General features: G+C 57.6%; 58 protein-coding genes and 2 pseudogenes (2 of these 60 running past the window's edge). 29 read left to right on the top strand and 31 right to left on the bottom strand.

The annotated features are described in order from the left end of the window. The 6 genes from OLX72_RS12320 to coxB form a co-directional block, all read right to left on the bottom strand. Positions 1-325, bottom strand: the 5' end (the start) of a protein-coding gene (locus OLX72_RS12320) for an SURF1 family protein (protein WP_433988767.1). The gene continues 353 nt to the left of window position 1, outside the view; only the first 325 of its 678 coding nucleotides appear in the window; the start codon lies at positions 323-325; the stop codon falls past the left edge of the window. Between the two features lie 119 nt (positions 326-444). Further along, the gene (locus OLX72_RS12315; RefSeq protein WP_114871005.1) at positions 445-1,248 is read right to left on the bottom strand and encodes a cytochrome c oxidase subunit 3; all 804 of its coding nucleotides are present in this window, start codon (positions 1,246-1,248) and stop codon (positions 445-447) included. A 23-nt stretch (positions 1,249-1,271) separates the two neighbouring features. Continuing rightward, positions 1,272-1,847: a cytochrome c oxidase assembly protein gene (locus tag OLX72_RS12310; RefSeq protein WP_114871006.1), complete on the bottom strand. Its 576-nt coding sequence runs from the start codon at positions 1,845-1,847 to the stop codon at positions 1,272-1,274. Next, entirely contained in the window at positions 1,847-2,008 is a 162-nt protein-coding gene (locus OLX72_RS12305) for a hypothetical protein (RefSeq protein WP_205388970.1), read from the bottom strand. Before OLX72_RS12305 ends, OLX72_RS12310 begins: the two co-directional genes overlap by 1 nt. Continuing rightward, positions 2,005-2,952: a heme o synthase gene (cyoE, locus tag OLX72_RS12300; RefSeq protein ID WP_114871007.1), complete on the bottom strand. Its 948-nt coding sequence runs from the start codon at positions 2,950-2,952 to the stop codon at positions 2,005-2,007. The genes OLX72_RS12305 and cyoE overlap by 4 nt, the downstream gene beginning before the upstream one ends. 59 nt (positions 2,953-3,011) lie before the next feature. After that, complete coding sequence (gene coxB / locus OLX72_RS12295) at positions 3,012-3,851, bottom strand: cytochrome c oxidase subunit II (RefSeq protein ID WP_114871008.1); 840 nt, start codon at positions 3,849-3,851, stop codon at positions 3,012-3,014. 202 nt (positions 3,852-4,053) lie between these two features. Here coxB and tldD point away from each other — a divergent pair, with 202 nt between their 5' ends. Further along, positions 4,054-5,511 (top strand): metalloprotease TldD, encoded by a 1,458-nt coding sequence (gene tldD, locus OLX72_RS12290; RefSeq protein ID WP_433988766.1) that lies wholly within the window; start codon positions 4,054-4,056, stop codon positions 5,509-5,511. A gap of 235 nt (positions 5,512-5,746) precedes the next feature. Here tldD and OLX72_RS12285 read toward each other — a convergent pair. After that, positions 5,747-5,863: pseudogene (locus OLX72_RS12285) on the bottom strand (IS481 family transposase); the annotation flags it as partial. A gap of 336 nt (positions 5,864-6,199) precedes the next feature. On the opposite strand from OLX72_RS12285, the gene OLX72_RS12280 reads away from it, so the two are divergent. From OLX72_RS12280 to OLX72_RS12240, 9 genes and pseudogenes are all read left to right on the top strand, one after another. Beyond that, positions 6,200-6,400 carry a hypothetical protein gene (locus tag OLX72_RS12280; RefSeq protein ID WP_114871009.1) on the top strand — a complete coding sequence of 67 codons (201 nt, stop codon included), beginning with the start codon at positions 6,200-6,202 and terminating at the stop codon, positions 6,398-6,400. Positions 6,401-6,647: 247 nt separating this feature from the next. Next, positions 6,648-7,399 (top strand): IS5 family transposase gene (locus OLX72_RS12275; RefSeq protein ID WP_433988765.1). Its coding sequence is split into 2 segments (ribosomal slippage): positions 6,648-6,981 and positions 6,981-7,399, totalling 753 coding nucleotides; the frame shifts between segments, so codons are not numbered across the junction. A 406-nt stretch (positions 7,400-7,805) separates the two neighbouring features. After that, the gene (locus OLX72_RS12270; protein WP_433988764.1) at positions 7,806-8,357 is read left to right on the top strand and encodes a TadE/TadG family type IV pilus assembly protein; all 552 of its coding nucleotides are present in this window, start codon (positions 7,806-7,808) and stop codon (positions 8,355-8,357) included. Between the two features lies 1 nt (position 8,358). After that, the gene (locus OLX72_RS12265) at positions 8,359-9,690 is read left to right on the top strand and encodes a pilus assembly protein TadG-related protein (protein WP_433988763.1); all 1,332 of its coding nucleotides are present in this window, start codon (positions 8,359-8,361) and stop codon (positions 9,688-9,690) included. Between the two features lie 152 nt (positions 9,691-9,842). Next, positions 9,843-10,902: pseudogene (gene dprA / locus OLX72_RS12260) on the top strand (DNA-processing protein DprA). 261 nt (positions 10,903-11,163) lie between these two features. Then, on the top strand, positions 11,164-13,773 hold the full coding sequence (gene topA, locus OLX72_RS12255) for a type I DNA topoisomerase (protein WP_114871012.1): 2,610 nt from the start codon (positions 11,164-11,166) through the stop codon (positions 13,771-13,773). A 129-nt stretch (positions 13,774-13,902) separates the two neighbouring features. Further along, positions 13,903-14,601 carry a CoA transferase subunit A gene (locus OLX72_RS12250; protein ID WP_114871013.1) on the top strand — a complete coding sequence of 233 codons (699 nt, stop codon included), beginning with the start codon at positions 13,903-13,905 and terminating at the stop codon, positions 14,599-14,601. Between the two features lie 9 nt (positions 14,602-14,610). Further along, positions 14,611-15,237, top strand: coding sequence for a 3-oxoacid CoA-transferase subunit B (locus OLX72_RS12245; RefSeq protein ID WP_114871014.1), 627 nt, complete (start codon positions 14,611-14,613; stop codon positions 15,235-15,237). Continuing rightward, positions 15,230-15,520 carry a GNAT family N-acetyltransferase gene (locus tag OLX72_RS12240; RefSeq protein ID WP_433988762.1) on the top strand — a complete coding sequence of 97 codons (291 nt, stop codon included), beginning with the start codon at positions 15,230-15,232 and terminating at the stop codon, positions 15,518-15,520. The genes OLX72_RS12245 and OLX72_RS12240 overlap by 8 nt, the downstream gene beginning before the upstream one ends. Positions 15,521-15,547: 27 nt before the next feature. On the opposite strand, the gene OLX72_RS12235 is transcribed toward OLX72_RS12240, so the two are convergent. After that, the gene (locus OLX72_RS12235) at positions 15,548-16,366 is read right to left on the bottom strand and encodes a lytic transglycosylase domain-containing protein (RefSeq protein ID WP_433988761.1); all 819 of its coding nucleotides are present in this window, start codon (positions 16,364-16,366) and stop codon (positions 15,548-15,550) included. A 360-nt stretch (positions 16,367-16,726) separates the two neighbouring features. Here OLX72_RS12235 and OLX72_RS12230 point away from each other — a divergent pair, with 360 nt between their 5' ends. The 16 genes from OLX72_RS12230 to pdeM all read left to right on the top strand — a co-directional run bounded on the left by OLX72_RS12230 (position 16,727) and on the right by pdeM (position 33,238). Next, on the top strand, positions 16,727-16,918 hold the full coding sequence (locus OLX72_RS12230) for a hypothetical protein (RefSeq protein WP_433988760.1): 192 nt from the start codon (positions 16,727-16,729) through the stop codon (positions 16,916-16,918). Positions 16,919-17,044: 126 nt separating this feature from the next. Next, positions 17,045-17,230, top strand: a complete 186-nt coding sequence (locus tag OLX72_RS12225) for a hypothetical protein (protein WP_114871017.1) — start codon at positions 17,045-17,047, stop codon at positions 17,228-17,230. A gap of 535 nt (positions 17,231-17,765) precedes the next feature. Further along, the gene (cpaB, locus tag OLX72_RS12220) at positions 17,766-18,620 is read left to right on the top strand and encodes a Flp pilus assembly protein CpaB (protein WP_114871018.1); all 855 of its coding nucleotides are present in this window, start codon (positions 17,766-17,768) and stop codon (positions 18,618-18,620) included. Between the two features lie 194 nt (positions 18,621-18,814). Next, positions 18,815-20,254, top strand: coding sequence for a type II and III secretion system protein family protein (locus OLX72_RS12215; protein WP_114871019.1), 1,440 nt, complete (start codon positions 18,815-18,817; stop codon positions 20,252-20,254). 16 nt (positions 20,255-20,270) lie between these two features. Continuing rightward, a complete protein-coding gene (locus OLX72_RS12210; protein WP_433988759.1) occupies positions 20,271-20,909 on the top strand; it encodes an OmpA family protein in 639 nt (212 codons plus the stop codon). Between the two features lie 208 nt (positions 20,910-21,117). After that, positions 21,118-22,371, top strand: coding sequence for an AAA family ATPase (locus OLX72_RS12205; RefSeq protein ID WP_433988758.1), 1,254 nt, complete (start codon positions 21,118-21,120; stop codon positions 22,369-22,371). A gap of 21 nt (positions 22,372-22,392) precedes the next feature. Beyond that, positions 22,393-23,838: a CpaF family protein gene (locus tag OLX72_RS12200; RefSeq protein ID WP_433988757.1), complete on the top strand. Its 1,446-nt coding sequence runs from the start codon at positions 22,393-22,395 to the stop codon at positions 23,836-23,838. 11 nt (positions 23,839-23,849) lie between these two features. Then, positions 23,850-24,812 carry a type II secretion system F family protein gene (locus OLX72_RS12195; protein ID WP_114871023.1) on the top strand — a complete coding sequence of 321 codons (963 nt, stop codon included), beginning with the start codon at positions 23,850-23,852 and terminating at the stop codon, positions 24,810-24,812. Between the two features lie 12 nt (positions 24,813-24,824). Continuing rightward, positions 24,825-25,805, top strand: a complete 981-nt coding sequence (locus OLX72_RS12190) for a type II secretion system F family protein (protein WP_433988756.1) — start codon at positions 24,825-24,827, stop codon at positions 25,803-25,805. A gap of 46 nt (positions 25,806-25,851) precedes the next feature. Further along, the gene (locus OLX72_RS12185) at positions 25,852-26,382 is read left to right on the top strand and encodes a tetratricopeptide repeat protein (RefSeq protein WP_254684617.1); all 531 of its coding nucleotides are present in this window, start codon (positions 25,852-25,854) and stop codon (positions 26,380-26,382) included. Between the two features lie 30 nt (positions 26,383-26,412). Further along, entirely contained in the window at positions 26,413-27,261 is an 849-nt protein-coding gene (locus OLX72_RS12180) for a tetratricopeptide repeat protein (protein WP_114871026.1), read from the top strand. 6 nt (positions 27,262-27,267) lie between these two features. Beyond that, on the top strand, positions 27,268-27,762 hold the full coding sequence (locus OLX72_RS12175; RefSeq protein WP_114871027.1) for a prepilin peptidase: 495 nt from the start codon (positions 27,268-27,270) through the stop codon (positions 27,760-27,762). A 143-nt stretch (positions 27,763-27,905) separates the two neighbouring features. Beyond that, positions 27,906-29,216: an ATPase gene (locus OLX72_RS12170; protein ID WP_433988755.1), complete on the top strand. Its 1,311-nt coding sequence runs from the start codon at positions 27,906-27,908 to the stop codon at positions 29,214-29,216. After that, positions 29,213-30,013, top strand: a complete 801-nt coding sequence (locus OLX72_RS12165; RefSeq protein ID WP_114871028.1) for an NAD(P)-dependent oxidoreductase — start codon at positions 29,213-29,215, stop codon at positions 30,011-30,013. Before OLX72_RS12170 ends, OLX72_RS12165 begins: the two co-directional genes overlap by 4 nt. Positions 30,014-30,076: 63 nt before the next feature. After that, positions 30,077-32,512, top strand: coding sequence for a ligase-associated DNA damage response DEXH box helicase (locus tag OLX72_RS12160; protein WP_433988754.1), 2,436 nt, complete (start codon positions 30,077-30,079; stop codon positions 32,510-32,512). A gap of 63 nt (positions 32,513-32,575) precedes the next feature. Continuing rightward, positions 32,576-33,238 (top strand): ligase-associated DNA damage response endonuclease PdeM, encoded by a 663-nt coding sequence (pdeM, locus tag OLX72_RS12155; protein ID WP_114871030.1) that lies wholly within the window; start codon positions 32,576-32,578, stop codon positions 33,236-33,238. On the opposite strand, the gene OLX72_RS12150 is transcribed toward pdeM, so the two are convergent. Further along, the gene (locus OLX72_RS12150; protein WP_114871031.1) at positions 33,239-34,000 is read right to left on the bottom strand and encodes a LytTR family DNA-binding domain-containing protein; all 762 of its coding nucleotides are present in this window, start codon (positions 33,998-34,000) and stop codon (positions 33,239-33,241) included. It abuts the gene before it with no gap. A 144-nt stretch (positions 34,001-34,144) separates the two neighbouring features. Here OLX72_RS12150 and OLX72_RS12145 point away from each other — a divergent pair, with 144 nt between their 5' ends. Further along, complete coding sequence (locus OLX72_RS12145) at positions 34,145-34,579, top strand: PaaI family thioesterase (RefSeq protein ID WP_114871032.1); 435 nt, start codon at positions 34,145-34,147, stop codon at positions 34,577-34,579. Positions 34,580-34,582: 3 nt separating this feature from the next. Here the strand turns inward: OLX72_RS12145 and folD are convergent, their stop codons facing one another. The 17 genes from folD to ruvC all read right to left on the bottom strand — a co-directional run bounded on the left by folD (position 34,583) and on the right by ruvC (position 50,603). Then, a complete protein-coding gene (gene folD / locus OLX72_RS12140; RefSeq protein WP_433988753.1) occupies positions 34,583-35,476 on the bottom strand; it encodes a bifunctional methylenetetrahydrofolate dehydrogenase/methenyltetrahydrofolate cyclohydrolase FolD in 894 nt (297 codons plus the stop codon). 92 nt (positions 35,477-35,568) lie between these two features. Beyond that, complete coding sequence (locus OLX72_RS12135; protein WP_433988752.1) at positions 35,569-37,245, bottom strand: formate--tetrahydrofolate ligase; 1,677 nt, start codon at positions 37,243-37,245, stop codon at positions 35,569-35,571. A gap of 170 nt (positions 37,246-37,415) precedes the next feature. Continuing rightward, positions 37,416-38,012 (bottom strand): MOSC domain-containing protein, encoded by a 597-nt coding sequence (locus OLX72_RS12130; RefSeq protein ID WP_433988751.1) that lies wholly within the window; start codon positions 38,010-38,012, stop codon positions 37,416-37,418. A 90-nt stretch (positions 38,013-38,102) separates the two neighbouring features. Beyond that, the gene (locus OLX72_RS12125) at positions 38,103-38,888 is read right to left on the bottom strand and encodes a methyltransferase domain-containing protein (RefSeq protein WP_433988750.1); all 786 of its coding nucleotides are present in this window, start codon (positions 38,886-38,888) and stop codon (positions 38,103-38,105) included. Next, positions 38,885-40,804 carry an ATP-dependent zinc metalloprotease FtsH gene (ftsH, locus tag OLX72_RS12120; RefSeq protein ID WP_433988749.1) on the bottom strand — a complete coding sequence of 640 codons (1,920 nt, stop codon included), beginning with the start codon at positions 40,802-40,804 and terminating at the stop codon, positions 38,885-38,887. Before ftsH ends, OLX72_RS12125 begins: the two co-directional genes overlap by 4 nt. An 80-nt stretch (positions 40,805-40,884) precedes the next feature. Next, positions 40,885-42,186, bottom strand: a complete 1,302-nt coding sequence (tilS, locus tag OLX72_RS12115; protein WP_254684619.1) for a tRNA lysidine(34) synthetase TilS — start codon at positions 42,184-42,186, stop codon at positions 40,885-40,887. Further along, on the bottom strand, positions 42,183-43,013 hold the full coding sequence (ybgF, locus tag OLX72_RS12110; RefSeq protein WP_114871037.1) for a tol-pal system protein YbgF: 831 nt from the start codon (positions 43,011-43,013) through the stop codon (positions 42,183-42,185). The genes tilS and ybgF overlap by 4 nt, the downstream gene beginning before the upstream one ends. A 6-nt stretch (positions 43,014-43,019) precedes the next feature. Next, positions 43,020-43,529, bottom strand: a complete 510-nt coding sequence (pal, locus tag OLX72_RS12105; protein WP_114871038.1) for a peptidoglycan-associated lipoprotein Pal — start codon at positions 43,527-43,529, stop codon at positions 43,020-43,022. Positions 43,530-43,622: 93 nt separating this feature from the next. Next, complete coding sequence (gene tolB, locus OLX72_RS12100; protein ID WP_114871039.1) at positions 43,623-44,942, bottom strand: Tol-Pal system beta propeller repeat protein TolB; 1,320 nt, start codon at positions 44,940-44,942, stop codon at positions 43,623-43,625. Next, positions 44,939-46,048, bottom strand: coding sequence for an energy transducer TonB (locus tag OLX72_RS12095; protein WP_433988748.1), 1,110 nt, complete (start codon positions 46,046-46,048; stop codon positions 44,939-44,941). Before OLX72_RS12095 ends, tolB begins: the two co-directional genes overlap by 4 nt. 21 nt (positions 46,049-46,069) lie before the next feature. Beyond that, positions 46,070-46,537 carry a protein TolR gene (gene tolR / locus OLX72_RS12090; protein WP_433988747.1) on the bottom strand — a complete coding sequence of 156 codons (468 nt, stop codon included), beginning with the start codon at positions 46,535-46,537 and terminating at the stop codon, positions 46,070-46,072. 3 nt (positions 46,538-46,540) lie between these two features. After that, positions 46,541-47,236 (bottom strand): protein TolQ, encoded by a 696-nt coding sequence (gene tolQ / locus OLX72_RS12085; protein ID WP_114871042.1) that lies wholly within the window; start codon positions 47,234-47,236, stop codon positions 46,541-46,543. Between the two features lie 99 nt (positions 47,237-47,335). Continuing rightward, complete coding sequence (ybgC, locus tag OLX72_RS12080) at positions 47,336-47,725, bottom strand: tol-pal system-associated acyl-CoA thioesterase (protein WP_114871043.1); 390 nt, start codon at positions 47,723-47,725, stop codon at positions 47,336-47,338. Next, complete coding sequence (locus OLX72_RS12075) at positions 47,722-48,348, bottom strand: hypothetical protein (RefSeq protein WP_114871044.1); 627 nt, start codon at positions 48,346-48,348, stop codon at positions 47,722-47,724. The genes ybgC and OLX72_RS12075 overlap by 4 nt, the downstream gene beginning before the upstream one ends. Positions 48,349-48,365: 17 nt before the next feature. Further along, positions 48,366-49,388, bottom strand: coding sequence for a Holliday junction branch migration DNA helicase RuvB (gene ruvB, locus OLX72_RS12070; protein WP_114871045.1), 1,023 nt, complete (start codon positions 49,386-49,388; stop codon positions 48,366-48,368). A gap of 40 nt (positions 49,389-49,428) precedes the next feature. Beyond that, entirely contained in the window at positions 49,429-50,100 is a 672-nt protein-coding gene (gene ruvA, locus OLX72_RS12065; protein WP_433988746.1) for a Holliday junction branch migration protein RuvA, read from the bottom strand. Continuing rightward, complete coding sequence (ruvC, locus tag OLX72_RS12060; protein WP_114871047.1) at positions 50,097-50,603, bottom strand: crossover junction endodeoxyribonuclease RuvC; 507 nt, start codon at positions 50,601-50,603, stop codon at positions 50,097-50,099. The genes ruvA and ruvC overlap by 4 nt, the downstream gene beginning before the upstream one ends. 333 nt (positions 50,604-50,936) lie before the next feature. Between ruvC and OLX72_RS12055 the strand changes: the two genes are divergently transcribed. Further along, positions 50,937-51,155 carry a DUF1127 domain-containing protein gene (locus OLX72_RS12055; RefSeq protein ID WP_114871048.1) on the top strand — a complete coding sequence of 73 codons (219 nt, stop codon included), beginning with the start codon at positions 50,937-50,939 and terminating at the stop codon, positions 51,153-51,155. A gap of 117 nt (positions 51,156-51,272) precedes the next feature. Here the strand turns inward: OLX72_RS12055 and OLX72_RS12050 are convergent, their stop codons facing one another. The 4 genes from OLX72_RS12050 to OLX72_RS12035 all read right to left on the bottom strand — a co-directional run bounded on the left by OLX72_RS12050 (position 51,273) and on the right by OLX72_RS12035 (position 55,223). Then, positions 51,273-51,554, bottom strand: coding sequence for a hypothetical protein (locus OLX72_RS12050; protein WP_254684620.1), 282 nt, complete (start codon positions 51,552-51,554; stop codon positions 51,273-51,275). Positions 51,555-51,717: 163 nt separating this feature from the next. Then, positions 51,718-52,599, bottom strand: a complete 882-nt coding sequence (locus tag OLX72_RS12045; RefSeq protein ID WP_433988745.1) for a 50S ribosomal protein L11 methyltransferase — start codon at positions 52,597-52,599, stop codon at positions 51,718-51,720. Further along, positions 52,599-53,987: an MATE family efflux transporter gene (locus OLX72_RS12040; protein ID WP_433988744.1), complete on the bottom strand. Its 1,389-nt coding sequence runs from the start codon at positions 53,985-53,987 to the stop codon at positions 52,599-52,601. Before OLX72_RS12040 ends, OLX72_RS12045 begins: the two co-directional genes overlap by 1 nt. Positions 53,988-53,990: 3 nt before the next feature. Beyond that, positions 53,991-55,223: an MFS transporter gene (locus OLX72_RS12035; protein ID WP_114871050.1), complete on the bottom strand. Its 1,233-nt coding sequence runs from the start codon at positions 55,221-55,223 to the stop codon at positions 53,991-53,993. Between the two features lie 129 nt (positions 55,224-55,352). Between OLX72_RS12035 and OLX72_RS12030 the strand changes: the two genes are divergently transcribed. Beyond that, positions 55,353-56,411, top strand: coding sequence for a YeeE/YedE family protein (locus OLX72_RS12030; RefSeq protein WP_433988743.1), 1,059 nt, complete (start codon positions 55,353-55,355; stop codon positions 56,409-56,411). A gap of 10 nt (positions 56,412-56,421) precedes the next feature. Here OLX72_RS12030 and OLX72_RS12025 read toward each other — a convergent pair whose 3' ends face one another. Further along, positions 56,422-57,496: the 3' end of a primosomal protein N' gene (locus tag OLX72_RS12025; RefSeq protein ID WP_433990461.1), read on the bottom strand. 1,091 nt of this gene lie beyond the right edge of the window; 1,075 of the gene's 2,166 nt are visible here — the last part of the coding sequence; the start codon falls outside the window, past its right edge; its stop codon occupies positions 56,422-56,424.

The following is a 57,496-nucleotide window of genomic DNA, read 5'->3' as shown; positions in this document are numbered from 1 at the left end:
CAAAGCCGCGATCCAGCAGGATGCGGCGGCCATCGGCCAGTTCATAGGGTGCAATGATGCGGTATCCCGGCCCGACATCCTTGATCGACACCAGCACATGCGCTTCGCCCGGCAGGATTGTGCCCTGCGCCTGCACCGGCAGGTATTTGTCAGTTGCGGGATAGGGTGTGGCAGGCACCGCCACCGGGGTTGCTGTAATCCGGCTGTCAATGTCAGCCAGCACACCCTGTTTCCAGTCGAGCCGCTGAAGTTGCCAGGTGCCAAGCCCGATCAGGATCGCGGCCCCGATCAACCCGAACGTCAGCAAGAACACCCAACGGCGCATATCAGATCAGGCCCCCCCGCCCGACAAAGGAAAAGCGCGCAAGGTCAGATGCCTTGCGCGCTTTGCTTGATAATCGTCTGCGGCGCGGGATCAACCCGCAATCCGCTTTGTCGGGCAGATCAGATGCCCCAGATGTAGACCGCAAAGAACAGGAACAGCCACACCACATCCACAAAGTGCCAGTACCAGGCCGCCGCTTCAAAGCCGACATGCTTTTCCGCCGTAAAGTGGCCCTTCATCGCACGGAACATACAGACCGCCAGAAAGATCGTACCGATGATCACGTGCGCGCCATGAAAGCCTGTGGCCATGAAGAAGTTCGAAAAGAACTTGTCGCCGCCGAACTGCCAGTCTTTGTCGACCAGAAGGTGATAATATTCATAGGCCTGCACGGCGGTGAACAGCACACCCAGAACAATGGCCAGTGCCAGACCGTTGATGACATCCTTGCGGTTGTCTTCGTGGACAAGCGCATGGTGCGCCCATGTGACCGCACAGCCCGAAAGCAGCAGCAGAAGCGTGTTGATCAGTGGCAGTTCAAACGCGTTCACCTGATAGAATTCCGCAGGAACATAGGTGCTCCCGACATATTCGTTCATCGGATAAAGCGCATGTTTGAAGAACGACCAGAACCATGCGGCAAAGAACATCACTTCGGACATGATAAACAGGATAAAGCCGTAGCGCAGGCCGATCCGCACAACCGGGGTGTGATCCCCGACGCGGCTTTCTGCCACCACTTCCGACCACCAGCCGAACATCACGTACAACACAGCCGCAAGCCCCGCGAGAAACAGGAACGGCGTAACATCATGCATCCAGAGGACCGCACCAAAAAGCATGGCAAAGCCACCCAGCGATCCGAGCAATGGCCAGATCGAGGGGTTCAGAATGTGGTAATCGTGGTTTTTTTCGTGCGCCATGTTTGTGTCCCTCACCTTACGGCTTAGTTTAAGTTTGTTGTGGCCTGATTGTCCAAGGCGGCATAGCCTTCGGGCAGGTCAATTTCGTAGAACGTATAAGACAGAGTGATCGTATGCACGTATTTTGCATCGCGATCGGTTACGATTTCCGGATCGACAAAGAATGTCACCGGCATCTGCACCCGTTCACCGGGTTGCAAAACCTGTTCCTCGAAGCAGAAACACTGGATCTTGCTGAAGAACCCGCCCGCTTCGTAAGGTGTGACGTTGTAGCTGGCCGATCCCGCCACCGGTTTGTCGGTCGGGTTGTAAGCCTCGTAAAAGGCCAGACCGGTTTCGCCGATGCGCAGTTCCATTTCACGCTGCACCGGTTTGAATTCCCAAGGCATGTTCTTGTTGATCGATCCGTCGAACCGCACCGTAATGGTCTGGTCCAGAATCTCGTCAGACCCCGTTGTCGCAACATCGGTGGTTCCGCCAAATCCGGTGACACGGCAGAACCAGTCATAAAACGGCACAGAGGCCCAGGCCAGCGCGCCCATGAACACGACGACGGATACGGTCTGCAAAACGGTTTTCTTTGGTCCCTGCAACGCCATTAGTTCTGAACCTCCGATGTGGGAAGGGCGAAATCGCCCCGTGTGACCTTGACGAATGTCAGCCCGAACACGACGACGATAAAGCCGACCAGCACCAGCGCCACGCCCAGATTGCGGCCAAAACGGCGCTTGTGAATTTCATGTTCCGTGTGAAAGCTCATCCCCAGCCCCCCAGACCGAACGGCGCCAGCGCCGCTTCCAGCAGGATGGCGACGAAATGGGCGAACAGATACCACAGCGACAGCCGGAAGAATTTGCGTTCGACGGCAAAATTGTCGGCTTCGGATTGTGTTTCGTCACGGCGCCAAATCTGCACGGCCCCGCGCAGGAACAACAGATTCAGCACCAGCGCGACCGACAGATAAATCGGGCCGCCAATGGCCGAAAATCCGGTGCCCACCGCCAGGATCGACAGCAGAACGGTATAGACCAGAATATGCGTGCGCGTTGCGCGCCGTCCGTGTGTCACCGTCAGCATGGGCACGCCCGCATCGTCGTAATCCGAGCGCATGAACAGCGCCAGCGCCCAGAAATGTGGCGGCGTCCACATGAAAATCAGCGCGAACATCAGCCACGGTTCGACAGCCATTGACCCGGTGGCGCAGACCCAGCCGATCACCGGCGGAAACGCCCCCGCGGCGCCGCCGATCACGATGTTCTGCGGTGTCGAACGTTTCAGCCACATCGTGTAGATGACGGCATAAAAGAAAATGGTGAACGCCAGAAACGCCGCCGCCAGAAGATTTGCGGCAAGCCCCAGCATCATCACGGCAAGACCCGACAGCGCCAGACCGATGGCCCGCGCTTCGCCCGGTTCCACTTTGCCAGCGGGAACGGGGCGGTTGGCTGTCCGGCGCATCACGGCGTCGATATCCGCATCCCACCACATATTCAGCGCACCCGATGCCCCTGCCCCAACCGCGATAAACAGGATCGACGAGAAGGCAATCATCGGATGCACCTGCACCGGCGCGGCGAGCAGACCGACCAGAGCAGTAAAGACCACAAGCTGCATGACACGGGGCTTCAACAGCGCAAAATAATCGCCAAACGACGCCTCGCCCGGGTGGGCTGTGTCTTTTGTGTTGATGCTTGCATCACTCATCAGGCAGGTCCGATCATCAGGTAAATCGCGGGGCAAAGACCGCCCCGCTGATCCGAAGGTCAGTTAGACGCGACAGTGATCGCGCGCGGCACGCCGGCATATTCGTCGATCGCGCCGTCCAGCCATTCCTGATAGGCCTCTTCGCTGACCACTTTGACCGTGATCGGCATATAGGCGTGATCCTTGCCGCACAGTTCAGAGCATTGGCCGAAATAGATGCCTTCCTTGTCGGCAGCGAACCAAAGTTCGGCCAGACGACCGGGTACACCATCCTGTTTCACGCCAAAGGCGGGGATCGTCCAAGAATGGATCACGTCGGCGCCTGTGACCTGCATCACAACGGTTTTGCCCACCGGCACGACAACGGCCGTATCCGTCGCCAGCAGGTATTCGTCATCACTGTAGCCATATTCCGCGAGAGAGGCGCGATCCAGCATGAAGCTTTCAAAGCCGAATTCGTGATCGACATATTCATAGCCCCAATACCACTGGTAGCCGGTGACTTTGATGGTCACGTCTGCCTCGGGGATTTCCTGTTGCTTGAACAGGATCGGCAGCGACCATGCGCCGATGGCCACAAGGATAAAGACCGGGATGATCGTCCAGGCGATCTCGACCGGGGTGTGGTGGGTAAAGGTTTTTGGCGTCGGGTTTGATTTGCGGTTGAACCGCACCATCGCGTAGATCATCAACGCCGTCACGAAAACCGTAATCGCGGTAATAACGACCAGAATCATGCCGTCCAGCCATTGCAGATCCCGCGCCAGTTCGCTGGCCGCAGGCTGGAACCCCATTTTACCGTCGACCGGCGCGCCGATAATCTCAAGACCTTCCTGAGCGAAGGCGGGAAGAGTGGAAAGGCCGGCAAACAGGCCGGTAAGCATGGCTAGGTTTTTCATCTTTGTTCCTGATCAGTTGATCACTGTTGGTCGCATTATTATATCGGTCAGGGCATCAGTTCCACGCGTCAGTTTACCCCCGCGCTGATTGCCCGTTGTCTTGTTCATGCTTACAATCATATTCTGATGCACAGATAAAGCCATAAGCTTGCGTCAAACAGACGCTATTTTCTTCCCTCCACAACGACAGGGCAGCCTTGAAATGCAGGATACCCCGATTAAAGACGACAAAAATACTGCAAAAGCGGAAGTGTTTGCACCGTTTGAGACCGCGTTGGACCGCGACGAGGCGCTGGGTATTTTGCGCGATGCAACACAAGGCGCCGACGACGGAGAGTTGTTTCTGGAGCGTCGCCGGTCAGAAGTTCTGTCCTTTGATGATGGGCGCATCCGGGCGGCCAGCTATGACGCGTCCGAGGGATTCGGCCTGCGCGCGGTCTGTGGCGAGGTTTCGGGTTATGCCCATTCCACCGAAATCAGCGCCGCCGCCCTGCGCCGCGCGGCGCAGACCGCACGGCTGGCCGTGGGCGATGGCGGCGCGGTTTTGGACACCGGGCCGGCCCACACAAACCGCAAGCTTTATACAGATGCCGATCCGATTGCCGGCGCGGCATTTCCCGTCAAGATCGAAACCTTGCGCGACATCGATGCCTTTGCCCGCGATCTGGACAAACGGGTGGTGCAGGTATCGGCCACCCTGGCCGCAAGCCTGCAAGAGGTCGAGATTTTGCGCCCCGACGGGCTGATCGTGCGCGATGTTCGCCCGATGAGCCGTGTGAATGTATCGGTGATTGTCGAGGAAAACGGACGCCGCGAATCCGGTGGCGCAGGGGGCGGTGGGCGTGTCAGCCTTGATGGCGTGATGGACCCTGCCGACTGGCAGGCCAATACCCGCGAGGCGCTGCGCATTGCCTTGGTCAACCTTGAGGCGGTTCCTGCCCCTGCAGGCATCATGGATGTGGTGCTGGGCAATGGCTGGCCCGGTATCCTGTTGCACGAAGCCGTCGGGCACGGGCTTGAGGGGGATTTCAACCGCAAGGGCAGCAGCGCCTTTGCCGGTTTGATGGGCCAGCAGGTGGCCGCGCGCGGCGTGACCGTTCTGGATGACGGCACGATCCCGGACCGGCGCGGCAGTATTACCGTGGATGACGAAGGCACGCCATCAGCCAAAAACGTGCTGATCGAAGACGGGATTCTGGTCGGGTTCATGCAGGACCGCCAGAATGCGCGCCTGATGGGCGTCACCCCCACAGGCAACGGACGGCGCGAAAGCTATGCCCATACGCCGATGCCACGGATGACCAATACCTATATGCTGGGCGGGGATGCCGACCCGGCCGATATCGTCGCCGATCTGAAGGACGGGATTTACGCGGTCGGCTTTGGCGGTGGTCAGGTCGACATCACCAATGGAAAGTTCGTGTTTTCCTGCACCGAAGCCTACCGCGTGCAAAACGGCAAGATCGGTGCGCCGGTCAAGGGCGCCACACTGATCGGAGACGGGGCGACCGCGTTGAAACGCATCCGCGCCCTTGGCAACGATATGGCGCTGGATCCGGGTATGGGCAATTGCGGCAAGGCCGGTCAATGGGTGCCGGTGGGTGTGGGCCAGCCGACTATGATGATCGGTGGTTTGACGGTGGGCGGATCGGAGACTTAAATCCCGCGATCGGGTCTTGACCAGTCGTGATTGCGCCCTTCCTTATTCTGCGGCCTTACCATATGAGATGGTTTAGTTCTTTCAAGTTTAAAGCGGCGAGCTTGAACCCTGAATCGTGGGATTCCCATTGGCTTTGATTTGTGACTCACCCTGATTGGGAGGATGTTTCATGTCATCAGCACTATCGTCAGAGCTGCGCACGCGGTTTCTTGAGTATATTGAAGAAGGGTTAAGCGGTCTTGGGATTGATACCCAGTTCTTTGCTCAGCGCCGCGTTCGTAGCTTGCGATCGCTGTATTGCAGCTCTGACGGCGTGCGTGGTCGTGGCGCTCCCGTGACGAACTTGTCCCATATGGCTTCCTTCCATTCCATAGAAAGGATCACACCATCAAACCGTGGGATCAAACAACTAGAGTATTATATAGGTTCGTTTTTGGAATAAGACTGTTTCTGGGCAATTTGGATAAGGTGGTTTCAAGCTGAGAAGTGAAGCTTTATCTATTTAAAACAATTTCTTAAGGTAAACTCAGCTGCATATAGTGTACAAATTTACACTTTTGATTCTACTAATTGACACTTTTCGCCAATCCCTTACAACTAAGCCATGCTATATGGGTTTTTTGTTCGCCAAACCCTCCAGCGTTGTTTGTGTTTGTAACCAGTATCCTTGTTTGAAGGGCCTTTTAGTATGACTATCATTGCCACGCGTGTCGCCATTTTCCGCATGTCACTGCCCGAGACGGCAGCAAACGTGACACATGAGGCAATTGATTTATCCATACCAATCCGGCCAAAGCCGCTTCTAGATTTTCCGTTCATACTGACGTATATCGCCGTCGTTTCGACCGCGATAATTCTCATCGCCAAGCTTCTGGAAATCTTGTTGTAGAAGCTGTTGTAAGCAGAAAAATCGTCGAAGCGTGCGCATTAGCGATGCAACTCACTCCTGGACTTTTACATGGCAACCGAAAATACGATCCTGTTTAGCCCCATCGCCTCCACCATGACGGCTTGCGTTTCTGAAAGGGAGGCGAAATTTGGAATCAGTTTTTCTCGCGTCCCTAGGGGCTTTTGACGTTCGGGATTCCCAAATCACTTAACTTCTGATTCAAGGTTGCAAACAGAGGAGAGCAGCCTTGACCCGAAGAGTCCTGACCGATGCGCATTGGACAATCATCGACCCGTATTGTCTTGGAAAACCCACAGACCCGGGACAAACTGGGCGCGATCCTCGCCTGTTTGTGGAAGCCGTCCTTTGGATCGTTCGCACTGGGGCACAATGGCGCGAGTTGCCGGACGAATTCGGCAAGTGGAACTCTGTGTTCAAGCGGTTCCGCAGGTGGGTTAAGGCAGATATTTTCTATCATATGTTCAAAGTATTAGCCTCAGACGCCGACCTCGAATACGCCATGATCGATGGCACCATCGTCAAGGTTCACCGCTCTGGCCAAGGCGCAAAAGGGGGACTCTTTGCCAGGCCATCGGGCGCTCTCGCGGGGGGATAACCACGAAGATACTGGCGCTGACGGACGCGCTCGGCAACCTCGTCGATTTTTGCCTGATGCCCGGACAAGCCCATGATCTGCGCGAGACCGATACACTGATCCGAAATCTGTCTGCCGGGCACCTGCTGGCGGACAGGGCCTTTGATGCGGATTGGCTGCGCAATGACCTGCTGGATCGCGACATCACTCCGGTCATTCCGCCGAAGTCCAACCGGAAGTTCCCGGCGGAGTTCGACAAAGACACCTACAAATGGCGGCACCTGATCGAAAACTACTTTGGCAAACTGAAGGAAAACAGAGGGATAGCTATGCGCTCGTGCAAAACAGACCCCAGCTTCAAAGCATTCATCTCGATCGCCGCTACAATCATTCACATCAGGTGAACGTCAACAGCCCCTAATCGACCGCCCCGCCCGCCTCAAGCTGATTTGTTCTGACAGCACCCCACCTTCGCGGCGATAGCGCGAGGTTCCGCCCTCGCCAGTGTGATGAGCAAAGCCCCCATTTTGTGCCCTTGTTAAGGGCTAAAATTGCATTGGGCGACAAGTCCCCGAAACTCATGGCGGATATGTTGTCGAAGTCGGCGCGCACCCAGCCGACAAGAAAGTTCCTGTGACACTGCCAAGGGAACAGATCAAACGAAAAACCCTCAAACGCGCCGCTTGCATCATCGCGAGCGCGCGGCATACTGCAACCAAAAAGACGAGCCAGATACTCTCCTAATTTAAGCTGCCATTAGTTCCAAAAACCCGGACGACGGACATTTCAGACCTTATCGATGGCTAGTGATTGCCGTTTGTTTTGTCTGATGGCGCCGGTAAATCGCAAATAGAACAAGAATTTGCCTATATTTTGCCAGATTCAGGATCAAAATGGTTGTGTCAAGAAGAGGGTATCAAATTGTTCAAAACAAGTGAAATCAATTGCACCCGCCGATCCGAAGAAAGAAGTCGATTTCTAAAGCGCTTCTGGATGTGCGAAGCTGGTAGCTTTACTGTCGAGTCCGTCATTTGGATGCCTATTTTTTTTATTCTGATTGGCTTTGCAATAAACGTGTCAATGGTATTTTTCAGTGAGGCGCAAATTTTGCGAGTGGTGCAGACTGTCTCGCGACAACATTCGCTCGGATTGTACGATACAAACGCAGAAGCCAAAGCTGATTTAGAGAGCCGCTTGGCCTATCTTGACACGGCGATCTCTGCGAATGCGTCAAAAGCTTTCAACGTGGCTGAAGCGAGCGTACAGGTCCCAGCAGGATCCATGATGCCGTTGGGCTTTGTGCGCAAACCCTTCAACACGATCATACTGAATATCTCGAGCAGCCACCTAGTGGAGTATTAAGATGAATATCAGAATGGTTTACCCGCGCCGTTTCATTCAAGATGAGAATGGCTCTGCCACAGTTTTGGCACTGTTTTTCTGTCTTATCATTCTTATTATTGGCGGAATGGCCGTGGACTTCCAAAAGCGCCAAGCAGATAGTCAGTATTTACAAAATGCAGCCGATTCAGCCGCGCATGCAGCTTTATTGACGCGCCAGTCAAAATCGGAATCTGTTGCAATATCTGAAGCCTTGAAGGTCGTGCGCGGTATGCTTCCACGGAAAAACATGCAAGAGGCAATCACCTCGGCTGATTTTACGTTCGGCACATGGGATTACGACACGCGCACCTTTACGCCCGCACCAGGAGCCGTAGATGCGGTGCGCGTATATGCTGGCATGACAAAAGACCGCGGGAACTCCACCCCCAACCTTCTTCTCTACATGATTGGTTTTGACAGCTTCAATGTCGCGGAGGACTCGATTCAAGTCCTGAAGCGCAAGCCATGCTCGTTTCAAGGTTTGCTTGCAGAAGGGGTCCTGACGATCGACTCAGGCAATTTCTTTGGCCCCAGCTTCTGCCTGCACTCGAATACTTATGTTAGCCTGAGGACCAACAATTACTTTACTGCTGATAACTACGCGGATAAAATTCTTGGTTCCAAAGTGTCGATGCCCCATATCGAAAAACTGGATATACCTGATTCAGCTTATAGCTCGAATACCAACCTTGAGGGAGCCAAGGCGGAGGGCTGGTATAATCTGTCATCTTTGGACGAGCTTCCCAACATCATCACCAACCTCGAATTGGGAGTCGGGTTGTTCGTTCCATCGACTGTTTTACTAAAGGCACCTACCCCACTGACGCTAAGTGAGTTTCGTCCGACCGATATCGCACCGGGACTGGCTCACAGGCACAATTGCGCGGGTGGAAAAATCATATTCAAATCTGGAACCTACGAAGACTTTACACTTGTCACAGATTGCCAGGTCGAGTTCTCATCAAACGTCATCTTGAAGAATGTTGTGATCGCAACCCGCAATACTTCGGCACAAGCGTTCTATTCAAGCTCTGGATTGCAACTTGGTGTCAACGATGATTGCGCAATCGGTGGAGGTGCGACGCTCCTGTCTTTGGGTGGATTTTACGCCAATGCGAACTTTTCGGCTTACGGGGGCGTCGTCTGGGCAAGAGGCGACATATACTTCCATGCTAGGGCTCAGAAAATCGAAGGCCTCTCAATGAAGACACAAGGCAGTTTAACAGCCACATCTGAAGCCGAAATGAGGGTCTGTGAGACTTCACCTATACTCGGTAAGTACGCCGAGTATGGGCCGCGCCTCATGCAATGAAAAAGGGATATTTCATCTGAGAAGCTATTCGGCTATCTGAATGGCTCAGTTGCGACTGGGGCATTGTTCACCCAAGTTGTTTCGACCATCCTTCCACTCACCCCCCACTTCCACCCACCAAGGAAGATGATCGGTTTTCGTGGTTTCGTCTGTTGCGCTCTCGCCGGGTTGGCATTGCCACGTTTTACAGGCTGCTGGCTGAACAAGGCACCGCGCAGAACGCGCTGGCCGCGCTACCGAACGTAGCGCGCGCCGCCGGTGTAAAGGATTACCGCATTTGCCCCGAAGCCGTTGCGCAGGCCGAACTGCGAAATGGCGCGCAGGCCGGCGCAAAACTGGTGTTTCGCGGCACGCCTGACTATCCGAAATCACTGACCGACTTGCCCGATGCGCCACCGTTTTTGTGGCTGACGGGCAATCGGGCGCTGTTAAACCGGCCTATTGTGGCTCTTGTCGGGGCGCGCAACGCGTCCTCGCTTGGCACACGCACTGGCCCGCGAACTGGGTCAGGCGGGTAATGTCGTGGTATTGGGGCTGGCGCGCGGGGTTGATACCGCCGCACATATCGCGGCGCTGGAGACTGGCACGATCGCGGTGCAGGCTGGGGGCATTGACGTTATGTATCCGGCCAAAAATACCGATCTGGCATTGCAGATTGCGCAAACAGGCCTGCGTATCAGCGAACAATCCGTCGGGTTGACCCCGCAAGCGCGCCATTTTCCCAGCCGCAACCGCATTATCTCGGGCCTGTCCTGCGCGGTTGTGGTTGTGGAAGCTGTCGGAAAATCGGGCAACCTGATCACCGCGCGCAATGCGCTGGATCAAGGCCGTGAGGTTCTGGCCGTACCGGGCCACCCCTTTGATGCACGCGCCGCCGGATGCAACATGCTGATCCGCGATGGCGCGGTTCTGGTCCGCTCTGGCGCGGATGTGATCGAGGCTTTGGCCCCTGCCGCCCAACCGCAGCAAAACGCACAACCGGAATTGCCGATTCCCCCCACCGTCGCCCCGCCGCCAAAGCGCTGCTTGCGCGAAACCGCCGCCCTGCATTTACAGATTCTCGCGCGGCTTGGCCCGTCCCCTGTCGCGGAAGATCAGTTGATCCGCGATATGGCGGCCCCGGCACGCATGATGGCCCCGGTTCTGGTTGATCTAGAACTGTCCGGCAAAATCAAACGTCAGGCCGGTGGTTTGCTGTCTTTGGCGCAGTAAACACACTTTTATATATAGTGCATGTATATAGTGTCCTCACATGAGACTTGCCGCCCGACACAGCGCAAACGCGGTACCGGTAAATCGTGCCGCGGGATGTACCACACCCGCCGGAACCGTGTATTTCGGTGCGTCAAATCCGGTCCCTGAGCCAAGACAACCAGACTACGTTCATTCGACCCGGTTGACGATTCCCCCTTGCACACCACATTTTGCGCGGCCATAGACGCCCAAGGTTTTAGAGAAAAGGTGCAAACATTTATGCCAGTCGTTGTCGTCGAATCCCCGGCCAAAGCTAAAACAATCAACAAATATCTGGGGTCCGATTACACCGTTCTAGCCTCGTACGGGCACGTGCGGGATCTGCCGCCCAAGGATGGATCGGTTGATCCGGATCATGAATTCGACATGAAATGGGAAATCGCCAGTGACAGCAAAAAACACGTCAAGGCGATCGCGGATGCACTGGCAAATGACAACGAACTGATCCTTGCAACCGACCCTGACCGCGAAGGCGAAGCGATCAGCTGGCATTTGCAAGAGGCGCTGACCAAGCGCAAATCGATCAAGAAAGATACCCCCGTCAGCCGCGTGGTGTTCAACGCAATCACCAAGGATGCCGTGACCGAAGCAATGAAAAAGCCGCGTCAGGTCGATATGCCTCTGGTCGAGGCGTATCTTGCGCGGCGCGCGCTGGATTATCTGGTGGGCTTTAACCTGTCGCCGGTGTTGTGGCGCAAATTGCCCGGCGCGAAATCGGCGGGGCGGGTGCAATCGGTCTGTCTGCGTCTGATTGTCGAGCGCGAGATGGAGATCGAGGCGTTCTGCGCCCGCGAATACTGGAGCGTCAAGGCGGTACTGGGCACTCCGCGCGGCCAGACCTATGAGGCGCGCCTGACGGTTCTGGCAGGCAAGAAGCTGGACAAGTTCGATATTTCGAACGCCACGCAGGCCGAATTGGCGGTGCAGGCGATCAACAGCCGCGATTTGACCGTGAAATCGGTCGAGGCGAAACCCGCCAATCGCAACCCCAGCGCGCCGTTCATGACATCGACCCTGCAACAGGAAGCCAGCCGCAAATTCGGCATGGGCGCACGCCAGACAATGAGCACGGCGCAAAGATTGTACGAAGCCGGCCACATTACCTATATGCGGACCGACGGCATCGATATGGCCCCCGAAGCGGTCAGCGCCGCGCGCGACGAAATCAAGGCGCGCTACGGTGCGGACTATGTGCCCGCCAGCCCGCGGATGTACAAGAACAAGGCCAAGAACGCGCAGGAAGCACACGAATGTATCCGCCCGACAGAAATGTCCAAGGACGTATCTGCCCTGAAGCTGCTGGAGGCCGATCAACGCAAGCTGTATGATCTGATCTGGAAACGCACCCTGGCCTGCCAGATGGAAGCGGCGCGCATGGAGCGCACCACGGTGGACGTAGCCAGCAAAGACACACAGGTCGAATTGCGCGCGACCGGTCAGGTCGTATTGTTCGACGGTTTTCTGAAAGTCTATGAAGAAGGCCGTGATGATGCGGTGCTGGACGAAGACGATGACAACCGCCTGCCCCAGATTTCGCAGGGCGATCCGGCGGACAAGCGCAGCGTCACCCCCGACCAGCATTTCACCCAGCCCCCGCCCCGCTATACCGAGGCAACGCTTGTCAAACGCATGGAAGAACTGGGCATCGGTCGTCCATCAACCTATGCATCGGTCGTGACCACGATTCAGGACCGTGAATATGTGCGCAAGGAAAAGAACCGCCTGATCCCCGAAGACAAGGGCCGTCTGGTCACGGCGTTTCTGGAAAACTACTTCCGCAAATATGTCGGATATGATTTTACCGCCGATCTGGAAAACCAGTTGGATGTCGTCAGCGCCGGTGAGGCCGATTACAAGGATGTACTGGGCCGGTTCTGGCGCGATTTTTCGGCAGCGATTGCCGAAACCAGCGAACTGCGCATCACCGATGTGCTGGAAAAGATCAACGAGGTTCTGGAACCCCATCTGTTTCCGATGACGGAAGACGGTGGCGACCCGCGCCTGTGCCCCAATTGCGGGGCCGGACGGTTGAGCATGCGCACCGCACGATCCGGGGGCGCGTTTATCGGCTGTTCCAACTATCCCGAATGCCGCTATACCCGCGCCTTCGGCCCCCCCGGAGCAGAGGACAGCGGCGGCATCCCGCCCGAAGGCAAGGTGCTGGGCGAAGATGCCGGCGACAAGATTTATGCGTTCAAGGGGCGGTTCGGCCCCTATGTGCAGCGTGGCGAAGTGACAGACGATAATAAAAAGCCGCCGCGCCAGTCCATTCCCAAGGAATGGCCGCCTGCCGATGTCGATCTGGAACAGGCGTTGCGGTTGTTATCCCTTCCGCGCGAGGTGGGTGCGCATCCCGATGACGGCGTGATGGTCTGGGCCAATATCGGGCGATATGGCCCCTATCTGAAACACGCCGCCAGCACGAGCGAGCGTGGCGGGACAAATGCCAATCTGGAAAGCATAGAAGAAGTGTTCACCGTCGGCATGAACCGCGCGGTTCAATTGCTGGCAGAAAAAGTCGCGAGCCGTGGCGGGCGCGGCGGCGTGGCGAAAACCCTGCGCGATCTGGGTGAGTACCCGCAAAGCGGCGGGGCGGTCAGCATCATGGAAGGTAAATACGGGCCTTACGTGAAGTGGGAAAAGGTGAACGCGACCCTGCCCAAAGACGTGGAGCCTGATGCGGTCACAATGGATATGGCGGTCGAGCTGATCGACGCCAAGGCTGCCAAGAAGGGCACGCGGCGCAAGGCGGCCCCGAAAAAACCGGCAAAGAAACCGGCAGCCAATAAAACCGCAGCCAAAAAGAAACCGGCGACCAAGGCAAGCTAAAGCCCGACCAATCCGCCGGAAGTTCGGTTTGAACCGCAGTGCTGCGCGCTGCGATGCGGCATTCCAATTGACTCTCATTTGCCCGCGCGTCACAAGTTTGCGCAACACTGGGTTTGAGGAGCGTCTTTCATGAAAAAAATCTACGCCACCCCCGCAGAAGCGCTTGAGGGGCTTTTGTTTGACGGGATGTTTATTGCCAGCGGCGGCTTTGGCCTGTGCGGCATTCCCGAATTGCTGCTGGACGCGATCAAGGACGCGGGCACCAAGGATTTGACCTTTGCGTCCAACAACGCGGGCGTGGATGATTTTGGCATCGGCATCCTGTTGCAGACCCGTCAGGTCAAGAAAATGATCAGCTCCTATGTCGGCGAAAATGCCGAATTCATGCGCCAGTATCTGAGCGGCGAACTGGAACTGGAGTTTAACCCGCAAGGTACATTGGCCGAACGGATGCGCGCCGGTGGCTGCGGTATTCCGGGCTTCTACACGAAAACAGGTGTGGGCACCGTGATTGCCGAGGGCAAGGAGCACAAGGACTTCAACGGCGAGACATATATAATGGAAGAAGGTATTTTCGCCGATCTGGCTATCGTCAAAGCGTGGAAGGCCGACGACACCGGCAATCTGGTATTCCGCAAGACCGCGCGCAATTTCAACCCGCCCGCCGCGATGTGCGGCAAGGTCTGTGTGGCCGAGGTAGAGGAAATCGTACCGCGCGGATCACTGGACCCGGATGGCATCCACCTGCCCGGCATCTACGTGCACCGCATTGTGCAGGGCCAGCACGAAAAACGCATCGAACAACGCACAACGCGTCCAGCGGCATAAGGAGACGGTATTATGTGGGATCGCAACCAAATGGCCGCACGGGCCGCGCAGGAACTGCAGGACGGCTGGTACGTGAACCTTGGCATCGGCATTCCGACGCTGGTCAGCAACTATATCCCTGACGGGATGGATGTGACGCTGCAATCGGAAAACGGCATGCTGGGCATGGGCCCGTTTCCGATCGAAGGTGAAGAAGACGCCGACCTGATCAATGCGGGCAAGCAGACCATCACCGAACTGGCACGCACAGCGTATTTCGACAGCGCGCAATCCTTTGGCATGATCCGTGGGGGCAAGATTGCGATGGCGATCCTTGGCGCGATGGAAGTGGCGGAAAACGGTGATCTGGCCAACTGGATGATCCCCGGCAAGCTGGTCAAAGGCATGGGCGGCGCGATGGATCTGGTGGCCGGTGTGGGCCGCGTGGTGGTGGTGATGGACCACACCAACAAACACGGCGACAGCAAGGTGCTGAAAGAATGCACCCTGCCCCTGACCGGCAAAGGCGTGGTTGACCGGATCATTACCAACATGGGTGTGCTGGACGTGGTCGAGGGCGGATTGAAGATCGTGGAATGTGCCGACGGCGTCAGCGAGAACGAATTGCGCGCTGCCACGCAGGCCACGATTGTCTGAGTTTGCCATCACGCAAGAGGTGGACGGTTCAAAGGGCCGCAATATCCTGCGCCATGACGGGGTCGAGGCGGAGCTGACCTACAGCATCGCCTCGGACTATCTGACCATTGCCGATCATACCGCTGTGCCCGACAGTCTGCGCGGCACGGGCGCGGGGTTGGCACTGGTCACGCGCATGGTTTCTGACGCACGTAAGAGTAGTGTAAAGATTGCGCCCCTGTGTCCCTTTGTAAATGCGCAACGACGCAAGCATCCAGACTGGACCGACGCGCTCAACGTTTGAAACGCCTTTGGAAACAGATTGTTTCCATTAGTTCAAAGCTGCAAACACACATCCATCGGTGACAAGTTCGGGTGGGGTCTTGCACAACCCCCGCGCGACCTGAAATGCTGCCAGCACTTTGGGCACGTAATCGCGGGTTTCAGCAAAGGGGGGCACACCTTCATGTTTGCGCACCGATCCTTCACCGGCGTTGTACCCGGCCAGAACCAGAATGGGATCACCATCAAATTCGCCCATCAGCCAATCCAGATATTTCACGCCGCCCAGAATGTTTTGCGCGGCGATCATGCTGTCCGCGACTCCGAACCGTTCGGCGGTGGCCGGCATCAATTGCATCAGCCCCTGCGCCCCTGCCCTGCTGACCGCATCGGTTTTGCCCGCCGATTCAACCGAGATCACGGCCAGCACCAGGGCAGGCGACACGCTGGTGCCGATGGTGGATTTCAGAATCTCGATACCCTGGGCGCGGGCGATGTCCTGCATGTGTTGCATGCGCGGCGCGGCCACGGGGCTGTTGGAACCCGCCAGCACGTTCATCGCGGCGGCCAGACGTCCGGGGCCCGATTGCGCCAGCGCGGGCGATACCTTGTCCCAGAACCAGACATATTGGCCGATCGGTTCACCTTTGGGCGCGGCTGCGTCATCTTCTTTTGTCAGTGGTTTGCTTTTACGGAACTGGGTTGCAGGATCAATTTGCACGGTGATCCGTTTGGCCACGTTGGCCGCAGGCGGTTTGACCCGCTTGGCGCTGAATTCGGGAAACGGCGCCGGTTTGGTCGATTCCGCCCACACGGCGACAGGGCCGCACAAGGCCAGCGCCATCATTATTATGGTCAGATACCGCATTTTGCGCGATTTGCCCCTGCCTCTGGGTTTGTTAGCGCTGATAATGCAGAAAACACCCCATCAAACCAGCATTTCAGGCGTTTGAACGTGGCATTTTTGCCTTAATGTGCCTCAAAAACCCAAGCGCATCCCTAGCAATGCATTTCTATGAATTTTTTTTTCATTTTATTTCATAGTGTTAAATGTTTTTTTCAAATAATTTGGGAATTTTTAAAAAACCGGTGTTTTGCGCCAAATTGATGCCCCATTCGCGCAGCATAAACACTGCATACCAAGTCGGACAGGGTCTGAGAGAGACAGCCCGCAACAGACGACAAGGTAATATGTAACTGAATACCTGATCCTTTGGAGGGACAAACAATGATCAAATTTTTTAAAAACTTCCGTAAAGACGAAGACGGCGCCGTAACAGTTGACTGGGTTGTTCTGACCGCAGCCGTTGCTGGCTTGGCTGTCGCAGCGTACACTACGATTGAAACTGGTGCGACTACCCTGACAGACCAGACTAACACGTTCATGGGCAAGCAGGACCCTAACGCCCCCGGCGTTTAAGTCAACTTCGGTCGCATTCTAAAATGAAAGGCCGCGCCCTTGTTCAAAGGATGCGACCTTTCAGTTTCTGTCCCGCCTACAAAACATAGATGTAATTTTTACACTAGAGCCAGGAAAGACAAAAACATGTCGAATATTTTTAAAAACTTCCGTAAAGACGAAGACGGCGCCGTAACAGTTGACTGGGTTGTTCTGACCGCAGCCGTTGCTGGGTTGGCTGTCGCAGCCTTCACTTCGATTGAATCTGCTTCGACTACCCTGACAGACCAGACTGCGACGTTCTTGGGCAAGCAGGACCCTAACGCCCCCTAACGCCACCGGCCTTTAAGTCAACTTCGGTCGCATTGTAAAACGAAAGGCCGCACCCTTGCTAAAAGGATGCGACCTTTCAGTTCGTATCCCGCCTACGCAACATAGATGTAATTTTTACACTAGAGCCAGGAAAGACAAAAACTTGTCGAATATTTCAAAAAAAAATCATTCGGGATGAAGACGGCAACGTTACCGTTGACTGGATTGTTTTGTGTGCCGGCGCAGTGGACATGGCTGTAGCGATCTCCGCGTCGATTAGTGACTCAACATTGATTCTGACAGGTGCATTCGCAAGCTTTGTGGCGGTTGGACGTTTTGAAATTAGAAACAGCCGACCAAAAACAATCAAAATGGGGTTTTAAGTTGCCGTTTTTTTTCGATTATCGGCTCAAGGTATACTGTTGCGCAATGGCATCACATAGAAAGGGCACTTCTATACCATTGCGGCACCAAGTTTTAGCCACATTTCCCTGCTATTAAATAAACGAAGTAGTATGAGCTGCTACATGCAGCCCAATTCAAGAGAGGTTATGTTATGCGTGTGGTTTTTGGGTTGGTCTTATTGGTGGGTTTGGCCCTGGCCAGCGGTGCCGTGTATATGGCTAAAAATTATATCCAAGCTTACCAGACAGCACTGGCTGTCGAACGGCAAGCAAGAGAAAATATCGTTCCAACGGTCGAGGTTCTGGTTGCAGAGCGGCCGCTAAAATATGGCGAGCCGATCCTGAAGGAAGACATCCGGCTTGTGAAGTGGCCCGAAAACGCAATACCCGAAGGTACGTTCGTGACAATGGAAGAAATGTTTTCGAAAGGAGACGACGTTCTCCGCGTTGTATTGCGACCCATGGAAAAAGACGAAGCGATCATGGCGCTCAAAGTGACAGAACCCGGCGAGGATGCGGGTATTACATCGCGTCTGGAACGTGGGATGCGCGCTTTTGCAATCCGCGTGGACGTGACCAGCGGCGTTTCCGGTTTTCTGCGTCCGGGAGACCGTGTCGATGTGTATTGGACTGGCCGCGTCAGCAATGATCTGAACGGGCGAGGCGATATTACAAAGCTGATCGAAACCGGCGTGCGCCTGATTGCGGTTGATCAGTCGACGGGCGGCAATCGGGACGAAGCAACGATCGCGCGGACAGTAACCGTTTCGGTGAAACCGGAACAGGTGGCTGCACTGGCGCAAGCGCAAACCACTGGTAGTTTATCACTGTCGCTAGTGGGCACGGACGACACCACGATCGCCCAGTCGATCGAGATTGATCAGCGCAAATTGCTGGGCATCGAACAGCAGGCCCCGGTTGTTCAAAGGGAAGCCGCGAAAGTATGTACCATCAGAACACGCCGTGGCGCGGAAGTTGTCGAAATTCCGATCCCCTGCACAAACTGATGCAAATTCAATGGACTAGACAGCGCCCGGCCCCGCCGGGCGTTGTTGCGTTTAGGGTTCTGTTGCCACTTATCCACATAAACATTCACAGTGAACCCATTGATTCTTGCAATAAAATCGAAACTGACGCAGAGTGCTGGCAATCGTGGGCATCAAAGACCCGCAAATGAGGCGTGATCGGAGAGGCAGGTCACATGAAAATTGATAGATTTATGAAAGCGGCTCTTTTGGGCCTTTCGGTTGGTATAGTGCCAGTGGCCATTACCGCACCGACGAACGTGCAGGCTGAAAGTGTGCGTGTGGTCAAAAAGGGCGTCGAAACGGTCCTGAGCGTTCCGATGAACAGGGCCGTTGTCGTGGAAAGTGACGTTCCGTTTTCGGAGCTCAGCATCGCCAATCCGGGAATCGCCGATATCTCGTCTTTGTCGGACCGCACTATATACGTATTGGGTAAATCGCCGGGCCTAACGACACTTACGCTCCTGGATGCTGGCGGCCAATTGATCACCAATGTCGATGTCCGCGTTGCTGCGGATGTCAGCGAGTTCAAAGAGCGTCTTCGGCAAATCCTGCCGGGCGAAAAAATCGAAGTGCGCACTGCAAATGACGGCATCGTGCTGTCGGGGACTGTTTCAAGCAGCGCCCGCCTGCAACGCGCACTTGATCTGGCGGAACGCTATGCGCCGGAGCGGGTTTCCAACCTGATGAGTGTTGGCGGTGTTCAGCAAGTGATGCTGAAAGTGCGCTTTGCCGAGATGAACCGGTCGGTTTCCAAATCCCTCAGCAGCTCGGTTGCATTGGGTGGCACGGCATTTGGCGGCGATCTGGGCCTGTCCGGTGGTAACGGCACCAACAACAACGCCCTTAACATCGCGAACTCTTTGGCGGGGAACACACCTCTTTCCAACGAAAACGCCGGTGCTATCCTGTTCGGCTTTAACGCAGGGTCCACCCAGGTGGGTATTCTGATCGAAGCGCTGGAGCAAAAAGGTATGGTCCGCACATTGGCCGAGCCGAATTTGACGGCTTTGTCGGGACAAGAGGCGAAATTCCTTGCCGGTGGCGAATATCCGGTGCCAGTTTCGCAGGACAACGACCAGATTACCGTTGAATTCAAACCTTTCGGGATCGAGCTGAACTTTATCCCGCGCGTTGTGGATGGCGACCTGATCAACCTTGAAATGGGCGCAGCCGTTTCCGCGATCGACCCAAGCAACGGTTTTTCGGTCAATGGCTTTAATATCGATGCCTTTACCCGTCGCGAAACATCAACCACGGTTGAAATCCGGGATGGCGAAAGCTTTGCGATTGCGGGCCTGTTGCTGGATGATTTCAAGGACAACAACACCCAGTTGCCCTGGCTGGGCGACATCCCTGTGCTGGGATCGCTGTTTCGCAGTGCGGATTACCAGCGCAACCAGACGGAACTTGTGATTATTGTCACCGCGCATCTGGTCACACCGACCCGCGGCGAGGCAATTGCCCTGCCAACCGACAGGGTAACACCCCCCACTGAAAGCGATCTGTTCCTGTTTGGCCGTACGGCCGGAAACAGCCGTACCCCGACGACCGGCGCGGCAGGTGAAGTTGCCAAACAGGATTTCAGCGGCTCTTATGGCTATGTGATGGATTGAGACAATGCGGAAACAGATGAAAAACACTGTATCGGCGGTCAGCCTACTGGCCGGGATGTCACTCTTGGCAGCTTGCGACAACGAAGCCGGGAGTTTTCTGAACGAAGGCAATTTCGGCCAACCCACCCTGAACAACACGCTGGTGCATTCGGATGAAGAGCAATTCGCCTTCAACCTGGCCACCCGATTTGCGTCCGAGGTGAATTCGACCGTCAATTTCGAGTTCAACAGCTCTCAGCTGGATCAACAGGCCCGCACGATCCTGAACCAACAGGCAAACTGGATCCGTCAGTTTCCCGAAGTGCGGTTCCGTGTTTACGGCCACACCGATGCCGTGGGCAGCAATCGGTACAACAAGTCTTTGGGATTGCGGCGCGCGAATGCGGTTGTGTCCTACCTTGCGTCGCAAGGCATCAGCCGGTCGCGTCTTGAAGCCGTAGCATCCTTTGGCGAAACCCAGCTTGTGATCATGTCACAAGGGCCGGAACGCCAGAACCGACGCACCGTGACGGAAGTGTCCGGATTTGTGAAACGCCATCCCACTGTTCTGGATGGGAAATACGCACAAATCATCTATCGCGATTACATCGCAAGTGCCGTGCCGCCGACACAATTGACTGGCACCAGCGCCGCAGACTTCCAGTCTGGACAATAACGTCTTTTTTCTATGATCGTCCCAAGAAACCCTACAATTGGGTTTTTTTGGCCCCATTATTGCCCAGATTGTCCGCGATATTCGTCCCAATAGGAGAGTTGTGTCCGGGTTAACCGGACGGGGACGATCGTAGACCGCACACGCAATGGCGCAATTTCGCTGCCCTGCCCTGCCCTGCGCCGTCCTTTTCAAAGAAGGACATAAGGCAATGAGCAGCATAATGCCGCAACCTGAAACAAACCCGATCGTGGCCTGCACCGTCAGCCGCGATGTCCAGAATTTTGATCTGTTGATTGAAGATATGGAAATGGCACTGGGTGAGAACTGGGGCGATCTAGGTTTTGCCGAGGCACTGGCCTTTTTCGCCCAACCGGACGCGGACAAACTGGAATTCATCGCCCTGGCAATGGACGATTCGGACGAAGACAATCTTGTTCTCATGGGCGAGATCATCACCCGCGCCAAGGCCAAAGATATCAAGATCATCCTGATTGCCGAAGACGTCACGCCCGCCTGGCTGCACCAGTTGCTGCGTCAGGGTGCGGACGAATTCGTGCCCTACCCGCTTCCTGAAAATGAACTGCAGGCCGCCATTGATCGCGTTCGTGCCCCCGCACCGCAAATGGCTCCGACTGAAGCACAAGTAAAACCGCTAAATTCAAACGGCGGCTCCAAGGAAGGTGCGCTGATCGTCGTGCACGGCCTTGCCGGTGGAACAGGGTCCACGACCCTCGCTGTGAATCTGGCGTGGGAATTGGCCACAGTCACAAAAGAAGACCCGCCCAAAGTCTGCATTCTGGATCTGGATCTGCAATTCGGATCGGTGGCGACCTTTCTGGATCTGCCACGCCGTGAATTAGTGCTGGAAATGCTGTCGGAAACCGCAAACATGGACGACGAAGTATTCGGACATGCGCTTCTGGGGTATGAAGACAAACTTCAGGTTCTGACAGCCCCGTTTGATCTTTTACCACTAGATCTGATCACATCCGAAGACGTCAACCGCGTGATAGAAATTGCGCGGCGCCATTTTGATTACGTGGTCGTCGATATGCCTTCAACGCTGGTCCAGTGGTCGGAAACCCTGCTGCATGCGGCGCATGTGTATTTCGCCACTCTGGAACTGGACATGCGGTCTGCGCAGAACGTTTTGCGTCTGAAACGAGCACTTCAGTCGGAAGAACTGCCTTTTGAAAAGCTGCGCTTTGCACTGAACCGGGCACCGAAATTTACCGATTTGAACGGCAAAAGCCGGGTCAAGCGACTTGCTGAAAGCTTAGGTATTTCGATTGACTTACAATTGCCGGATGGTGGCAAACAAGTAGCGCAAGGCGCCGACCATGGATTGCCGTTGGCCTTGTCGGCCGCCAAGAACCCGTTGCGCAAGGAAATCGCCAAACTGGCGGCTTCGTTGCACCAGCTTGGTCAGGACGCCGACAAATCAGACGCAAAGGCTGCGTGAACATGAACAGGGGCGATAGTGATGTTTTCAAAATATAAAAAGCCAGCGGCACCCATCAAATCCGGTGCGAAACCCGCAACGAACATAACTGAAATTGTGGCCGCGCAACCAGCTAAGCCAGCCCCAATTTCCATGCGCAAACCGAACACTGGCACCCCCGCCAAGGCAGCGCCTTTTGACAAAGAGCGCAAGCGCAAGGAGCGTATGGGCGAGATCAAGCTGGAACTGCACAGCGCGTTGTTAGACAATCTGAATCTTGCAGCCCTGGAACACGCGACCGAAGCGGACCTACGCCAAGAGATCAATTCGATTTCAGCCGAAGTACTAGAAGAGCGCGGCATAGTTCTGAACCGCGAAGATCGGCTGACGCTGACACAGGAACTCTATGACGAAGTGACCGGTCTGGGTCCGCTGGAAACCCTGCTGAAGGACGAAACTGTCAACGATATCCTGGTCAACGGACCCCAGCAGATTTTTGTTGAACGCGACGGCAAACTGGAACTGACTGAGATCACGTTCAAGGATGAACGCCACCTGTTGCGGATCATCGACAAGATCGTGAGCGCAGTTGGCCGGCGCGTGGACGAAAGCAACCCCTATGTTGACGCCCGTTTGAAAGACGGATCTCGTTTCAACGCCATGGTGCCGCCGATTGCCGTGGATGGCAGTCTTGTTTCCATTCGGAAATTCAAAAAGGACAAACTGGGCATTGATGACCTGGTGAGCTTTGGCGCATTTTCCGAAGAAATGGCCGCCTATCTGCAGGCGGCAGTGGCCTGTCGGCTGAACATTATCGTGTCCGGCGGTACCGGTTCGGGAAAAACAACCACGTTGAACGCGCTGTCCAGCTTTATCGACAATTCCGAACGTATCCTGACAATCGAAGACACCGCCGAACTTCAGTTGCAACAGATCCATGTCGGCCGAATGGAAAGCCGCCCACCCAACGTGGAAGGCAAAGGCGAAGTCAGCCCCCGCGACTGTCTGAAGAATGCCCTGCGGATGCGCCCGGACCGCATTATCGTGGGCGAAACGCGCGGAGAAGAAGTGATCGACATGCTTCAGGCGATGAACACCGGCCACGATGGCTCAATGACCACCATTCACGCCAACAGCGCCCGCGACGGTGTCAGCCGTCTGGAAAACATGATTTCGATGGCTGGTATCGAAATGCCATTGAAAGCGGTTCGGTCGCAGATTTCGTCGGCTGTGAACCTGATCGTGCAGGCATCGCGATTACAAGACGGTTCGCGGCGCATGACCTCGATTACCGAAATTACCGGCATGGAAGGCGAAGTGATCTCGATGCAGGAAATCTTTCGCTACCAGCGTGTCGGCCTGACCCCAGAGAACAAGATTATCGGGCATTTCACAGCCACCGGCGTGCGCAGCCACTATTCAGAACGTTTCCGGATGTGGGGCTACGATCTGCCGCCGCAGATTTTTGAACCCATCGCAGCCGAATAAGGACCAGAACAATGAGTGCAGAACCAATTATTTATGGCCTGATTTTTGTCGGTGTCCTGGTACTGGTCGAAGGCCTGTACCTTGTCGCATTCGGCAAATCCATCAGCCTTAACAGCCGCATCAACCGCCGTCTGGAAATGCTGGAACGGGGTACTGGGCGCGAAGAAGTGCTGGCCAAGCTGCGCAAAGAAATGCAGCAGCATATGAAATCGCGCACGATACCGCTGTATTCGTTGCTGGCGGAAAAGGCACAAAAAGCGGCGATCGCGTTTTCGCCCAAGCAATTGATGATCATTATGGCCGGGCTGGCTGCCGTTGCGTTTATTGGCCTGTCCATCGGGACCGAAACAGAACCACCCGTGCGTGTACTTTTGTCGATCAGCATTGGCGTCGGGGCGGTTTATTTCTGGGTATCCCACAAGGCCGGGAAACGCCTGGGTATGATCGAAGAACAATTGCCCGATGCGGTCGAATTGATGGTGCGCTCCTTGCGTGTGGGTCATCCGTTTTCATCGGCAATTCAGATCGTTGCGAAAGAGGCTCAGGATCCGCTGGCCAGCGAATTCGGTGTGATTTCCGATGAAGCCGCCTATGGACGCGAGATCGGTGAGGCGCTGAAAGACATGGCCAAACGGCTTGATATACAGGATCTTCGCTTTTTGGCGGTTGCCGTGACGATCCAGCAGCAATCAGGGGGCAACCTTGCCGAGATCCTGGCTGGTCTGGCCAAGGTGATCCGCGCGCGGTTCCGCCTGTTCCGGCGCGTCAAAGCGATCACCGCCGAGGCGAAATGGTCTGGCAAGTTTCTTTCTGCGTTTCCGATTGTAGCGCTGATTGTGATCAACATCGGTGACCCTAACTATTATGACGAAGTGCGCGATCACCCTTGGTTTATTCCTGCATGTTTCGTCGTCGGCATCCTTCTGGCTGCCAACCTGCTGGTCATGCGTGTCCTGACCGATATCAAAGTCTGAGGGAGTGAAAGAATGGAATTCTTTGGACAAATAGATACTCTCGTAACAGACTCACTGGGCGAATTCGGCCCGCTGATCGCCATCGGTGTAGCTGGCATGCTGATGATCATGTTGGCAGTGCCTTTGATGCTGCAACAACGCAAAGACCCGCTGGACAAACTCAAGCGCCAACTCAAGGCGCCCAAGGAGCAAGCCAATAAGCGTGAACGGCTGCGCCACGGCGGTCGCAACGAAAAACTGGAAAAATTCTCAGGGTTTCTCGAACCAAAAGACGTGGCCGATCTGTCGGCGATGCAATTGAAACTGCGTCAGGCCGGCTACCAAACCAAAGACGCCGTGCGTTTTTTCCACTTTGCACAGTTTTCCTTGGGCATTTTGGGTTTGCTGTCAGGTGTTCTTTACGTCACCGTTTTCGGCGGTGGCGAAGGGATGAGCATGCAAAAGATGATGATCTATACGATCGCCCCGGGCGGGATCGGGTACATGCTTCCTAAGTATTGGGTGACACGGCGGGTCGAAGCCCGCAAAGAGGAAATTATTTCGGGTTTTCCGGACGCAATGGACATGATGTTGGTCTGTATCGAAGCGGGCCAATCGCTTGATCAATGTATTGTGCGCGTGGCCAAGGAGCTGCATTCAAGCTGTCCCTCTCTGGCAGACGAGTTTGAAGTTGTTGCTCAGGAGATGAAGGCCGGCAAAGACAAGGTGACCGTTTTCAAAGATATGGCTGATCGCTGCGGCGTTCAAGATGTATCCTCTTTCGTGACGGTACTGATCCAGTCGGCCAGCTTCGGGACATCCATTGCCGAAGCGCTTCGGGTTTATGCCGAAGAAATGCGTGACAAACGCGTGATGCGCGCGGAAGAGGCCGCAAACAAGTTGCCAACCAAGATGACCCTTGCCACTATGATGCTGACAGTACCACCGCTTTTAATCATTCTGGTCGGACCTTCCGCGCATGGCATTTCACAGCTGGGGAATATGGGAAATTAAAGCGAATTACTGGCAAAAAACGCAAACACTTCTTTTCGCAAGCGCCTTGAGCTTTGGATTGGCGGCCTGCACTGCGGGCGGCCTTTCGCGTGAACCGGACAGCCCATATGCACCGGGTCTGGACACGCGCAAGGAAGCGGTTGACGGGTTGGAAGTCGGGCATCGCCTGATTGATGCCGGCCAGTACGAACTGGCCCTTGAAGCGTTCAATCGTGCGGCGTTGGAAAACGGCATGACAGCCGAAATCCTGTCGGGGCTGGGCACTGCAAATCTGGGCCTGGGCCGGTTGGGTCAGGCCGAAACACTGTTGCGGCGCGCCATAGAACAGGATGAAACGCGCCCTGAAATCTGGAACAATCTGGGCGTTGTGCTGATGGAAGAAGGCAAAACGGCCGAATCTGTTCAGGTATTTCGCACCGCCTATGCGCTGGATGATGGCAAAAGCGACTCAATCCGAGATAATTTGCGTCTGGCTATCGAAAAATCCGAAATATCTGATAATAATGATATACAAGGCGAAGAATATAAATTGGTGAGACGGGGCGGAGGCGATTTTCTGATCCAGACAACACCATGATTGAGGCCAGAGCAGTAAAAGGACGCAAAAATGCGCCATACCATCCTATTAAGCCTGTGTTTAACAGGTGTGATCGGTCTTTCCGCATGTGAAAAGAACGATGACGAAACCGTTGAACGCGCCATTCAGGACGTCAATGTCGTGGATGAAACCAACCTGAATGACGTGATGCTGACGGTGGCCGACCCGAATGAAGCGGTGAACTATTTCGCCCGCGCCTCCAAGGCCAACCCCGACCGGATTGATCTGCAACGTGGTCTGGCGGCATCTCTGGTGCGGGCCAAGCGCAACACCGAAGGTGTGACGGCGTGGACCAAAGTCACCAAGATGGAAGGTGCGGAGCCGCAAGACAGCGTCAATCTTGCCGACGCGCTGATCCGGTCTGGCGAATGGACCAAGGCCGAACAGACACTGGATACCATCCCCCCGACCTTTGAAACCTTTGAACGCTACCGTCTGGAGGCGATGGTTGCCGATGCGGGCGAAGAATGGTCAAAGGCGGATACATTCTATGAAACCGCTGTGGGCCTGACAACGCGCCCTGCCAGCGTTATGAACAACTGGGGCTATTCCAAGCTGACGCGCGGCGATTACGCCGAGGCAGAACGCCTGTTCAGCGAAGCCATCCGGCAGGACAACAGCCTGTTCACCGCCAAGAACAATCTGGTTCTGGCCCGCGGCGCGCAACGCGAATATTCGCTGCCCGTAATCCCGATGGACCAGACGGAACGCGCCCAGTTGCTGCATACGTTGGCCCTGTCCGCGATCAAGCAGGGCGATGTGAAAACCGGTGAAAACCTGCTGCGCGAAGCGATCGAAACACATCCGCAGCATTTTGAAGACGCTGTGCGGTCCTTGCGTGCGCTGGAAGCAGCCTAGACGCCGATGCAAATAACGGTTGCATCGGCCCTATGGTTTCTGCCTTTTGTGGTGCCCATCTGTTTCTTCGTGATTTTCAACGACCTTCGGGAAATGAAAATCACGAACAATACTGTGCTGCTGCTGGGGGCTGTTTTTGTTGTGATCGGTCTGGTTGCCCTACCCTTTGATAAATACCTGTGGCGTCTGGCGCAGCTGGCGATTGTGCTGGTGATCGGTTTCGTGCTGAACGCGGCCGGCACGATGGGCGGCGGGGATGCCAAGTTTCTGGCCGCTGCCGCGCCCTTTGTTCATCAAAGCGATGCGGTCCTTGTCGGGCAGATATTCGCCGCGTGCCTGCTGGCGGCCTTTGTGACGCAACGCTTTGCAAAATATAGCGGATTGCGCCGTCTGGCGCCCGACTGGATCAACTGGGATCGAGGCCGCCTGTTTCCGATGGGCATGGCGCTGGGTGGCACTTTGGCGATGTATCTAGGGCTTGGGGCCTATTTCGGGGTCTGACGGCCACTTTGTAACCGATTTTGCCATAAAATACCCACAATAGCCCGTCAGACTGTGAAAATTCGGGCTGTATCTGCGCAAATCAGAATGCGCTGGCAGGCCGGATGACGCAGTTCGACAACCGTTATTTACAGGCCAAAATCATGAATATGCAGACCCAAAGCGTAATGGCACCGCCCGCACCGCGCAGCATCCAGGAAATGAAGCTGCCCGTCGTGATGATGCGGGATATTCTTTTGAAAACCATTTTCCGCAAGAACATGGATATGGCTTCGGAAATTTCCGCAGCGATCTGCCTGCCGATTCCCGTGACACAGCAATTGATCGACATGGCGCGCGACCAGAAATTATTGGAAGCGACAGGTACACTGAACGCCAACAATGGCAATGAAATGGGATACCAACTGACCGATGCAGGCAAGGCCCGCGCATTAGACGCGCTGTCTCAGTCAGAATATTTCGGGGCGATGCCTGTGCCGCTTGAGGTGTATCGTGATCAGATCGAACGCCAGTCGATCAAGAACATTTCGATCACCCGCGACCAGTTGACCAACGCAATGGGCCATTTGGTTTTGCCAGGTGAATTGCTGGACCATTTGGGCCCGGCCGTCAGCGCGGGCCGTTCCATCCTTATGTATGGCCCGCCCGGAAACGGTAAATCGTCAATCTCGAACGGTATCCGTGACGCGTTGGGCGACAAGGTCTATGTGCCGCGCGCCATTGAATATTCCGGACAGGTGATCACCGTCTATGATCCGATGGTGCATTCCAAGGCGGAAGAGCAAAAGGATGATCCCAACGCGCTGCGCCGCAATGCCAACCGTTACGATACGCGTTATGTACGCTGTGAACGCCCCACCGTTGTGACAGGCGGGGAACTGACGCTGAACATGCTGGATCTGGTTTATAACCCGAACGCCAAAACCTATCAGGCGCCGCTCCAGTTGAAATCGACCGGCGGCATTTTTATTGTGGACGACCTTGGTCGCCAATCCGAATCTCCGCAGGCATTGATCAACCGCTGGATTGTTCCACTGGAAGAAAGCAAGGATATTCTGGCACTGCAATCGGGCGAGAAATTTGAGGTTCCGTTTGATACGCTGGTCATCTTCTCGACCAACTTCCACCCAAACGAAATCTTTGACAAAGCGGCCCTGCGCCGGATCTTTTTCAAGATCAAGATCGACGGGCCGGATCAGGAAAACTTCCTGAAAATCTTTGCAATGGTCGCGCGTAATAAAGGCGTTCCGCTGGAAGAAAGCGCGCTGATCCATCTGTTGAAGGTCAAATACCCGACCATCGACAACGTCTATGCCAACTATCAACCCGTGTTCCTGATCGACCAAATGATTGCTATCTGCGAATTTGAAGGTATTCCTTATCAGATGACACCGGAACTGATTGATCGTGCGTGGGCCAACATGTTCGTGAAAGACGAAGTCATCGTGAAATGATCGGCGTTGCCGGGTGCGGCCGGATGGGCGCGCCCATGCTGGTTGCGCTGCGTGCCGACGGGCTGGAGGCGCGCGGTTATGATATTCGCCCGCCATCCGAATTCGGCGAACTGACCCCTGCGATGACGGATGATGCTGGCGCATTTGCCGCTACTCTGTCTGTGCTGATCACCGTTGTGCGCGACATCGATCAGACAGAAGACGTTTTGTTCGGCGCGCAGAACTTTTCCGCTGCGCCGCACCTGACCCACATCGTGATCTGTTCCACCCTCTCACCAAATTACGTGATCGCCCTGCGCGACCGTATCGCCGATCACATCGCGCTGGTCGATGCGCCGATGTCGGGCGCGCAGATCGCTGCGCGGGAGGCGCGGCTGTCTTTCATGCTTGGGGGAGACGCGGCCGACTTGCAGGCGCTTGACCCTGCATTGCGGGCAATGGGCCAGCATTTTCACCATATGGGGCCGTTCGGGGCCGGGATGCAGGCCAAGGTACTGAACAATCTGCTGGCCGCAGGGTCCACGGCGATGACGCGGCTGGTGCTGGACTGGGCCGATCACGCCGGACTGGATGAAACTGCCTTGCTGAACCTGATTGCAACGTCATCGGGGCAGAACTGGTTTGCCTCGGGCTATGAAAAGATCGAATTTGCCCGCGACGGATACAGCGATGACAACACGATCGGCATTCTGGTCAAGGACGTAAACAGCGCCCTTGATTCGGCACCAAAGGGGGCCGATACATCGCTGCCCGAGACGGTGCGCGATCTGATCCGCGACCTGAAACCGCGCCGGTAACTTTTTCGCGGATTTGCGCATATCCGCCCTGCCATCGGATCGCCAACAGACTACACTAGGATTATGGCACCCGTCCCCCCCCTGTTCGCAGACTGGTTTGCAACCAAAGGCTGGTCCGTGCATCCGCACCAGCAGCACATGCTGGAGCGCGCGGATGATCCGGCGCTTTTGCTGATCGCGCCAACGGGGGGCGGCAAAACACTGGCCGGTTTCCTGCCGACACTGGTTGATCTGGCACAGGCCCCGCACGACGGGTTGCACACGCTATATATCTCACCGCTCAAGGCGCTGGCGGCAGACATCAAACGCAACCTGACAACGCCGGTAACCGAAATGGGCCTGCCGATCCGGATCGAAGACCGCACCGGAGATACCCCCGCCAGCCGCAAGAAACGACAGCGCGCCGATCCGCCCCATATTCTGCTGACAACCCCCGAAAGCCTGGCCCTGCTGACATCTTACGAAGACGCACCGCGGATGTTTGCCGGGCTGAAACGGGTGGTTGTCGATGAAGTGCACGCACTGGCCGAAAGCAAGCGGGGTGATCAGCTGGTGCTGGCGCTGTCACGATTGCAGGCGATGTGCCCCGATCTGAAACGCGTTGGCCTGTCCGCAACCGTGGAAGACCCTGCCGCCATTGCCCGGTTCCTGGCGCGCCACCCCGATCCCTGCCCTGTTCTGCTGGCCGATCCGGGGCCTGCGCCTGACATCAGCATGTTGCAAACGTCGGAAAACCCGCCATGGTCGGGTGGCAACGCGGCCTACGCGATCCCTGCCGTTCTGGACATGGTCAAGGCGCACAAGACCACGCTGATCTTTCACAACACCCGTGCACAGGCCGAAATATTCTTTCACAACCTGTGGCTTGCCAATGACGATGCGCTACCCATCGGGATCCATCATGGCAGTCTGGACAAAGTTCAGCGCACGCGGGTCGAAGCGGCGATGGTGCGCGGTGACTTGCGCGCGATTGTCTGCACCGGAAGCCTTGATCTGGGGATCGACTGGGGCGATGTCGATCTGGTTGTCCAGATGGGTGCGCCCAAGAATGTCAAACGGCTGGTACAGCGGATCGGGCGGGCCAATCACCGCTACAACGCCCCATCAAAGGCTGTTCTGGTGCCTGCCAACCGGTTTGAAGTGGTCGAATGCGTTGCCGCGCTAGACGCGGTCAAGGCCGGTGAACTGGACGGCGAACCGCGCGGTCCGGGGCCGCGTGACGTGCTGTGCCAACATGTGCTGATCGCGGCCTGCGCTGGCCCGATTGCAGCAGATGTTCTTTTTCAGGAGGTTACCGGCGCAGGCCCATATAGCGATCTGACACGCGCCGAATTTGACGATTGTCTGGAATTCTGCGCCACCGGCGGATACGCGCTGCGCGGCTACGACCGCTGGCAACGTCTGAAACAGGATCCCGACGGGCGCTGGCATTTGCGCGATCCGCGCAGCGCGCAGCGTATTCGCATGAACATCGGCACCATTCAGGATACCGATACGTTGAAAGTGCGCCTGAAGCGGGCCCGCGGCGGCAAACCCCTGGGTGAGGTCGAGGAAGCTTTTGCGGCAACGCTAAGCACGGGCGATACGTTTCTGATCGGCGGGCAGATCGTGCGCTACGAAGGCCTGCGGGAAATGACCGTCGAGGTCACGCGCCGCGCTGACAAAAAACCAAAGATCGCCACCTTTGCGGGTACCAAGTTTGCCGCCTCGACCCAGCTTTCGGATCGGATCTTGCGTCTGTTCCAGCAGAACGACTGGCCCGAATTGCCGCGCCACACCGCCGACTGGCTGAGCCTGCAACGCACCATATCCCGATTGCCCGGCCCCGACCGCCTGCTGGTCGAAAGCTTTGAGCAGGACGGGCGGGCGCACACCTGCGTTTACGGGTTTGCCGGGCGCAACGCGCAACAGACGCTGGGGCTGTTGCTGACCAAACGGCTGGATGAACTGGGGCTGAACCCGCTGGGGTTCGTCGCGACAGATTATGCCACGCTGATCTGGGGGCTGGACGCTGTTCGGGACCCCGCCGCGCTGTTCAGGATCGATGCCTTGCGCGATGGTCTGGACAGCTGGCTTGCAGGCAATGCGGTGATGAAACGCACCTTTCGCGCCAGCGCAACCATTGCCGGGCTTATCGAACGCAACAGGCCCGGCGCGCGATCCTCCGGTCGTCAGGCCACGTTCAGTTCCGATATCCTGTATGACACGTTGCTGAAATACGACCCCCAACACCTGATGATGCAGATCACCCGGCAGGAAGCGATGCGCGGACTGGTCGATTTCAGCCGGATCGAAGAGATGATCACCCGCATCGGCGGGCGCATTGATCACGTACGGCTGCCGCATGTATCGCCCTTGTCCGCGCCGATGTTGCTTGAAATGGGCAGGGTGCCGATCAAAGGATCGGCAGAGGAAAAACTGCTGGCACAAGAGGCAGAAGCCCTGATGCGTGACGCCGGGCTTGCCGATCTTGAGGGACGGGGCAGGAAACCTGCCTAAACCTCTTTCAGGAATACAGTTTTTGCCCTTGCCCTTGCATACCGTTCCTGTTTTGTTTGCGCCATGAACGGGTACAATTTCACCTTGGCTGGCGCGCCGATGACAGCGTTGGGATCGGGGGCTTTGTGGTGGCCCGATCAAAGCCTATTATGCGTGTCCGATCTGCATCTGGGCAAATCTGAACGGATCGCACGGCGCGGCGGGGCCATTCTGCCCCCCTATGACACACGCGATACCCTGACCCGGCTGGGCGCTGATCTGGCGCGCAGCAATGCGCGCACGGTGATCTGTCTTGGCGACAGCTTTGACGATATCGAAGCTGCACAGGCCCTGCCGGAAGAAGAAAAGCTGTGGATCGCCAAATTGCAGGCCGGACGGCGCTGGATGTGGATCGAAGGCAACCACGATCCCGGCCCGGTCGATCTGGGCGGCAGCCATCTGGCCGCGTTGCCCCTGCCCCCGCTGATCTTTCGCCACATCGCCCAATCGGGTGCCAGCGGTGAAATTTCAGGGCATTACCATCCCAAGGCACGCATAAAAACACGGGCAAAAACCATTTCGCGCCCTGCTTTTCTGATTGATGCCGATCGCGTCATTCTGCCGGCCTACGGCACCTATACCGGCGGGCTGGCCAGCCATGATATCGCGCTGGTCAATCTGATGCGACCCGAAGCGATTGCAGTGCTGACCGGCAAAACGCTGCACGCGGTGCCGATGCCGCGCTGATCAGATCAGGCCCGCCTGTTCCAGATCGCAACGGTATTTGCGGCTGACCGGCACGATATCACCATTCACCAGCCGAAACGACACTTTGCCGTTCTTGTGTTCTGCCGATTTGATGGCATCCATAGCAACCCAATGCGATCTGTGTGTGCAATACCCCGGCACCCCCGACATTTCATCGACGGCATCGGAAAATCGCATGCGTATCCGGTGGGTTTCATCAGGCGTCACGACGTCGACAAAACGGTCGTTCACCGACATGCGCAAACCCGGCCCGACAAAATCCCGCGGCAGGCGGCGCAGCAATCGCGGCGGCTCTTGCGGTGTGGCTATTCCCTTGTACGAGGTGGGTTCAATCCCGGGGATCAGACGCCGGATCACAAAGATCGTTGTCGATATCGCCGCGACGTAGAAGACCGTCGTCGCGGTATCGGGGCGTGAGGACGCATAACGCGGAACCATCAATTCCATCAGCGCCAGCAATGTGGGTGTGAACAAGACCGTCATCGCAATCACGGCCGCGATATCCTGCTTGATCGGCTCGGCGTGTTGAAACAACTGACGGCTCATCAGTCGGCATATACCGCCCAACACGATCGAAAGGCCGATCACTGTGCCCCAGAATATCGTACGCTCGGTGTAGGACAAAATGCCGTATGTCCCGAACGGCCCCGCCAGCGAAACGGCCAGCGTACTCAGAAGCCATATGGCAAGGGGGGTCGGCGCAAATAGGCCACGCAAGAATTCCGTGATCTTTGCCTGCATGTCATTTGCCGAATTCCCGTATAGAACTGATCAAATTGAAAATAAATGAACCTACTGGCTTGCATAGGTGTCGATTGCGGGGTTTTTCCCCCTCTCGCGCACTTGTGACACCTCATGTAAACCTGACCGGAATGAGAGACTTAAATGAATGAAAACATCCTGAACAAGATCAAGACAAGTTTCGCCGCGCAGTCGCTGATGGCGACTTTCGGCGCACAGATTGATCACATTTCGCAGGGACAGGTCAGCATCACCGCGCCGATCCTTGAAAACGCGCGCCAGCAGCACGGCTTTGCCCATGCCGGCCTGACGTTTTCGCTGGGCGACAGTGCGGCAGGCTATGCCGCACTGAGCCTGATGGCGGCGCAGGACGAAGTACTGACCGCCGAGATCAAGATCAACCTGCTGGCCCCGGCGCAAGGCGATATGTTGCGCGCGACCGGCCGGGTTATCAAACCGGGCCGCCGCCTGATCGTCGTCGGTGCCGAAGTGCATGCCATTGCGGACGGGGTGGAAACGCTAATTGCCATTCTGCAGGGCACAATGGTGCCCGTATCCGGCGCGACCGCATCCGCGTAACTGTTACGCTGTCAGCCCCTCGGGCTCGTCCAGCCCGTTGGCGCGGCAGCAGGCCGTGACGGTGTTGGCCAGCAGACACGCGATGGTCATCGGGCCAACGCCCCCCGGAACCGGCGTGATTGCCCCGGCGACCGCCGCGCAACTGTCGTAATCAACGTCACCCACCAACCGCGTGCCGCCCTCCGGCTTGTCGATCCGGTTGATCCCCACATCGATCACGGTCGCACCCGGTTTGATCCAGTCGCCCGGCACCATCTGGGGCCGTCCGACAGCGGCCACCACGATATCGGCGCGTTTGACGACCTCGGCCAGGTTTTTCGTTCTGCTATGCGCAATCGTGACGGTGCAACTGTCACCCAACAGCAATTGCGCCATTGGCTTGCCCACGATATTTGATCGCCCGATCACCACCGCGTCCATACCGGACAGCGATCCGTGATAGTCGCGCAGCATCATCAGACAGCCCAGCGGAGTGCAGGGCACCATGGATTTCTGCCCAGTACCCAGCAGGCCGACATTGGAAATGTGAAACCCGTCCACATCCTTGGCCGGATCGATCGAATTGATCACCAGATCCTCATCCAGATGCTTGGGCAGCGGCAATTGCACCAGAATACCGTGAATGTCCGGATCCGCGTTCAAGCGGCCAATCAGGGCCAGCAAATCGGCTTCGGACGTATCGGCATCCAGCCTGTGTTCAACCGATTTCATGCCGACTTCGACAGTCATCTTGCCTTTGGAACGCACATAGACCTGGCTTGCCGGGTCTTCGCCCACCAGCACCACCGCCAGCCCCGGTATGATCCCATGGTCCGCTTTCAACCGGGTAACGTGCTCGGCCACCTTGCCGCGTACGGTCGCCGCAAATGCCTTGCCGTCAATGACAGTCGCTCCCATCGTCCACTCTCCGCTTCATCTTTTTAAAAATACTTTCGCCGAAGGCAGGACGCGGCGCGAGCATGTCGCCCTGCGCCGCGTCCATTGTTTTCTTAAAACAATCCTTCGACATCACCATCAGCATTCAGCTTGATGTTTTCTGCAGACGGTACCCGCGGCAAGCCCGGCATCGTCATGATCTCGCCGCAGATCACCACAATAAACCCGGCACCCGCGCTCAGGCGCACTTCGCGCACTGGAACACTGAACCCTGTGGGCGCGCCGCGCCGTTCGGGATCGGTGGTAAAGCTGTACTGGGTCTTGGCCATACAGACAGGAAGGTTGCCGTATCCTTGCGCTTCCCAATCCTTCAGTTGTGTGCGGATCTTCTGATCGGCCAGCACCTCGTCGGCGCGGTAAATCCGTTTGGCAACGGTGTTGATCTTTTCGAACAATCCCATGTCGTCGGGATAGATCGGAGCGAAGTTGGCCATGTCCGCATCGGCAATCTGCGCCACGCGGGTTGCCAGGTCTCTGGCGCCTTCGCCGCCCTTTTCCCAGTGACGCGACAGGATCGCCTCGGATCCGTGGGCCTCGACATACTCCTTCACCGCCTGCACTTCGGCGTCGGTATCTGTCACGAAATGGTTGATCGCCACAACGACGGGCACGCCAAAGCTTTTGACGTTTTCGATGTGTCGCCCAAGGTTGGGGCACCCCTTTTTCACGGCCTCTACGTTTTCGGTGCCAAGATCGGCCTTTTTCACGCCGCCGTTCATTTTCATCGCACGCACTGTGGCCACGATCACCACGCAGGACGGCGCAAGGCCGGCCTTGCGACATTTGATGTTCATGAACTTTTCAGCCCCGAGATCGGCACCGAACCCGGCTTCGGTCACGACGTAGTCGGCCAGTTTCAGCGCTGTCGTGGTCGCAATGACCGAGTTGCATCCATGTGCGATGTTGGCGAACGGGCCGCCATGCACAAAGGCGGGGTTGTTTTCCAGCGTCTGCACAAGGTTTGGCTGCATCGCGTCTTTCAGCAGCACGGTCATTGCGCCGTCCGCCTTGATATCACGGGCGAAAACCGGGCTTCGGTCGCGGCGGTAGGCCACGATCATGTTGCCGAGGCGCTCCTGCAGATCGCTCAGGTTCTTGGACAGACACAGGATCGCCATCACTTCGGACGCGACGGTGATGTCAAACCCTGCCTCGCGCGGGAAGCCGTTGGAGACACCCCCAAGGCTGGCTGTGATCTGGCGCAATGCGCGGTCGTTCATGTCGACAACACGGCGCCACACGACGCGACGGGTGTCGATCTCAAGCTCGTTGCCCCAGTAGATGTGGTTGTCGATCATCGCCGACAGCAGGTTGTGGGCCGATGTGATCGCATGAAAATCGCCTGTGAAATGCAGATTCATTTCTTCCATCGGGACAACTTGCGCATATCCGCCACCCGCAGCACCACCCTTCATCCCGAAGTTCGGGCCAAGCGATGCCTCGCGGATACAGACGGCCGCGTTCTTTCCGATCAGGTTCAACCCGTCGCCCAGACCAACGGTTGTTGTTGTCTTGCCCTCACCTGCGGGGGTCGGGTTGATCGCGGTGACAAGGATCAGCTTGCCATCGGCACGATCCTGTACGGAATTGATGAAGGACTGGCTGACCTTGGCCTTGTCGTGGCCGTAGGGCAGCAGATCATCACTGGAAATTCCCAGCTTGGCGCCGATTTCGTTAATCGGTTTTTTATTCGCTTCGCGGGCAATCTGAATATCGGTCTTAAAGCTCATGGGAATCCCTTTTGGCGCGGTTCAGGCATATTTGCTTGTAGCCTAATAGCGTTTGCCGCAGGTCGCGCAGGTCGTATTTCCGACATTTCCGAAGTGAAGAACGTCGGGGCACGCCCAAAGCGTTTCTTTTCGGAAACATTTTGGCCTTTGTCTTGTGCCTGTGTCTTGTCCTAGGTGCGCGCGGCGTTCAGATGCGGCCAGACCGGTTGATCGGGGATATGCAGTACCACCGTGTTACCGATGTGCAGCGGCCCTTTGCGTTCGACCCAGGCGGTCACACCGCGCAATCCCACAGCCGCCGATCTGAACGCCTTGCCATGGCCCGGCCTGTCTTTTTCGATTTCCTTGCCCGGATAGATGCAGGGCCGGTTTTCCATGTCGATCGTCAGGGACGTTCCGTGCTGGTTCTGCAATCGCGATGACGGGGGAACATGGGTAAAGTCAGGAATACCCCTGATGACCATCGACGCGCCCAGCCACGCCGGATCAAGCGCATCCACACCCATTTTTGCCGCGATCTGGTCCAGTTCCTCGGCCGAAAGAATGGTGAACTGGCGCACGTTGCGGATTTCAGTGCCCGGTGCATACTGGGCCGAGGTGCGGGTGCAGGCGGCGCGGGTCTGACCGCCATGGCGTTGCCCGTCCACGCCGGCGAATGTGGCATTCAGCGATTGCACCGGAACCGCGCGCAAATCGTCTGACGTCAAAGGCACATTGCCCAGCCACGTGATGGTTGCAGAAAATTTCGTCGGTTTGAGAGCGGGCATTACGTGTCCTTTGGATGCGGATTTTGCGCACAGTGCAACGCGCCATTTACCACTTCAAGCCAATCTGTCGAACAGAAGCTCTTTTCGTAATCAGGCGTGCACTGTCAGCGTGAAGAACAGCCGCCGGAACACGAATGTGACGCAACCGTCATTGCGCGCAGGATAGGCCGTTTCCATTTCCGCGTCATAGGCATTGATCAGGGCCTTTTGGTCCGCCCCGTTCAGCCCATCGAGAAACGGGCGCGCAAAAGTGCTTTCGGTGAACAGGCGAACCGGATGGCCCTGCCTGCTGGCGGGAAGCACCTGATAATAATCCGTTTCCCACGTCTGGAAATCACCCGACGGGGACAACAGATCGGCGTAATCCTGTGGCGCCAGAATTCCGGGCGTTGCGGGCAGTGGGCGTTTCGGGAACAGCCGGGCAAAACAATGCGACCACATCCGGTGCGACGGGGCCGCATTCTGGTGCGGCATCTGAACGGCCAGCACCCCAGCCGGTTTCAGGCCCGAGACAAGCCGCATCAAAACATCCGCGTGCGACCCGATCCATTGCAGCGCTGCATTCGAAAATATCAGGGCAACGGGTTCGCGCGGTTGCCATTTGGCAATGTCGGCGCGGACCAGATCGGTATAATCTGCGGTCTGTTCCGCGCGCGCCAGCATCGCTGGCGAATTGTCCACCCCGATCAGGCGATGATCGGGATAGCGCAACGCCAGCGCTTTCCCAACCACACCCGCACCGCACCCCAGATCGACAATGTCCCCTTCGGGCAAAGCGCCAAGCGTGTGCAGCAAATCCATCGGGGGGCGGAAACGAAAACCCCGAAACCTGTCATAGGTTTCGGGGTTCCAGTCTGTTATCCGTTCTTCGTTCAAGCCGAAGGTTCCGGCTCCAACCCGCCGTCACTGGGCGGTTTTTTGCGTTTCTTGGCTTTTGGAATGGCTGTCACGCTGGGCGCGCTGCCGGAATCGGGTTTGTCATCTTCATCCGGACCGGCCTGTGGCGGTTCACCCCGCATCACGCGCTTGATCTCTTCTCCGGTCAGAGTTTCGTATTCCAGCAATCCCTGCGCCAGACGCTCGAACTCTTCCGAGTTCTCTTCGATGATCTTGTAGGCGTTTTCATAGCCTTCCGCGATGAAGCTTTTGACCTCTTCCTCGATCATTTCCTTGGTTTTGGTCGATACCGAAAATCCCGCCGTGTTGCCGGAATAACCTTCGTGCGCTTCGGAATAGTCGATGTTTCCGACCTTGTCGGACATGCCCCAGCGCATCACCATCGCCCGCGCCAAGGCGCTGGCCTGCTGGATATCGCCTGCCGGACCGCTTGAAACCGACTCGGCCCCGTATTTGAAGATTTCGGCTGCCTTGCCCGCCATTGTCATGGTGATCTTTTCGCGGGCTTCATCCTTGAACATCTGCAACTTGTCCATTTCCGGCAGCGAAACAACCATGCCCAACGCGCCACCGCGCGGAATGATCGTGGCCTTGTAAACCGGATCGGTCTTGGTCAGCTTCAGGCCCACGATGGCATGGCCTGCCTCGTGATAGGCGGTTTTTTCCTTCTGGTCCTGCGTCAGCACCATCGAGCGGCGCTCGGCCCCCATCATCACCTTGTCCTTGGAGCTTTCAAAATCCTCCATCGTGACAAAGCGGCGCCCGACGCGGGCCGCCATCAGCGCGGCCTCGTTCACCAGATTGGCCAGATCGGCGCCCGAAAATCCCGGTGTTCCGCGTGCGATGATCCGCAAATCCACATCGGGGCCCAGCGGCGTCTTACGCGCGTGCACCGCAAGGATTTTCTCGCGTCCCTTGATATCGGGGTTGGCAACGGTGACCTGACGGTCAAACCGGCCCGGACGCAACAAGGCAGGATCAAGCACATCCTTGCGGTTGGTCGCCGCGATGATGATCACACCTTCGTTGGCTTCAAACCCGTCCATTTCCACCAGCAACTGGTTCAATGTCTGTTCGCGTTCATCGTTGCCGCCGCCGTATCCGGCGCCACGGTGGCGACCGACGGCGTCAATTTCGTCGATGAACACGATGCAGGGCGCGTTTTTCTTGGCCTGTTCGAACATGTCGCGCACCCGGCTGGCACCCACACCTACAAACATTTCCACGAAATCAGATCCCGAAATGGTAAAGAACGGCACGCCCGCCTCACCGGCGATCGCCCGCGCAAGCAGGGTCTTACCCGTACCCGGAGGTCCGACAAGCAACGCGCCTTTCGGAATTTTTCCGCCCAGACGGCTGAATTTCTGCGGGTTGCGCAGGAATTCGACGATTTCTTCCAGTTCTTCCTTGGCTTCGTCGATGCCAGCAACGTCATCAAATGTGACGCGGCCATGCTTTTCCGTCAGCATCTTGGCCTTGGATTTTCCAAAGCCCATAGCGCCGCCTTTGCCGCCGCCCTGCATCCGGTTCATGAAGTAGATCCAGACACCGATCAGCAGCAGGAAGGGCAGCAGCGACATCAGGAAGGTCTGAAAGCCTGATTGCTGTTGCTGTTCGGCGCGGACAGGAATGTTCGCATCGATCAAAAGCCCTGTGATTTCAGCATCTTCCGGCTTGATCGCAACGTAGTTCTGGCCGTCCGTGCGTTCGAACCGGACCTGTTCGCCATCCAGCGTAACCTTGGTCACATCGCCTGCTTCGACGGCAGTGACAAAGTCGCTATAGCTCATCTCGCGGCTTTGCATCGTTGTGCCAGAGCCGTTGAACATGTTGAAAAGCGCCAGAATCAGAAAAAACAGACCGACCCAGAATATGACGTTGCGTAGGTTGCCCAAGGGAACTCTCCTAAATATTCAATCGCGCGATCCGCATAACACGCAAGCACTTGGCTAAGATAGAGATCATTCAGCTTTCTTCAATGCGATAATAGCGCCGCAAAGAACTCTTCTCCGCTGCGCGACAACGCCACGTGCCAGCCTTCCGCACGTCCTGCAAGCGGGGCCGACAACAGATCATCGCCGCGCCAGATCGACGGAGAGGCCAGCAATCCCACCCGCGGTCGGCCGGTTTCGCGCCAGTCGGGGCATTGTGCCAGACCTTCCTGCCCAAGGGCGCGCACCTCGATATCATCCGTATCGGGCGGCGTGTTGCCTTCGGTTTCGGGGCCTTCCACGTGCCAGCGCTGATCCCAGGTTTCATCGGGGTGCGCCGCAAGGTCGCGCACCGCATTATATTCGCGGCTGATCCAGATATTGCCCTGATGGCGCGACACGATACTGCCATCCAGTGTAAAGCGGCGTCCGGCGCGGATTGCCGCGATCAGATCGGACATCGCAGCCCGGCGCGGCGGATATTCGGATCCGCTGACCCACATCACCGCGCGCACCAGCAGGCGGCGGGCGATTTCTTCGGGCAGGGTGCGAAACTGCTTCAGATCAATGACAATGTCGCCGTCAACAACATGGCTGGTTTCGCGCGCCGCCAGAAAACTGTGCCAGTCCAGCGCATCACGCGCCTTGCCCATCTGTTCGGCCACCTGCGCCAGCACCGGGGCGGTGATGCCCAACGGAGCCAGAACCTGCAGCGCGTTGCGCATTTTGATCCTGTCAAAACGCGGATCATCATTGCTGGGGTCATCGACCCACTTCAGACCATGCTGATCAAGATAATCGCGCAACTGGGCACGTGATACATCCAACAACGGGCGCACCAGTGTCACCCCGTTGTGAACCCGGCGCGCCGCCATCGCGGCAAGCCCATCCACACCCGAAGCACGCGACAGCCGTAGCAGAACCGTTTCCGCCTGATCATCGGATGTGTGCCCAAGTGCCAGAACCGGTATGTCGTTGCTGCGCGCCCAGTCTGTCATCATCTGATAACGTGCGCGTCGGGCCTGATCCTGCAGATTGCCAGTATGATCCCAGCCGGACCAACGCAGGATCGTGTGTGGAATTTCCAGTGCCTCGCATAGATGCGCCACGCTTTGCGCCTCGTCCGCAGATGCTGTGCGCAACCCGTGATCAACCGTGACGGCAAACAGGCTGGTCCCCTGCGACAGGCAAATCCGCGATAGAAGATGCAGCAAGGCAACGGAATCGCCCCCGCCCGATACCGCAACCCCAAGCCGTTCGGGGGGATTGGGCAGGAAATGCGCCGACACACCGCCCAGCAATCCGGACGTGTCACTATCCGGTCTATGCGGTGTGTTTTTTGTCAAAGGCAGCCCAAGGCCTGCATCTGTTGCTGGGCCTGCGCTACGGTCGGGGATGTCGGAAACCGCACGCCCACTTCAGACAGGGTCACACATGCCTCGTTTTTCTGGTCCAGCCCGCCGAGGGCTGTGCCAAGGCTTAGCAATGCTTCGGGCGCCAGCGGACCGGTCGGATTTCCTGTAAAGCTTTCCAGATAGGCGCGCGCGGCCTCTCTTGTGTCGCCCAGCGCATCCAGCGCCTTGCCGCGGCTTAACGCGGCCTGCGCGGCCAACGGCCCGCCGGGATAGGTCTGGCTGAAGCTTTTGAACTGATCTGCCGCAGCCTGATAGTTTCCGGCGGCAAGGGCTTCGCTTGCCTTGTCAAAATCGGCCTGTTCGCCCATCGCAAGTTCGGTGGTCGGCGTTTGCGGGGCTGTCGATGGTGCGACACTCCCCTGTGTTTGCGGCATTTCGCCCCCACCCAGCGTTGTTGTTTCGCCCAACTGGCTGACGTCTCCGCCTTCCAGTTCGACCAGACGAAACTCCAGATCGCCGATCCGGTTGGTTCCGTCCGTGACGACACTGTTAACCCTGAATTCAAGCTGTTCGGTCTTGGACGTCAGGCGCTGCAATTCGGATTCGATGTTGTTCAACCGGTCCAGCGTCGAACCGCCCGACACATCGACGCTGGGTGATCCGGTTGTCGACAATTCGCGTTTCAGGCGCTGCACCTCGACGAAAAGCACCGACAGTTCCTGACGGATATCCGCCAGGGTCTGTTGATCCTGTGCTGCCGCGTGCTGCGGTAGCAGTGCGGTGATCCAGAACATCAGGGCGACGACAACAGCACGCATAACGAATTATCCTGTCAGACCGGATGACAGTACCGTCACGGCGCGCCGGTTCTTTGTATAACACGCCTCGTCGCTGCACACTTCGATCGGGCGTTCCTTGCCGTAGCTGACAACCTTCAGCCGGTTTTCAGCGACACCGCGCGAAATCAGGTATTCGCGCACTGCGTTGGCGCGGCGTGCGCCCAGCGCAAGGTTGTATTCGCGTGTGCCCTGTTCATCGGCGTGGCCTTCGATCACGGCGACATAATCAGAGTTCGTGGTCAGCCAGGTCGCCTGCCCGTTCAACACCTGGATATAGTCCGGCGAAATGGTCGACTGGTCGACAGCGAACAGAACCCTGTCGCCGACGGCCTGCTGGAAATAGGCAACCGATGTCGGATCGGACACGCTGCCCGCCGCATTGGATCCCGCACCGTTCAGGCCACTGCCGCCCGCGTTGTCGAACCGGTTGGGATTGGTACAGGCGGCCAGGGCCAGACCTGCGGTCAATACAACTGCTTTGGAAAGGAAATTCATTTTGCTCGCCTCATGATGAGATTACGTTTTTTCTTTTGGTCTTTACTAGCACAGTTGCCATGCTTTGTGAACGCGGTGACAACAGTACGGCTTTCAGTTTTGCAGGGGCGACCACGACGGGTCTGACGCCCCTTCCGGTGTGCGCACGGGTTTAAGGTTTCGCCCCGAAATATCAACAGAATAGAGCGATGCCCGCCCCCCGGCGCCCTGGGTTTCGCGCGTGAACATCAAAACGCGGCCATTGGGCGCCCATGTCGGGCCTTCATCCAGAAACGACGCCGTCAGCAGACGTTCTTCGCTGCCATCCAGCCGCATGACACCGATGTGAAAGCGCCCGTTGTTCTGCTTCGTAAACGCCACCAGATCGCCGCGCGGCGACCAAACCGGCGTACCATAGCGCCCCTGCCCAAAACTGATCCGGCGCGCTTCGCCGCCGCCGGCGGGCATGACATAAAGCTGCTGGGAACCGGACCGGTCACTTTCAAAGACGATCTGGGTGCCATCAGGCGAATAGCTGGGGGCGGTTTCGATCGATGGCGCATCGGTCAGACGCGCCCCGGCCCCGCTGGCGATATCCAAAGTATAGATATCCGTGTTGCCGCCCTGGGTGAGCGAATAAACCACCGTCTGGCCGTTGGGCGCAAATCTTGGCGCAAAGCTCATCGTGCCGTCCTGTTGTTGCAACACGCGGCGCTGCACGTTGCCGACATCCAGAACATAGATACGCGGAAATCCGGTTTCATAGCTGGTATACAGGACTCTGTCGCCGTTCGGGGAAAAGCGCGGCGCCAGAACGATGGCTTCGCTGCCGGTCAGGTACTGAACATTGGCGCCATCATAATCCATGATCGCAAGTCTTTTCTTGCGGTCATCCTTGGGGCCGGTTTCCGAAACAAACACCACGCGGCTGTCGAAATAGCCGCCCTCGCCGGTGATCCGGCTATAGACCGTATCCGCAACCTTGTGTGCAATGCGGCGCCAACCGTCCACGGTACCGGCCAGTTGCAGACCGCTGCCCAGTTCCGCCCCCGAGAACACATCATAGACACGAAACTTGACGGTCAATGTGTTGCCCGACACGTTTACCGCGCCCGTCACCAGCGCCTGCGCGTTGATCGCTTTCCAATCGGCATACTGAACCGGTGCCGCGAAATCGCTGATCTGCGAGATATAGGCGCTGGCCGGAATTTCACGGAACAGGCCCGTGCCGGTCAGATCGTCCGCGATCACGCGGGCGATGTTGGCACCGTATTCGCCCGCCGCGCCGGATTCTGCCACGAAATTGGGCACCGCATAGGGCAGTGGTTCGATCACGCCTTCGGTGATTTCAATCCGCAAGGGGCCGTTCTGGGCAAAGGCGGGCAAGCCAAACAGGCTTAGACACAACAGGAGGGTTGCAAGAAGTCGCATCATTTCAACCTCATTCCTTCCGGATTAAACGTCATTTCGATGTCACGCCACTGACTATACTTTTCAGCCGGCAGTTCAAAGCCGTTTGCGCCACATCTTATAATAGCGCGCCGCGCCGCGCCAAAGGCCTGATCGGCCGCCGCCGCCGATCCGCCCGAACTGCTGAGCATCCGGATCGACGGGGTTTGCGGCTTGCCATCCTCGGACAGGCTGACTGCAACAACGACCGTTGTGTTCAATGCATCCGTCGACAGCGATCCGACGTTCCAGCAATTTGAAACGGCAACGCGCAGCGCATCCCGTTCGCCTGCCGAAAGCGGCGGGCCGCTGGGCACGGACGGTTCCGTCGTGCCACCCAGCGCTTCTGCCAGCGCCGCGTTCACGGCGGTTTCGGTGTTTTCAGTGGGCGCGCTGGGGGCTGCGGGTTGCGCCGCGGGTGTCGGTGTTGGTGTCGGGGCGGGTGCGGACGGCCTGTTGGACGGTGGCCGGATCGAGCGCGCAGGCGCGGCTGTTGCTTCGGTCACGATCTGGGTTGTCGCCGCTTCCGGGGCTGTCGCCTCTTGCGGTTCCTGCTGCACGGTTTCGCCGGTTTCTTCGGCTGTTACGGCGTCTTGCGTCGTGTCGGACGGTGTCGCCTCGGGCTCGGGTTCGGCCACGGGTTCGGGGGCCACGCGATCTGCGGGGCGCGGCACGGCCTGTTCCGCCACTTCGGGGGCCAGAACCGCCACATCCTCGGGCGGGGCCGGTGGTGTCGGGGGTGTGTCTTCCACAACCGTTTCCGGCGGCGATGGCGGGGCTAGGGGCACGGGCACTTCATCCGGCGGCGGCGTTTCTGACGGGGCCGGCGCGGACTGATCCGTTGCTACGTCCGGGGAAGACGCAATTTCGGGGGCGCCGGTGCCGGCATCCGGCGCTTGCGGCAGCGCCACTTCGGTTGCGGATTGCGGGGCGTCCTGCGCCGCGATCATCGCAGCATATTCAGCCCCCGAAATCATCGACACTTCGGTGATCTGAAACGGCAGGGGTTCGGCGGAAAAAATCCCGCCGAACAACGCCCAGCTGATCAGGCCGATATGGCCCGCGCCCGAGATATAGTTGGCCTTATCCATTCCAGACCTCACGCGGCAGCCTTAACTGCCGCTGTCGAGTGACGGGCCGCCGATATCGGTTACAAGCCCGATATTGGAAAACCCGCCCGCATTCAGCGCGCCCATCACCTGCATCACTTCGCTGTAGGGCACCGCCCCGTCCGCGCGCAGGAATATCCGGTCGCTTTCGCGTTCTGCCGCAATGGCGCGCAGTTTGGTGACCAGTGCGTCGCGCGCTGTTTCGGTGGTTTGTATCTGGATGATGCCATCTGCCGTCAATGTGACGGTCAACGGCTCTTCCTGATCCGCAGGCAGTGCACCTGCGGCGGTTTTGGGCAATTCCACCGGCACACCCACCGTCAGCAACGGCGCGGCCACCATGAAAATGATCAGCAACACCAGCATCACATCAACAAAGGGCGTGACGTTGATTTCCGCCATCGGGCGGGTACGGTTGCCGCGGCCCCGCCGCCGCCCGCCGCCTTGTGGGGCCTGAACACCTGCACCCATGATCTAACTGTCCAACTGGCGGCTGAGGATGGTGGCAAATTCATCCGAAAAGGATTCGTAACCCTGAATGATCCGGTCACTGTCCGCGCTCAGCTTGTTGTACATGATTACCGCCGGGATCGCTGCCAGCAGGCCCAGACCGGTGGCCAGCAACGCCTCGGCGATGCCGGGGGCGACGACGGCCAGGTTGGTGTTTTGCTGTTCCGCGATTTCGATAAAGGCGTTCATGATACCCCAGACGGTTCCGAACAGCCCGACAAACGGGGCGGTCGATCCAACGGTGGCAAGCACCTGAAGCCCGCGCTGCAGATCTTCGGCCTCTTTGTTGATGGCCACATCCATCGACCGGTCGATGCGCGCCGTGGCCCCCGCGATCAATCCGCCATCATTGCGGTGCGACCTGTGCCATTCCATCATACCGGCGGCAAAAATCTTTTCCGAACTGCCGCGCGGTTGTGGCCCGATCTTTTCAAACAGCCCGTCCAGCGGCTCACCGGACCAGAACGCACGATCAAACGCCGCCGCTTCGGCGCGTGCCGCGCGGTAATCAAGAATTTTGCGGATAATGATGCTCCACGCCCAGAACGAGGCGACAATCAGCATCAACATCACGAGTTTTACGATAAAAGTGGCGCGCGCGAAAAGGCCCCACATGGAAAAATCAATTTCCTGCGCCAGTGCCAGCGTTTCTGCTTCCATTTGCCTGCTCTTTGTTGGTGGCCATTGGGCGGCCTTATTCCGCATCACGCTACTGCATAGCGCAATGAATTGCCAACAGTTCAGCGTCACAAGCCCGTGTTAATGTAGCATTAAGCGGATGTTTGCTGGCAAACGTGCAGGCTGGCCGCTGTCGGACAGGCAAACAATCGTCACGACAGCCGAAAACAACAGATCGGCGCCGCGTCGCACATCCTGTTTCATCACCAGCCGCGCCCCTGTCACGGCCTGCGTGGCGGTTTCGACCACCAGATCATCGTCAAACCTTGCGGGCATCAGGTAATCCGCTTCGACACGGCGCACGGCAAAGGCGACACCGTCGCGGTCTTTCATCTGGCGCTGGTCAATGCCCAGGCCACGCACCCAGTCGCTGCGCGCCCGTTCGATATACCGCAGATAATTGGCGTAATAGACGATGCCCGCCATATCGGTGTCTTCGTAATAGACGCGGATCGGAAAGGAATGGATCATTGCGGTGCTTCCAGCCGTGCAAACAGGCGCAACGCAAAGCTTTGATCCTGCGCCGCATGCGGCAGCATCGGATCATAGGCCGCGCGGATCAGGGCACCGATTTCGGGGCGCAACACCGACGCGCCATTCGGCAGGATCGCCAGCGGCGAGCAATCGGAAAACGCACGATCCGACCACAACAGGACAGATTGCACCATCTGGGACAGCGCCAGCGTATCTGCCGGAACCGCCGACAGATGTTCATCCATGCGCAGGAACACGAAACAGGCCTTGATCGCGCCCTGTTCGTCAAATCGGAAAATCCGGTATTGATTGGCCGACACGGCCTTCAGCTTTTCAACCAGCGGGGCCAGATCGGGCACCAGACGGTCAAGATCGGGCACGCCCAGCAATTCGTCCCAGTCGGCCATGAAAAACACCATCAGGTTGCTGCCCAGTTCCGGATCGGTTTCGGCCATATGATGGCCCGCCAGCATCATGATCGCTTCTAGCGCGCCCTTGAACACGCCCAGCGTTTCGTCCTGCACCCCGAACATCACGGGCGCAATCGGCCGCCCCCATCGCGCAAAGGCAAATTGCCCGTCCGCGCGGGTAAACAGGGCTTCAATTTCTTCTGGTGTCACGCCGGTCCTCTTGGTCTTTATGTATCAAACAGATCGCCGCCGCCCTTTGGCGCGGCCAGCCCCAGATGCGCCCACGCCTTGGGGGCCAGCATCCGCCCGCGCGGCGAGCGCTGCAACAAGCCCTGTTGCAGCAGGAACGGTTCGATCACCTCTTCCAGCGCATCACGGCTTTCGGACAGGGCCGCCGACAGGGTTTCGATCCCCACTGGTCCACCGGCGTAGTTTTCCGCGATCAGCCGCAGATAGCGCCTGTCGGCCCCGTCAAGGCCCAGATGATCCACCCCAAGCCGTGTCAGGGCGCGGTCTGCCAGTTCCTGCGTGACAGTGCCGTCACCTTCGACCACGGCAAAATCAACCACACGACGCAGCAACCGGCCCGCAATGCGCGGCGTGCCCCGCGCACGTTTGGCAATCTCGCGTGCGCCGGCCTCGTCCGCGGGCGCGCCCAGCTTGATCGCGTTGCGTGTGACGATCTGGTGCAGTTCGTCGACCGTGTAAAACTGCAACCGTGTCGGAATGCCAAAGCGGTCGCGCAGGGGCGTTGTCAGCAACCCCATGCGCGTAGTCGCCCCGACCAGCGTAAAGGGCTGCAATTCGATACGCACGGTGCGCGCTGCCGGGCCTTCGCCGATGACAAGGTCCAGTTCGAAATCTTCCAGAGCTGGATAAAGCACCTCTTCGACGGCCGGGTTTAGGCGGTGGATTTCATCGATGAACAGAACATCGCGCGATTCCAGATTGGTCAGGATCGCCGCCAGATCACCGGCCTTGGCCAGAACCGGCCCCGATGTCATCCGGAACCCCACGCCCAGTTCGCGCGCCATGATCTGCGCCAGCGTGGTTTTGCCCAATCCGGGCGGGCCGTGAAACAGGGTATGGTCCATCGCCTCGCCACGCATTTTGGCCGACTGGATGAACACGCGCAGATTTGCCCGCGCTTCAGCCTGACCGACGAAATCATCCAGCAATTGCGGACGCAGGGCGCGGTCGCTGTCTTCGGGCAGCGGTTCGGGGCGCAGAATGGGGTCTGTTTGCGTCATCGGGGCGTTCGATCCAGGGGGCGTGTGCACTCCATTCACCCTAGCCCTTTGGTGCCAGCAGTTTCAATGCGGCACGGATCAGATCAGGTGTTTGTGCCTCGGGGCTTTGTCCGGCGGCTTGCGCCACCGCGCCCGCCGCCTCGCCCGGGGCATAACCAAGATTGGACAGCGCCGACAGCGCTTCGGCCTGTGCAGAGGACGACCCTTGCGATGCAGGGGCCGCAACGGGAGCCGCTTCGATCACCTCATCCTCGGGCTGGGCGGGTTTGGTGCCCTGCGCGGCGGCCATCGTGCCGCCCATCGCCATGACGCCGGGGGCCGTGTCTTTCAGATCAAGAACGATGCGTTGCGCGATCTTTGGCCCGATGCCCTTGGCCGCCTTGACCGCATTCCAATCCCCCAGCGCAATCGCGCGGCCGACGCCGTCAGGCCCCAACGTTCCCAAAATCGCCAGCGAAGCCTTGGCCCCGACCCCCTGTACCGACATCAACAAACGGTGCCATTCCTTTTCCACCAATGTGGGAAATCCGAACAGTTGCATCAGGTCTTCTCGCACGACCAGATCAGTATAAAGCGAAACCGCCTCGCCCGTGGCGGGCAAACCTGCCAGGGTGTGATCCGAACAGAACACAAGATATCCGACGCCGCGTACATCAATCAGCAGGTGATCGGATGCGCGGTATTCGATGCGGCCAGTCAGTTTACCGATCATGCGCTGGCCTTGACTATCGCGGCAGCCAGAACGCCGGCTGATTTTGCGTGGTGGGCATGGCAAATCGCAATCGCCAGCGCATCGGCGGCATCGGCATTGGCGATCTCGACCCCGGGCAATTGCATCCGCACCATGTGATCCACCTGATTTTTGGCCGCGTGCCCTACCCCGACAACGGTTTTCTTGACGGTGTTGGGGGCATATTCGCCGACAGGCAAACCGGCCTGCGCAGGAACAAGCATGGCGATGCCGCGCGCCTGCCCCAGTTTCAGGGTCGCTGCACCGTCCTTGTTCACGAATGTCTGTTCCACCGCCGCCGTGTCCGGGGCGTATTGCGCGATCACAAGAGAAAGCTGTGTGTGCAGCGACAGCAATCTTTGCGCCAGATCCGTTCCATCCGACCGGCAGACACCGTTTGCGACATGGCTCAGCCGGCTGCCCTGAACGGAAATGATGCCCCATCCAAGATTTCGGAGTCCGGGATCAATCCCAATCACCCGCATGTCTGCCCCCTGCTTCGGTCAATTTGTTGCTTTTTTGATGCACTAGCACGAAAGGCGAACAAACGCCAAGCGTTTCGCGCCACTGGCCAAAAACGACATTTGCGCGAGCGCGCGCGACCCAAGCGGCCAGATTCGCCATTCCAAAGCACAAAAACGACGCCAACTTAGGTTAATTTTTGTAAAGATTACGGCGGTTTAGGCCACATTCTGAGCCATGCAGCCATTGCATATCGCACATGCAGAAACACAGCTTGCCGAAAACAATAGCCCCCCCTACATGCCCCTCAGACGAACAAAAACAACAGCGAACACTTTGATAGAAGGAAACGAGAAATGGCCGCTTTTGACACAACCCGCACCACATACGGCTCCGCCGGCTTTGCAGCTCGCATCGGTTCCGCAGTCTCCACCGTTCTGGGCATGATTGCCACATGGAACGATGCCCGCGTAACCCGCAACTCTCTGGCACAATTGTCGGATCGTGAACTGGACGATATCGGTCTGGTCCGTGGCGACATTGATGTAGTTGCAAATTCGCAAGCCCGCATCTGAAAACGTCCCAGCCAGTATCCGGCTGAAAAAATTCAAAGCCGCGTTGTCTGATCAAGACACGCGGCTTTTCCATTTTCTAAGGTCTACAATCTTGCAGGGGCTGAAACGCGTAACGCGTTATCGCAGGATCGGTCCCAGATGCCCTGCGATGAATTTGGTGGCACCATCCGCCTGCATGGCCCAGGCGCCGACTTTTTCGACAAAAGTGCCCTCACGCAGGTTGGCCAGTCGATCATCATAGGTGGTTGGCCCAAGCGTCGCCAGCAAGAACCCCTTGAAACCGAAGAACGCGATCAGCAAAAGGGCGATGCCTTTGATTGGCACCTGTATCCGGGGCCGGACAGGTTGCGCAACAATAAGACCATCAGACCGCAGCTTGGTTGTATAACCGCGCTCCATAGCCTGATGCTTGCGACCGATCTTTCGCAAGCGCTTGTTAAATTCAACATGTGCGTCAACCATGAAAACCCTCGAACAATCAAACCTCAACTTACGGATTATGCATAATCTGTAATTGTGGCAAAAAAGGGGCAAATCGTTGAAATGCGGTCAAATCAAGGCACTAGTCGGTGTTTTTCCGCAAAGTGAGCGTTGTCCATTCAACAATCTCGTCCCGTGACACCAGATTGAAGCCGTTGCGTGAATAAACAGAAATCACTTCGTCGGCCTGTTCGTTCAGAATACCGGACAGAATCGCATAAGCACCTGGCGCGGCGTATCTATTCATATCAGGCGCCAGCGCAACCAGCGGCCCTTTCAGGATATTGGCAAAGATCAGATCAAACGGCACGCGTGCGGCGATATCGGGGTGATCAAAGCCGGCGGCCTCGACACAGCGCACCCGGCCTTCCAGCCCGTTCGCGCGCAGATTTGCCATGGCCACATCCACCGCCACCTGATCGATATCGCTGGCCAGCACATCATCGGGCCAGATACGTGCAGCCGCCATGGCCAGAACCGCCGTGCCGCAGCCAATATCGACAACAGATTTTCCGACAAACCCGTTCTGCGCCAGCAGGTCCAGCGCCCGTAGGCACCCCAAAGTCGTTCCGTGGTGCCCCGTCCCAAAGGCCATCGCCGCCTCGATCAGCAACGGTTCGACATCGGGGTCGGTTGGCACCTGATCGGCATCGTGACTACCGTAGACAAAAAACCGCCCCGCCACCACGGGTTTCAGTTCCCGTCGTACATGAGCGACCCAATCGGTTTCCGGCAATTCGGACACGACAAAAGGCTTCGCATCAAACGCTGCCGCCATCAGGGCAAGTGCGCTTTCAACCGGCTTATCCGTGAAGTAACCGCCGACTTCCCACAAACCCGAACCGTCTTCGACCTCGAACACGCCGATGCCGGTGGGTTCAGGCACCAGCCGTTCCATCGCTTCACCCAGCCCCTCGGCCTGTGATTTCCCTGTCAGTGTGGTCAAAGCCGTATAGGTGGGCATCAGCGTCTCCGGAAGCGGTTGATATCCCGCCATCCGCGGCGGGTTTCAAGATCAAGCTCGGGGGGTGCAGTACCGATATTCCGGACAAAGTGCCAGCCCCACAGGGCGGCAAGCAAACCAACCAGAACAGCCAGAACGGCCTGCGCATAGATAACGCCGGTCGCCCCGAAGATACCGGCCATCCAAATCGCGGCCGGTAGGGTCAGCACACCATCACGCACCCATGTCAGAAGGGTAGCGCGGGCGGGTTTGCCCAAGGTGTTGAATGCCGCATTGGCAACAAAGAACGCGCCGGTGAAGACAAAAGCGCCCGCGCCGATATGGGTCAACGCCCGTAGCACCGCCAGACCATTCGGCGCAAGGCCGAACGCCGCACCGATCAATGGCCCGCTTAGAACCAGAACTGACCAGACCGCCAGCGTATAAAGGACACAAAACACCATCGCATCGCGGAAAATCGTGCCAAGCCTGTCATAGTGACCCGCGCCGAAATTCTGCCCGAAAATACCGCCGATGGCCCCGGCCAGCGCGAATATCCCGCCAAACGCCACCACTGTCAGACGGCTGACGACGGCCCAGCCTGCCACGGCATCGTCCCCGAATTGCGACAGGACAGAGGTCAGAACGTAATTGCCGAACGGCGTTGCCATCTGGGTCAGGATTGCGGGCGCGGCAATGGCCACGAACGGGCGCAGGTGGCGCCACATGTCGTGCATATCGGGCCATGCGATCAGATCATGCACCCGTGTCGCAAACAACAGCGCCGCCGTCACCAGCACGATCCGCGATATGTTCAGCCCGATCGCGGCCCCGTCCAGCCCCAAACCCAGTCCGATGATCAGCAAGGGATCAACAAAGATGGAAACGGTGCCGGACCAGAATGTGACATACATCGCGCGACGCCCGTCCCCTTCGGCCCGCAACACGCCGCTGGCCACCAGCCCGATCACCATGAAGGTCAGCGATGGCAGCGTCATCGCCAGATACCGCGCGGCCAGATCCAGCGTCTCTCCGGTGGCGCCGGCCAGTTCCAGGATGTCGTAGCGGAAATAGATCACCACGCCCGCCAGAAGCGCCTGCATGACAAACCCGAACGCCGCTGCACTGCCCGCCTGCCGGCGCGCTTCGGCCTGTTCGCCCCGTCCGATCGAACGCGACACCAGTGCCGTGGCCGCAATCATCAGCCCAACGCCCGATGACACCGAAAAGAACTGGATCGCAAAGGCAAACCCGATCGCCGCCACCAGACGCGCATCGCCCAGTTGGGAAATCCAGAACAGATTGGCGGCATCGACCAGAAAGACAAACGTGATGCCAAGTGCACCAGTGGCCGTCATCCGCGACACATGGCCCATCGTGGACCCGGTCAGGAACCGGCCCTGAGCCATGTTTTATTCGGCCGCAGCCGGTACGTACCGGGAAAAGATCGTTTCGTTACCCGGTTCGGGGTGGCGCGGGATCATCATCGCAAGGATCAGCGAAACACCCGCCATACCCGCCGCCAGCGCAAACACCGCCCCCGGCGACAACAGCCACAAAAGCCCCAAGCCCACCGGCAGAAACACCGCCGCGATATGATTGATGGTAAAGGCCACGGCGGCGGTAGGTGCAATATCGCCCGGATCGGCGATTTTCTGGAAATAGGTCTTCAGCGCCAGCGCCAGCGCAAAAAACAGATGGTCGACCACGTAGAGCGTCGCCGCCAGAAGAACGCCCCAGCCAAAGAAATAGATGCCGCCATAAGCCAGAAAAACGATAATCAGACCGACATATTCAAAGCACAGCGTGTTGCGTTCCCCAAAGACGGCCACGGCCTTGCCCATGAACGGGCCAAATACCATGTTGGCCAGCAGATTGATCAGATAAAGCGCCGTCACCTCGTGGACGGCAAAGCCGAATTTTTCGACCATCATGAAACCGGCGAACACCACAAAAATCTGGCGCCGCGCGCCCGACATGAATTGCAACGCGTAATAAAGCCAGTAGCGTTTGCGCAGGATCAGCCGTTTGATCTGGGGGTTCGGCGCCTCGAACTGTGGATAGGCCAGCAAACAGAACAGCGCGATTGCCGCCGTCAACCCGCCCGACAGCATGTACACGATGTTATAGGTCAGCCCCAGCGGCTCCCAAAGCAACACGATCAGACCGTAGGAAAACAACGTGGCCGCAGACCCTGCCGCCACCAGCCAGCCCAGCACCTGTGGCGCGCGGTCTTTTGGCAGCCATTGCAGTTGCAGCGACTGGTTGACCGTTTCGTAATAGTGAAACCCGATCGAGGACAGCATCGTGATGGTCAGGATACCGCCCAGAGAAGGGAACCACGCTGTGATCGCTGTGGCCGCACCCAGCAGGATCAATGACACAAGGCCAAGCACCTGTTCGCGCATAAAAATGATGATCGCGATCACCCCGACCGCCAGAAACCCCGGAATTTCGCGCACGGTATGCAACAATCCGATGTCCGAGCCGTCAAAATCGGCAACCTCGATCACGAAATTGTTCAGCAGTGCCGACCATGTTGCAAAGGCAATCGGCATCGCCGCCGCCATCAGAAACAGCAGTGTCGTCGGACGACGCCAGAGCGGCAATGCGCGAGCATCGGCAAGGGGTACAATGCGGGCCATGCATGTCTATTAGGCCGATCCGGTCGCGCTGACGAGGGGCAAAATCGCACATCTGATCTGCATCAAAGTGGCAGGGGCGCACTGTGGTGTACACATTCAAGAAAGCTTATGCGGAAAACGAGGCCGGATATGGACCTGATTGCACTGGTGGAACGGATTGGAGAGGCGCCGACAGCGGCGTTGTTCGGAATGATCACGGGGCTGACATTCGGCATCGCCGCGCACCGGTCGCGGTTTTGCCTGCGCGCGGCAACGGTCGAATTTGCCCGCGGGTCCATGGGGCCTGCTGTTGCAGTGTGGTTGCTGACGTTTTCAACCGCTCTGGTCTGGGTTCAGGGTGCCAGCCTGACGGGCCTGATGCGCGCCGAGGACGCCCGCATGATGGCTGTCGCCGGAAGCTGGTCAGGCGCGATTATCGGCGGACTGATGTTCGGCATCGGAATGGTGCTGGCGCGTGGCTGTTCGGGGCGGTTGCTGGTGCTGGCCGCCACCGGCAACATGCGTTCGATCGTCTCTGGCCTGATCTTTGCGGTGATCGCCCAGATGAGCCTTGGCGGATGGCTGACACCGGCGCGGGAATATCTGGCGGGGCTATGGGTTACGCCGGGCGGGCGAAATGTTGATCTGCTGTCGACCAGCGGTATGCCGGATTACATGGGTCTGGTCATGGGCATCGCACTGGCGGTTCTGGCGCTGGAAATCTCGCGCCGTAACAGGATCGGGTTTGGCAGGCTTGTGTTTGCCTCGGGCGTCGGGTTTGCCGTTGCCGTGGGGTGGGTTCTGACATTCGGGCTGTCGCAGGTGGCCTTTGAACCTGTGCAGATCGAAAGCGCCACATTTACAGGCCCTTCAGCCCATACGTTAATGTATTTTCTGGATCGCAATGCCGTGCTGGAATTCGACATCGGCCTGGTGCCAGGCGTTTTTATCGGCGCATTGATATCAGCCGCGCTGACGCGCGAGTTGCGCTGGCAGGCCTTTGACAACGCGCTGGTGATGCGCAAGGCGATGATCGGTGCGGCGCTGATGGGCTTTGGCGGTATGCTGGCCGGAGGCTGTGCCATCGGTGCAGGTGTTACCGGCGGATCGATCTTTGTCGCGACAGCATGGCTGGCCCTGTTCTGCATGTGGATCGGCGCGATGGCGACAGATTACCTGATTGATCAGAAGTATCTGGCAACCGCCTGATATAAATAACTTAATAGAAGCTCTGAGGGTCGATATCGACGGCAAGGCGCAGATCGCCCTTAAGGCGGAACTGGCCGATCCATTCGCTGACCGCCTGTTGCAACGGCGCGCCCTTGTCTGCCTTGACAAGCAGGCGTACGCGGTGACGCCCGCGGATACGCGCAATCGGGGCGGGCGCCGGCCCGAACACCTGCGCCCCGATCCGGCGCAGGGGCGCATCGCGCCGGGCCATGTCATTGCCCAGATCAAAGACCTGCGCCACATCCGACGATGACAGGATGATGCCCGCCATGCGCCCGAATGGCGGCACACCGGCCTGCGCACGTTCCGCTGCTTCGGCCGTCCAGAACCCTGTTTCATCACCCGCCAGAATCGCGCGGATCACCGGATGGTCCGGCTGGTAGGTCTGCAAAAGCGCCGTGCCCGGTTTGTCTGCACGCCCGGTTCGCCCCGCGACCTGCCGCATCAGCTGAAACGTGCGTTCGGCGGCGCGCAGATCGGACCCCTGAAGCCCCAGATCGGCATCAATCACGCCCACCAGAGTCAGAAGTGGAAAATTGTGCCCCTTCGCAACAAGTTGCGTCCCGATGATGATGTCGGCTTGCCCGGCGGCAATCGCCTCGATCTCGGCCTTGAGGGCGCGCGCACTGCCGTACATATCGGAACTGAGCGTGGCAATGCGTGCGTCCGGGAAACAGGCCGCCGCCTCTTCGCCCAGCCGCTCTACCCCGGGGCCGACGGGGGCAAGACGGTCTTCTGCATCGCAAGACGGGCACTTGTCGGGGATCGGTTTGCTTTCGCCGCACTGATGGCAGACCAGACGTTTCAGAAAGCGGTGTTCCACCATGCGCGCATCGCAGTGATCACATCCGATCTGGTGGCCGCACGCACGGCACAGGGTGATCGGCGCATAGCCACGCCGGTTGATGAACAGCAGTGCCTGTTCGCCCTTTGCCAGACGGTCCTGCACGGCGGATTGCAAGCTGGGTGATATCCAGCGATCGGATGGCAGGGCTTCCGTTCGCATGTCGATGGCGCGCATGTCGGGCATCACCGCCTCTCCGAACCGCGTCGTCAGTTCCAGC

It is taken from the genome of Sulfitobacter sp. TBRI5, assembly GCF_051013555.1.
Classification (GTDB): Bacteria; Pseudomonadota; Alphaproteobacteria; order Rhodobacterales; family Rhodobacteraceae; genus JL08.
The sequence above is the reverse complement of the archived record's forward strand: the minus strand, read 5'-3'. Positions and strand labels throughout refer to the sequence as shown.

Coding starts and splice junctions, on each gene's coding strand:
- OLX72_RS12315 (WP_114871005.1), bottom strand. CDS start 1,248: ATGGCGCACGAAAAAAACCACGATTACCACATTCTGAACCCCTCGATC.
- OLX72_RS12310 (WP_114871006.1), bottom strand. CDS start 1,847: ATGGCGTTGCAGGGACCAAAGAAAACCGTTTTGCAGACCGTATCCGTC.
- OLX72_RS12305 (WP_205388970.1), bottom strand. CDS start 2,008: ATGAGCTTTCACACGGAACATGAAATTCACAAGCGCCGTTTTGGCCGC.
- cyoE (WP_114871007.1), bottom strand. CDS start 2,952: ATGAGTGATGCAAGCATCAACACAAAAGACACAGCCCACCCGGGCGAG.
- coxB (WP_114871008.1), bottom strand. CDS start 3,851: ATGAAAAACCTAGCCATGCTTACCGGCCTGTTTGCCGGCCTTTCCACT.
- tldD (WP_433988766.1), top strand. CDS start 4,054: ATGCAGGATACCCCGATTAAAGACGACAAAAATACTGCAAAAGCGGAA.
- OLX72_RS12280 (WP_114871009.1), top strand. CDS start 6,200: ATGACTATCATTGCCACGCGTGTCGCCATTTTCCGCATGTCACTGCCC.
- OLX72_RS12265 (WP_433988763.1), top strand. CDS start 8,359: ATGAATATCAGAATGGTTTACCCGCGCCGTTTCATTCAAGATGAGAAT.
- topA (WP_114871012.1), top strand. CDS start 11,164: ATGCCAGTCGTTGTCGTCGAATCCCCGGCCAAAGCTAAAACAATCAAC.
- OLX72_RS12250 (WP_114871013.1), top strand. CDS start 13,903: ATGAAAAAAATCTACGCCACCCCCGCAGAAGCGCTTGAGGGGCTTTTG.
- OLX72_RS12235 (WP_433988761.1), bottom strand. CDS start 16,366: ATGCGGTATCTGACCATAATAATGATGGCGCTGGCCTTGTGCGGCCCT.
- OLX72_RS12230 (WP_433988760.1), top strand. CDS start 16,727: ATGATCAAATTTTTTAAAAACTTCCGTAAAGACGAAGACGGCGCCGTA.
- OLX72_RS12225 (WP_114871017.1), top strand. CDS start 17,045: ATGTCGAATATTTTTAAAAACTTCCGTAAAGACGAAGACGGCGCCGTA.
- cpaB (WP_114871018.1), top strand. CDS start 17,766: ATGCGTGTGGTTTTTGGGTTGGTCTTATTGGTGGGTTTGGCCCTGGCC.
- OLX72_RS12215 (WP_114871019.1), top strand. CDS start 18,815: ATGAAAATTGATAGATTTATGAAAGCGGCTCTTTTGGGCCTTTCGGTT.
- OLX72_RS12210 (WP_433988759.1), top strand. CDS start 20,271: ATGAAAAACACTGTATCGGCGGTCAGCCTACTGGCCGGGATGTCACTC.
- OLX72_RS12205 (WP_433988758.1), top strand. CDS start 21,118: ATGAGCAGCATAATGCCGCAACCTGAAACAAACCCGATCGTGGCCTGC.
- OLX72_RS12200 (WP_433988757.1), top strand. CDS start 22,393: ATGTTTTCAAAATATAAAAAGCCAGCGGCACCCATCAAATCCGGTGCG.
- OLX72_RS12195 (WP_114871023.1), top strand. CDS start 23,850: ATGAGTGCAGAACCAATTATTTATGGCCTGATTTTTGTCGGTGTCCTG.
- OLX72_RS12190 (WP_433988756.1), top strand. CDS start 24,825: ATGGAATTCTTTGGACAAATAGATACTCTCGTAACAGACTCACTGGGC.
- OLX72_RS12180 (WP_114871026.1), top strand. CDS start 26,413: ATGCGCCATACCATCCTATTAAGCCTGTGTTTAACAGGTGTGATCGGT.
- OLX72_RS12175 (WP_114871027.1), top strand. CDS start 27,268: ATGCAAATAACGGTTGCATCGGCCCTATGGTTTCTGCCTTTTGTGGTG.
- OLX72_RS12170 (WP_433988755.1), top strand. CDS start 27,906: ATGAATATGCAGACCCAAAGCGTAATGGCACCGCCCGCACCGCGCAGC.
- OLX72_RS12165 (WP_114871028.1), top strand. CDS start 29,213: ATGATCGGCGTTGCCGGGTGCGGCCGGATGGGCGCGCCCATGCTGGTT.
- OLX72_RS12160 (WP_433988754.1), top strand. CDS start 30,077: ATGGCACCCGTCCCCCCCCTGTTCGCAGACTGGTTTGCAACCAAAGGC.
- pdeM (WP_114871030.1), top strand. CDS start 32,576: ATGAACGGGTACAATTTCACCTTGGCTGGCGCGCCGATGACAGCGTTG.
- OLX72_RS12150 (WP_114871031.1), bottom strand. CDS start 34,000: ATGCAGGCAAAGATCACGGAATTCTTGCGTGGCCTATTTGCGCCGACC.
- OLX72_RS12145 (WP_114871032.1), top strand. CDS start 34,145: ATGAATGAAAACATCCTGAACAAGATCAAGACAAGTTTCGCCGCGCAG.
- folD (WP_433988753.1), bottom strand. CDS start 35,476: ATGGGAGCGACTGTCATTGACGGCAAGGCATTTGCGGCGACCGTACGC.
- OLX72_RS12135 (WP_433988752.1), bottom strand. CDS start 37,245: ATGAGCTTTAAGACCGATATTCAGATTGCCCGCGAAGCGAATAAAAAA.
- OLX72_RS12130 (WP_433988751.1), bottom strand. CDS start 38,012: ATGCCCGCTCTCAAACCGACGAAATTTTCTGCAACCATCACGTGGCTG.
- ybgF (WP_114871037.1), bottom strand. CDS start 43,013: ATGCGTGCTGTTGTCGTCGCCCTGATGTTCTGGATCACCGCACTGCTA.
- pal (WP_114871038.1), bottom strand. CDS start 43,529: ATGAATTTCCTTTCCAAAGCAGTTGTATTGACCGCAGGTCTGGCCCTG.
- tolB (WP_114871039.1), bottom strand. CDS start 44,942: ATGATGCGACTTCTTGCAACCCTCCTGTTGTGTCTAAGCCTGTTTGGC.
- OLX72_RS12095 (WP_433988748.1), bottom strand. CDS start 46,048: ATGGATAAGGCCAACTATATCTCGGGCGCGGGCCATATCGGCCTGATC.
- tolR (WP_433988747.1), bottom strand. CDS start 46,537: ATGGGTGCAGGTGTTCAGGCCCCACAAGGCGGCGGGCGGCGGCGGGGC.
- tolQ (WP_114871042.1), bottom strand. CDS start 47,236: ATGGAAGCAGAAACGCTGGCACTGGCGCAGGAAATTGATTTTTCCATG.
- ybgC (WP_114871043.1), bottom strand. CDS start 47,725: ATGATCCATTCCTTTCCGATCCGCGTCTATTACGAAGACACCGATATG.
- ruvB (WP_114871045.1), bottom strand. CDS start 49,388: ATGACGCAAACAGACCCCATTCTGCGCCCCGAACCGCTGCCCGAAGAC.
- ruvA (WP_433988746.1), bottom strand. CDS start 50,100: ATGATCGGTAAACTGACTGGCCGCATCGAATACCGCGCATCCGATCAC.
- ruvC (WP_114871047.1), bottom strand. CDS start 50,603: ATGCGGGTGATTGGGATTGATCCCGGACTCCGAAATCTTGGATGGGGC.
- OLX72_RS12055 (WP_114871048.1), top strand. CDS start 50,937: ATGGCCGCTTTTGACACAACCCGCACCACATACGGCTCCGCCGGCTTT.
- OLX72_RS12050 (WP_254684620.1), bottom strand. CDS start 51,554: ATGGAGCGCGGTTATACAACCAAGCTGCGGTCTGATGGTCTTATTGTT.
- OLX72_RS12045 (WP_433988745.1), bottom strand. CDS start 52,599: ATGCCCACCTATACGGCTTTGACCACACTGACAGGGAAATCACAGGCC.
- OLX72_RS12040 (WP_433988744.1), bottom strand. CDS start 53,987: ATGGCTCAGGGCCGGTTCCTGACCGGGTCCACGATGGGCCATGTGTCG.
- OLX72_RS12035 (WP_114871050.1), bottom strand. CDS start 55,223: ATGGCCCGCATTGTACCCCTTGCCGATGCTCGCGCATTGCCGCTCTGG.
- OLX72_RS12030 (WP_433988743.1), top strand. CDS start 55,353: ATGGACCTGATTGCACTGGTGGAACGGATTGGAGAGGCGCCGACAGCG.